This is a genomic window from Aeromicrobium massiliense JC14 (assembly GCF_000312105.1).
Lineage (GTDB): Bacteria > Actinomycetota > Actinomycetes > Propionibacteriales > Nocardioidaceae > Aeromicrobium > Aeromicrobium massiliense.
On sequence record NZ_HE978636.1, the window covers coordinates 1,299,479 to 1,357,149 of the forward strand.

Here is a 57,671-nt window from a genome sequence, read left to right on the forward strand (position 1 = left end):
GGGTCACCCGGCCCCGCACGGTCCCGGCGTGGCGCAGGACGCCGGTCAGGCGCTTGGTGCGGCCCGCCTTCAGCGACAGCACCGGAGACCGGTAGCCCGGCACGATGCTGGGCCCGCGCAGGCCCTGGTGGAAGGGGACCTCCACCCGGTAGCGTCCGGCCGCCGTCCTGAAGGTGAACCGTCCGTTCTCGGCGGGGATGTTGCTGACCAGTGAGCCGTCGAGGCGCAGCAGCCGGACGGATCCGTCCGCGAGTCCCTTGATGGTGCCGGCGATCGTGGCGGCGGTGGCAGGGCGGAGCGCGGGAAGTCGTCGCGTCGTCGACCGCGATGCGAAGAATCGCGTCTGCAGGAGCCACGAGTCCGAGGCGCCGTCAGGCCCCAGGTACGTCGGGACGAACGTGATGTCGTTCTCGGCCGCACAGGTCTTCTCCGGGTCGGACGTGGTGCGGTGCCCGCCGCCCCGGGCCGGCGCGGGGCGGCACACCTTCACCAGGTACCGGCTCTTCGGCTGGCGCAGCTTGTAGCGTCCACGGCGGTCGGTGAACGTCCCGGAGAGCGACGGCTCCGCCTGGCCGCGGTTCTGCAGGTCGCGATAGCCGATCGTCTGCACCAGGACACCGGCCCGCGGCTTGCCCGCTCGGGTGAGCACCGTTCCCTGCACCCAACCGGGCGTGGCCGCCGTAGCCGCCGCTTGTTCGTGCTCGCGCGGTGCAGCTGCGGATGGGCCCGCAAGCGAGACCGCCATTGCCGTGGCTGCGGCGACCGCCGCGATGAGTCTGGTTCCGGCTCGTTTGCCGTTCATGGGTTCTCCCGTGGATGGGTGGGGCAATCGCTCTTCACCCATCTAGATGCACGGCCCGCGCTTTCGGTTGTCCTTCCGGCTCAGGTTTTTCCGGCGGGGTCGGGACGGACTAGGAGAATCGACCGCCGCGCCGGGCGCACTTACGCTCTCGCGGCGCGCTCAGCGCGAGCCGGCGAAGGGGCCGCGCAGGGCGGCCCACTGCAGGAGCATGACGGTCTTGGCGTCGACGACGTCGGTGCCGATCGACGCGAGCGCCGCGTCGAAGTCGAGCTCGACGACCTCGATGTCCTCGCCCTCCTCGGCGAGCCCGGCGCGCGACCCGTCGAGCCCGCGGACGCTGTAGGGCGCGGCGAAGAAGTGCAGCCGCTCGGTGACCGATCCGGGGCTCATGTAGACGTCGAAGACGTGCTCGACGTCGCCGACCTCGACGCCGGTCTCCTCCGCGGCCTCGCGGCGGATGGCGTCCTCGGGCGCGTCGTCGTCGAGCAGCCCGGCCGCCGTCTCCAGCAGCATCCCGTCGGGGTGGTCGTTGACGTAGACCGCGTAGCGGAACTGGCGGGTGAGCAGCACCGTGCGCCGGTCGGGGTCGTAGAGCAGGATCGTCGCGCCGTCGCCGCGGTCGTACGTCTCGCGCCGCTCGGTGCTGACCGTGCCGTCCGGGTGCGTGTAGTCGTAGGTCGTGGCACGCAGGACGTACCAGTCGCTGGCCAGCAGCTCGACCTCGCGCACCCGCACGCGCGGGTTGCGGCGCAGGTCGAGCCCGGTCAGGTGCAGGCCCGTGCGCCCGCGCCGGTCGGGGACGTCGGCGCCGGGGACGTCGGCGCCAGGGATTCCTGTGGTCACGGGGCCGAGCGTAGGCGCAGCGGTCTTGTCGCTGGCTCCCACGAAAGAGGGGGCAAGTTGACGTGTGCGCGCGTTGGCGTCGCGGTCCACCGCGGTCCGCCTGACGGGCGGGATGTGATCGCTGCCCTGGCCAGCCCGGCAGTCCCTGGACGCATCTCGTTCTGGGACGGACCTTCTCGCCTGTCCGAGGTGTCGGCCGACCGGGGCGCGGCGACCGTGAACCTTCCCAGCACCCTGTCGACGGGCAAGCATGAGCTACGCGCCGTCTTCACGCCGACGGACGATGTCTGCTACGCGTCCGCGACGGCCACGACGAGCCTCACCGTCACTGCTGCGCCCACCAAGACGCAGCTTCGCCTGAGTCCCGGGACGGCACACTTCGGCCAGCCCGGCCGCATCGCCGTGCACGCGACGGTCAGCCTCGGTGTATCGGGCCGGGTCGACTTCCACGACGGAACCCGTCGTCTGGGATCGGTAGCTGTCCGACGGGCCGCCGCGTCGCTCACGTTGCCCCGGGGGCTCAGCGCCGGCACGCACCGGATCCGAGCAGTGTTCAGCCCGTCCGGCACCGCCCACGCGCCCAGCCAGACCCAGGCAGTCCTCACGGTCCGGCCGCGTCCAACCACGACGACCCTCAAGCTCACCAGGACCACGCAGTCGTTCGGGCGGAATCGGGCCACGGCGCGTGTGGCAGTCGCCGGAGGGCCTGCCGGGCGAGTGGCCATCTGGGACGGTCGCCGCAGGCTCGCGACCGTCGTGGTCGTCCGCGGCAGCGCCACCTACAAGCTCCCCGCTCGGCTCAAGCGGGGAACGCACCGGGTTCTCGCTGAGTTCGCTCCGGCCAATCCGGGACAGCACACATCGTCCACCTCCACCACGGTCAAGCTTCGGATCCGCTGACCTGAGCATCCGCGCCGAGATCCAGGCGGGATACAAAGGGGCGACAGGTAGCATCGCCGGGTGTCTGTCGAGGTCGTCGCATACTCGCCGTCGTGGCCCGCTCAGTTCGAGGTCGTTGCGAAAGGCCTGCGCGAAGCGGTCGCTGGGTTGTCCGCTCGGGTGGAGCACGTGGGTTCGACGTCGGTGCCGGGGCTTGCTGCGAAGCCGGTGATCGATGTCGACGTCATCGTGCCCGCGCACGAGGTCGAGCGCGCGGTGGCCGCGATCGAGTCGGCCGGGTACGTGCACCAGGGTGACAGGGGAGTGGCAGGTCGCGAGGCGTTCGACGCGCCGGACGGCCATCCGCCGCGGAACGTGTACGTCTGCGAGGCGGGCGCGTTGAGCGTGCGCAACCACCTGGCGGTCCGTGACGTCCTCAGGGCGCGAGCGGACCTGCGGGCGGAGTACGCCGCGGTCAAGCTGGCCCTGGCCGCGACACCAGGCATCAGCATCGATCGCTACGTCGCCGGCAAGTCCGCGGTGCTGCAGAAGGTCCTGCGGCAGTCGGATCTGACGGCCGACGAGTGCCGCGAGATCCTGTGTCTCAACCTGACCCCGTCGGCTGGACCGGCGACAACATGACCGGTGTGGCGGCGTGAGGTCAGCCGCGGCGCAGGTGCAGCAGCGGGAACGGGCGGCCCTCGCCGTCCACCGGCGAGCGTCCGACCTCGGTGAAGCCCTTGGCGGCGTAGAAGCGGCGTCCGCTCGCGTTCTGCTCGTTGACGTCCAGCCGAAGCGCCGGCTGCCCGGCGGCGACGGCGTCGAGCAGGAGCGTGCCCAGGCCTCGGCCGTGGACGGCGGGGTCGACGAACAGCATGTGGACCTCGCCGTCGTCCTGGGCGACGAAGCCGGCCGGACGTCCGTCCGGCCCCTCGATTACCCGAAGGTCGGCCATCTGCGGCAGGTACGCGGCGACGGCCTGCTCGTAGAAGTCGACGTCGGCGGGCGCGAGGAAGTCGTGCGTGGCCTCGACCGCCCGGCGCCAGACCCGCAGCAGGTCGGGATGGTCGGCGGGCGTCGCGGCACGGACGACGGGCTGGTGATCCACGGACCGCAGCGTACCGACCACCGCAGGCCCCTGCGGTGGTCGAAGGACTAGGTGCTCTAGATGATCGCCGACCTGTCGGGCTGCCCCTGAGGGGCAGCCCGACAGGTCCTTCTTCGACGGGCACCCTGAGATGCGCCTCAGGACACCCAGGTCACCGCTCGTCGAGCTCTACAGCTTGCGTTCCCACCGGATGACCTCGCCCGCGTCGGGATCATTGAGACGGCTGCTCTCGGCGAACCCGGTGCGACGCAGGACCCCAGCGGACCTCTCATCGGTCGCGAGGGTGTGGGCCACGACGAGGGCCACTTCACCGCTCTCAGCGGCTTTGCCCACCAGAGCCTCGGTGGCCGCAGTGGCGAAACCCTGTCTGCGGTAGACCGGAGCGATCTCGTAGCCGATCTCGACCACCCGCTCGTCGGGCGGGCCGCTGAAGCCGCCGGACCCGACCAGCTGCGAGGTCTCGGCATCGATGAAGAAATGCATCCACCAAGACGACTCGTGCGGATGCGAGGTCAACCGGTCCTGTGTGAACGGGATGGCCTCGGGAAACTCGGGCCACCCCTCCGGCACGGACGACTCCAGCATGGAGGCAAGCTCCACAGGGTCGTTCAGGTATGCGGAGAGGTGGTCAGTCGTTGCTGGGATCAAACGAATACGCGCCATCAGGCTCGTCCTTTCGTGACGAAGTCGTGCGCGTGGATCAGGCGTAGGAGCAGGAGTGCGCGCACGACGGGTTGCAAGAACCACCGGCACGCGTACGCGTGGCAGTGGATGACCCGGTTGGGTACGGCACTCCTGGTGTTCTCGGTAGGCGTCGGACGACGCCTACCGAGAAGGTAGTGGGTTCGCCGACTGCTGGCATCCCTGGAGTGCGGGAGCATGGATCTGTCGTGGGGACGACACGGCGTTCAGCGAAGCGGCAGCGACGAGCGTCGCGCCCAGGGAGCTGGACAAGGAGGCAGTAGGTCCGTGACCTGCAACAGCACCTCCTTACGCTCGTCCACGCTCGGGAGGCCGGACACGTCATCCTGCACACCGACGACGAGCCAAGGAGACCGAAGCCGAGTCCGTCGCCCCGGGAGAGTACGTCGCCCACCGCGGCACTAAGGAGACGGAAGCCGAGTCCGTCGCTACGTCATGGCCGGGCTGCTGGGCGCCGACACCAGCGCCTACAGCGTCGGCTACGTCGCCGGGTGGTCCGCCGGAGACCTGGACCTCATCCGCCAGTGCGCCGACAACGTCACCAGGGCCGTGCACGTCCTGGCGGCCGCGTTCGAGCCGGTCGAGGCGATCGCGTGAGTGCCGTCCAGGGTGTGCTGGACTTCGGCATCGACACCGCTAGCAGCACGCACGTCGTCTGCCCGACATGTCCCTCGCGTGCCGGGCCGACCTGGTGGAGGCCCTCATCTGTGGCGACCACCTGACGTTCGGTCGCCCGGCTCGGTGGGCTCAGGTCACGTGCGACTGGTGCAGGGCCATCGGCCCGGCCTACGTCGCCACGGTGAGCCGTCGAATGCAGAACCGGCAGGCCGACGCCTTGTAGATGCGCCGGTGGTCACGGAGGGCGGTTAGAAGCAGCGCCACCTGTCCCATAAAACGGGGGGCAGGGCCGTCTTGGCAGCATCAGAGCCACGCTGGTCCCACGACACCCCGAGACGCGGGGCCAGCGCCGCAAGATTCACGTGGAACCGGCCTGCACTGGCCGGCGCACGCTCACGGCGCTGATCCGCTGCTCTCGCTCAACACGCGGCCAGTCGGTCAGCAGCACGTGAACCCCGTCCACTCGATCCGCGCCCGATCGTCGACAAGTCGCATCTTCATCGGCGGATGCTGAACGCGCGAGTACGGCCGGGGGGGGGGGGCAGACTGCCGATGGCTACAGGCAGGCAGGTGGGGCGCCGCCCCGACCGAAGCCGCACGAAGACGTGAACGATGTGCCCATGTGATGACAGAAAGGTCCTAGCCCGTCAGTAACGCCCCGCTGGCGTCTGTGGCCGGGTCGATCATCACCGATACCCGGACCGACTAGACCACCTAGGAGACGCGTTCCCGCAGGGCCTGTATGGCATCCCGCGTTCCAGGGGTGTGCGGTGCAGCCTCGATCGTCACGATGGGTACCCATCGTCGACACGAGGAGCCGTCGTGGTGTCCTACCGTTCCTTCTTGCCTTTCGCTCTTGCGGCGGGTCTGCTCGCGCCGGCTCTGTCGGTGACGGGCGCGAGTGCAGCGCCAACCGGTCAGCTTGACGTGGTCCTGACCAGCTTGGGGGGCGACTTGGCTCCAGAGCTCGGCGCGAGTCTCTATCGTGATGGCGTCCGGCCCGATGGGCGACGGCTGGTGGAGAAGGTGGCGACGTGCACGCCCGTCGCGGCGGAAGGCGTGTGCCGTTTCACGGGCGTGCCGGAAGGTAAGTACATCGTCGACACTGGTGGCTGGCAGAACAGTGACGGTTCGACCAGGACGTTCTTCAAGGCCGGGACTCGCGGAGTGATCGACGGGTTCAGCGCCTCGGCGATCTCGGTGCGGGACGAGACGATCACTACGGTCGCGATCCAGCGACAGCCAGGCCTGACGATCAGTGGGGCGGTGACCGATCGCGACGGCAAGCCGGTGGCGGGAGCCGAGGTGCAGGTCCTGGCGTCGACCCCGTTCTCAGTGACACCCGTCCCGATGGTCGCCGAGAAGACGGACGCGGACGGTCGATACATCAGCCGAGGACTCGGCGGATCGGCGCACAAGGTCCTGGTGAAGCCTACGGCTCAGGAACAGATGGCCACCTGGTACGGCGACACCACCGACGAGGCGAAGGCGCACGAACTTTCGGGCGCCAGTGGTGAGTCCAAGCGCGCCGACGTGAAGGTGCGGACGGAGACCACACTGATCGTTCCGGTCACGTCCGCGGAGCCAGTGCAGGTCCTTGCCTACCAGCGCACGACGTCAGACGATGGCGTGGAGAGCTGGGAGGTCGCCGGACGAGCCACCAAGACGACGCCCGGTACCGTATGGAACCTGAAGTTGGCGCTTCCGCGCGGAGGCTGGTACCGCATCCGCGTGGCCAACCTCGACGGCTCGCGGTCGGTGTGGTTCAACCAGGCGTCCAGCCTCTCAGACACCGACGATGTGCACGTCGATGATCAGGTGAGATCAGGTATTGATGTCATCAACTTTGATGCAGTGGTGCGACCACGCGCCGCCAGCACCACCACCGTGACTGCGCCGGTCCAGGCGCTGGTGGGCCAGCAGATCCTGATCCAGGCAGACTTGGAAACGACGGGGCAGACCACCAACCAGGTCCGGTTCGATGTGCTCGACGGAGACAAGTGGGTGGGACTGATCCTGCCTAAGGCCGGCGGTGATCCGGCCCTCCTGCACATCTTCGATACGCCGGGCCGTCACGTCATCCGGGCCCGCTACCAGGGCTCGGCAGGGGCGCGCTCCTCGTACTCCGCCCCGGTCACGGTCATGGTGAAGGCGCCTTCGACGCTCGCCGCAGCAGCGGCGCCGATGACAGCTGGCCGAGCCGGATCGGTACAGGTCAAGGTCGTAGCCGACGGCGAGGCGACCGGGGAGGTGACCGTCCGTGAAGGCACGACGGTGCTTGGGGTCAAGCGGCTCACCGCTGCTGACCGCGGGCAGACCTCGATCGCACTGAGGCCTCTGGCCGCCGGCGCACGCACGCTGACGGTGTCCTACTCGGGTACAGACCTTGTCGCGGCAGCCTCGACCAGCGTGCCGGTCAACGTGGCGCGAGCCACCCCCACCGTTCGAGCGACCGCGCCCTCCGCCTTCAAGGCCGGTGTTGGTGGAACACTGAACGTCACGATCGCGGCCCCGGGGCTGGTGCCGACCGGACGAGTCACGGTCAGGCACGGGTCTACCGTCGTGGGATCGGTGATCCTCGGCGCGGCGGGTCGTGGCTCCGTGCGGGTCCCCGTGCGTGCGCTGCCCGCCGGGACCAAGAACCTCGGCATCGAGTACGCCGGGTCCTCGGCTATCGTGCCCCGAACGACGTCTGTCCCGGTACGCGTCGTCAAGTCGCCCGCATCGATCCAGGCCCGACCTGCCGGCTCGCTGAAGTCAAGCGGCGGCCGGCTCGCGGTGACGATCCGTGCGGCGCTGCCAGCAACCGGGTCAGTCACGGTCAAGGACGGAGCACGGATCGTGGGACGTGGGAATCTCGCGTCCGCAGCGAAGGGGCGCATCACGCTCAAGCTCGTCAAGCTGACCAAGGGTCGAAGGACCTTCACGATCTTCTACGCCGGCGACAGCCGGACGCTGGCCGCCACCGCGCGGACTGCAGTATCCGTCCGAAAGTAGCAGCTCTGCTTTGTTGGACGTTCGCCATCAGTGGCGACCCGGCGGGCCATCTCGTGCCAACGAGAAGGTCCGCCGGGAAGCTGGCCCACGAGATCTGGTAGCCGTAGCTTGGAAGCTTGGTCACGGGTGCATGCTGGGTGGCATACCGGTGGCGATCGGCATGACGCTCATGGAGCCTGGGGTGCTGATCCGCTTCAGGTCCGGAGCTCGACCTCCCGGGAGGCTTGCCACTCGACGACGCCCTCGTCCATCGCGACAGCGTCCCGCCCGTGGATGCGAAGGTGCTGGGGCGTGCGGACGTCAACGACGACCATGTCGACGTGGCCGGTCGGTGGGACTCGCGCGCGCCATCCCAGCAGGCTGGGATGGGGAGGCGGTCTCGCGAACCTAGGGTGGCGATCATGTGGCCTCGGTACGAGGGTCTTCGGACCATGGAGATGGGTACGCAAGGTGCCTTCCGCGACGCGCTGAACAGTCTGGTGCTGGCGGGGGAGAAGCGCGTGACCCTGGCGCAGGAGGACGACTACCGGCGTGAGGGCGAGGAGCCCGACTTCGTCGGTGAGCGGCTGGCCCTGCTCGGCAGCGACGGCGTTCCGGTCGCGTTCCTGCAGACCACCCGGGTCGACGTCCTGCGCTTCGGTGACCTGCGTGGCGAGGCCGGGGACGAGCTGGCCGAGGCGGCGGGCGAGGGGCACCGGGACGGCGCCCATCTCCACGACGGCTACCGGCGCTGGTGGTCCGAGCAGGACACTCCCGTCACGGACGACACGACGATCTACGCGGTCTGGTTCTCCGTCGTCGACCACGAACCGGTCCACGCATGAGCGGCGTCGTCGTCCGGCCGTATCAGGCTGCGGATGCACCGGCCACGCTCGAGATCTTCAGCCGGGCCATCACCACGACTGCCCGATCGGCGTACTCCGCCGAGCAGACTGCGGCGTGGCTGGGCGAGCCGCCGTCCCTGCCGGACTGGGACCGGGCGCGTGCATCAGTGCGTACGTTCGTCGCCGAGCTGGGGGGCCGGGTCGTCGGGTTCACCGACCTCGACGATCAGGGGTACGTGGACCGGCTGTTCGTCCACCCAGACACCGGTCGCCGCGGCGTGGCCTCCGCCCTGGTGTCGCGCGTCGTCCACGAGGGCCGGCGACGGGGCCTGTCCGTGCTCACGACCCACGCCAGCCTGGTCGCCGAGCCCGTGTTGAGCCGTCACGGCTTCGAGGTGGTCGCCCGGGAGACGGTGCACCGCGGCGACGTCGCTCTCGACCGCTTCGAGATGGTCCGGGCGCTCCGTACCTAGCCGTCAGGCTCTTCGGCGTCGCGGTCGCGTGGCAGGACCCCACGAACGCGGGATCCGCAAGGTCGGGCGTCTCCGTACTGTGCTGATCGGTGCCGCGGCGGGTCTCACATCGCCACCACAGTCAGGCGGCACCAGGTCGACGGATCGACGCAGACGCACCCCCGGAAGACGCTGCTGAGGCGACCTCCGGGGGTGTGTCGTCGTTCCGACGGTCGTGATCACGCCCCTCCGCGCGCCCCGGTGGTGGGCCTGGCGGGAAGCATCACCGCGGTGGCCAGCACGACCAGCGCCATGACAGCGGCGGCACCGAACGCCCACTGCAGGCCACCGATGAAAGCGTCGCTCGCGGCGCTGCCGTCCTGGGCCAGCTGGTCGGCGCGGCTGTCGAGCACGACCACGAGCACGGCGGTGCCCAGTGCGCCGGCGACCTGCTGCAGCGTGCCCAGCAGCGAGCTGCCGTGCGCGTACAGGTGCGGTGGCAGGTCGCCGAGGCCCACGGTGAACACCGGAGTGAAGATCAGGGCGAGACACATCATGAGCAGGACGTGGAGGGCGAGGATCAACGCGTACGGGGTGGTCGCCTCGATCCGGGTCAGGGCGGCGAGCAGCAGCACCAGCCCCACCGCGCCGGGAAGGACGAGGGGGCGGGAGCCGAACCGGTCGTAGACCCGGCCCACCTGCGGGCCCAGCAGTCCCATCGCGAGGCCGCCGGGCATGACGAGCAGGCCGGTCTGCAGCTCGCTGAGGCCCCGCAGACTCTGCAGGTACAGCGGCAGCAGGATCATGGACCCGAGGAAGGCCATGAACCCGGCCGACATCAGCACCAGGGCGACCGCGAACGTGCGGTGCTGCAGGGTCCGCAGGTCCAGCAACGGTGTGCCGGAGCGCTGCAGGTGCACCTGGTAGAGCGCGAACGCCCCGATGAGGGCCAGGCCCGCAGCGGTGACGACCAGGGGAGCGGTGGACCCGCCGTCACCGACCTTGCTCAGGCCGTACACCAGGCTTCCGAAGCCGGTGGCGGCCAGCGTCACGCTCGCCCAGCTCACCGGACTTACCTGGGGCTCGCCGATGTTCTGCAGCTTGCGGAGACCACCCACCGCGACCAGGACCGCGACAGGGAGCACCGCGGCGAAGATGAGCCGCCACGACCCGAGCTCCAGCAGCACGCCGGAGACCGCCGGCCCGAGTGCGGGCGCGCACGACATGGCGAGCGTGACCTGGCCCATGACGCGTCCACGGTCGCCGGCGGGCACGACGGTCATCAGGGTCGTCATCAGCAGCGGGGTCATCACGGCCGTCCCTCCGGCCTGCACCACGCGACCAGCGAGCAGCACCTCGAACGTCGGCGCGGTCGCGGCCAGGAGGGTGCCGGCGCAGAACGTCGCCATGGCCAGGCCGTAGGCCGTGCGGGTGCTGACCCGCTGGAGGAACCAACCCGTCACCGGGATGACGGCCGCCATCGTCAGCATGAAGACCGTCGAGAGCCACTGGGCGCTCCGCTCGTCGATGGAGAACTCGACCATCAGTCGAGGGATGGCGTTGATCATGATCGTCTCGTTGAGGATCACGACGAAGGTCGCCGCGACGAGCAGCTTGATCACCGGCGGCGTGCGACCGTCGGGACGGCTCGTGGACCCGGCTGGTCCGGGGCTCGCGGTGTCGTGCGTGGCGGACATGGTCGGCCTCACCCGTTCTTCACGCGGTAGGTCGTCTGCACCATGCCGCCACCCAGCACCCGAGTCCGCAGGTGCTCCAGGTCGACATCGTGCGGGACCGCCCGGAAGAGCGGGATCCCGTCGCCGATGATCACGGCGACCTGCGAGATCGTCATCTCGTCTACGAGGCCGGCGGCCAGGCAGGTCGACACCGTGGTGGCGCCGTCGATGTAGACCCCACGGGTGCCCTGCCGGTCGAAGAGCGCGGTCGCCTCGTCGAGGCTCCGGACGATCTCGACGCGGTCATCGCCGTCGGCAGGCAGCGTGGTGCTGAGCACGACGACCTGCGTGTCGGCGTACGGCCAGGGCTCGAAGCCCCGGGCGACCTCATAGGTGCTGCGTCCCATGAGGATCGCGTCGACGCGCTCCATGTGCTCGGTGTAGCCGGCGTCGCCCGCGGCTTCCCCACGGGACACCAACCAGTCCAATGTCCCGTCGGGACGGGCGACGTGACCGTCCACGCTCGTCCCGATGAAGACGAGTCCCTCCCAGGTTCGGCCGTTGCTCATGCGTTCCTCCAGCTCTCGATGTCACTGTCTATGTGCGTCAATGCGCGGACGACCGCGCGGTCCGACCGGTCGATGGCGCACCCGACCGCGGCGCCGGCGAGCAGGTCGAGCCACAGCTCCACGGCTGCCTCGGGGGGCGAGCGGCGCAGGAGCGCCCGCTGGTGTGCGTCCTCGAGGGCGGCCGCGAGGTATCGCGTCTGGGCCTGACGGCCCTCGACGAGCAGTTCCCGCGTCTCGTCGTGCACGATCTCGTCAAGCAGCAGGGTCAGGTGTCCGGTCGCTGCGCTGGGGGCCGAGGCCGAGCCGGCCCAGTCGGCCACCCACTGCCGGACGTGCGCGACGGGGTCGTCGATGGCGGCACCGTCGTAGCTGGGCAGTCCGCCCACCCAGGTACGCGCCACGGCGACCAGGAGACCGTGCCTCGACCCGAACCGCTTGACGAGTGCCGCCGGGCTCACGCCGGCCTCCCTCGCCACGTCGGCCAGCGACCACGAGCCGTCGCCCCGCTTGACGACGGCGGTCGCCGCCGCCTGCACGAGCTGCTCGTCGGTGATCATCCGTGGTCGCGCCATACGATAAGTGTATGCACGTTCACTTACTGCATCGCAACCTTGGCGTCAAGGAGCGCAAGAACGGTCAAGTACCCGGACTGAGCAGGTCGATCCGGCGTGGGGGTGGAGGACTGGCCGCCGTGGCGTGCGGCCCCCGACGTGGCCGAGGAAGGGGGCCGGTCGAGAACGACCGAAGGGCCGCGAGCTCTCGCTCGCGACCCTCCGGTCATCACCTGTTCACTGAAGGCCGGCAGTCCCATGCGGAGGACGTGCCGCGCTCACAGCCTGGCAGTCGGCACGTGGCCGGACATCCCATGCTCACGGGGTGTTCGACAGCTGCGGTGCCTCGCTTCCCCGGCGGGACCGTGCCGGCGCGAGGCTGGCGACGGCGACCCCGGCCAGCATCACGGACCCGCCGACGATCTCGGCCACGGCCGGGGTGTCGCCCTGGACGATCCAGCCGGCAGCCATACCGATCGGCGGCACCAGCAGGATGAACGGCATCACGGCGCCGGCGGGGTGGCGGGCGACCAGGTCGTTCCACACCGCGTACCCGAACAAGGACGACGCGACGACGGTGAACCCGGTCGACAGCAGGGCTGTCCAGCCCAGGTGCGTCACCGCGCTCGTGACCTGCGCGGGTCCGTCGACGAGCAGGGACATGAGCAGGGCGGGGAGCGGCACGACGAGGGCGGACCAGGCCACCAGTCCGAGTCCGGACGACATCGACGCCCGCCGGACGACGACGTTGCCGCACGACCACGTCAGCGCCGCCCCCAGCGTGATGACCAGCGGGACGACAGGCGCCCGGAGGCCGTAGGAGACGGCCACGACGACGAGCCCGACGGTGCTGACGGCGACGCCGACCAGCTGCTGCCTCGTCGACCGTTCACCGAGCGCCACCGAGGCGAGGCCGAGCGTGAACATGACCTGGACCTGGAGCACCAGTGGCGCCAGGCCGGCCGGCATGCCGAGTCCGAGGGCGACGTACAGGAGCCCGAAATGACCCAGGTTGGTCAGCGCGCCCACCAGCAGGACGTCCCGCCAGCGCCCGGGGCGGGGCAGGAACAGCACGAGGGGGAAGGCGACGAGGGCGAAGCGGATCGACAGGAACAGCAGCGGCGGGACGTCGGCCAGGCCGAGGTCGATGACGACGAAGTTGGAGCCCCACACGAGCACGACGAGGGCGGCCAGCATGCGGTGTCGGGGCGTCATCAGCCCATGATCGAGCGCACGGCCTCGGCAGGGATCCCGTCGTTGCGGGACGACAGGGATTGACGCACTAACAGTCCGACCGTACGGTTTGTTCTCGTGACCGAGACCACCCGCCGGACGCAGGAGGACCGCCGGACCGCGACCCGCGCGCGCGTCCTGGACGCCGCCGTGGCCTGCCTGCTCGAGAACGGGTACGCCGGGTTCTCGATCGGCGAGGTGCAGAAGCGGGCCGAGATGGCCCGCGGCACCCTGCTGCACCACTTCCCGGCCAAGGCCGACCTCGTCTCGGCCGCCGTCGGTCACCTCGTCACCCAGCGCGTCGCCCAGGCCCAGCAGGCGGCCACCGGCGACGCCGCCGAGCGGCTTGACGCGTTCGTGGACGCCGTCTGGGCCGACCTGAGCAGCCCCGAGCTGCACGCCCTTCTCGAGCTCTGGGGGGCCGCGCGCACCGACGAGACGCTGCGCGCCGCCCTGGCCCGCGAGCAGCCGCACCTGCTCGGCAGCATCCAGAGCGGGCTCGAGGCGGTGCTCGCCGACGGCCGCGGGGACGACCCCCGCGTGCCGCTGCTCGTCACGTTCACCGTGCAGCTGCTCACTGGCCTGTCCATCACCGGCGTGCTCGGCGCCCGCGACGCCGAGCTGCAGCGCACCCTCGAGGCCTGGAAGCGGGCGCTGCGCGTCCTGCTCGGCGACCTCGACCCGCACGACCTGACGTCCCCCTCCCGGAAGGCCCGCCCATGACACGACGCACGATCGACACCACCCGGCTGCGCGCGCAGCTCTCCGGCGCGCGGCAGGTGGCGGGCACCGTGGCGCGGAACCCGGCGATGCTGCGCGACGTTGTGGCGGGCCTGCTCGGCCGCGAGCCCGCCGCAGGGCCAGCAGCGCTGGACGTGGGCGAGACCCCCGAGTGGCTCACCGGGTTCACCCACCGGGTCGCCGCCGCCCGCACCGTCGCCGCTCCACCCGAGCACGTGGTGGACGTGCTGGGCGACCTGTCGACCGTCGCCGACTGGCTGACGCTGCACACCGGCTGGCGCGACGAAACTCCCGGTGCCGCCGAGGTGGGCGCCTCGTTCGTGCAGCACGCGGCGATCATGGCCATCCCGGCGGACATCCGCTGGACCGTCGAGCGGTTCGACGACGGCGCGCTCGACCTGCGCGGCAAGGGACCGATGGGCCTCGTGCTCGCCCTCGCGCTGCGCGTCACGGCGTTCGGCGTGGGCAGCCGCGTCACCCTGCACGCGGGCCTGGACGGCCAGCCGGTGAAGGGGCCGCTCGGCAGCTCGATCGTCCGCAGCCTCGGCGGTGAGCTGGACGACTCGCTGGGCCGGCTCGAGCAGCTGGTGAGCGGCGCCCCGTCGAGCCGCCCGGTGCTGCACCGGGCGACCGGACGGACGATCCCCGCGTCCACCCCGGTGCTCGTCGGCGCCGGCCAGCACGTGAACAGCCGGCCCGACCCGACGGCCGACCCGGCCGCGCTCGCCGTCACCGCGCTGCGCCGGGCCGAGGCGGACGCCGGCGTGCCCGGCCTGCTCGCTTCCGCCGACGCCATCCTGGCCGTCCCGAGCGCGTCGTGGACGTACGCCGACGCCGCGGCCCTGGTGGGCGAGCGGGTCGGCGCGACGCCCGCCCGCACCGTCGCGTCCAGCCCCTACGGCGGCGACGGCGCCCAGTTGCTCGTCAACGAGGCCGCGCGGTACATCGCCGAGGGCGAGGCGCACGTCGCCCTGGTGGTCGGGGCCGAGGCCGGCGCGACGCAGTCGAGCCTGCAGCGCTCCGGTGCCACCCCGGACTGGCCGGTGCAGGCGCCCGGCGTCGCGCCGACCGACGTCGTGGGCGTCGACGCCAGCCCCAACAACGAGGTCGAGGCGAGCGTCGGGCTCAGCGCCCCGATCTACGTGTACGCGCTCATCGAGAACGCCGTGCGGCGCAAGCGGGGCCGCGGCGTCGAGGAGCACCGGGCGGCCATCGCCGGCCTGTGGTCGCGGTTCTCGTCCGTCGCCGCCCGCAACCCCTACGCCTGGCAGCCCGAGGAGACGTCCGCCGAGCGCATCGCCGAGCCGAGCGCCGACAACCGCATGGTCTCCGAGCCGTACACGAAGCTGATGTGCGCCAACCTCACCGTCGACATGGGCACCGGACTCGTCCTCATGTCGGCCGCGGCCGCCGAGGCGGCGGGCGTGCCGCAGGAGAAGTGGGTGTTCGTGCACGCCGGGGCCTGGGCCTCGGACGAGTGGTTCGTCAGCGAGCGTGCCGACCTGGCCACGTCCCCCGCGATCACGGCGGTCGGTGACGCCGCGCTGGGGCACGCCGGCGTGACGATCGACGATGTCCGCCACGTCGACCTGTACGCCTGCTTCCCGTCGGCGGTGCAGATCGGTGCGGACGCGCTCGGGCTGCCCGACGACGACCCCGAGCGTCCGCTCACGGTCACCGGCGGACTGACGTTCGGCGGCGGTCCGGGCAACAACTACGGCAGCCACGCCGTGGCCAACCTCGTCCCGCTGCTGCGGGCCGATCCTGACGCGTTCGGGCTGTCGACGTCGCTGGGCTGGTACGCCACCAAGCACGCCCTGGGCGTGTACTCGGCCACGCCGCCGCGACGGCTGTTCGAGCACCTGCACCCGCACGTCGAGCTGCCGCCCGCGCGTCGGGCCCTGGGGTCGTACGCCGGTCCGGCCGTGGTCGAGACCTGGACCATCCCGTGGTCGCGCGAGGGCGTGCCCGAGGCCGTCGTGGTCAGCCTGCTCACGCCGGAGGGCGACCGCGTGCTGCTGCGCCGCGACGACCAGCGCACGCTCGGGCTGTTCATGGCCGACGACCCGATCGGCTGGCAGGTCGAGGTGACCGTGGACGGCCGGCTTGAGGTCGTCGACCAGGACGTGCACGAGATGCCGGCGGCCCCGCCGTCGCCGGTGCTGGTCGAGCAGCGCGGCGAGGTCACGGTCATCACGCTCAACCGTCCCGAGGCGCGCAACGCCATCGACGGGCGCACCGCACGGCTGCTCGAGCGGGCGATCGACCGGTTCGAGTCGGACCCGGCCGCGCGCGTCGCCGTGCTCACCGGCACGGGCGGGACGTTCAGTGCCGGCATGGACCTGAAGGCCGCGAACCGCGGCGAGCTGCCCTACGGCGACCACCGCGGTCCGCTTGGCCTCACCGAGCGTCCGCCGGCCAAGCCGCTCGTGGCCGCGGTCGAGGGCTCCGCGCTCGCCGGCGGCTGCGAGCTGGCCCTCGCCGCCGACCTCGTCGTCGCCGCCGAGGACTCCGAGCTCGGCCTGCCCGAGCCCAAGCGCGGACTCGTCGCCGCCGCCGGCGGGGTCATGCGGCTCGGCGAGCGGCTGCCGCGCAACGTGGCGATGGAGATGGTCCTCACCGGCGACCCGCTGCCGGCCCGCCGGTTGCACGAGCTCGGCCTTGTCAACGTGCTCGCGCCGGCCGGGTCGGTGCTCGACGTCGCGATCGAGCTGGCCGAGCGCGTCGCGGCGAACGCGCCGATGAGCGTCGCCGTCGGCAAGCGCATCGTCCAGGAGGCGCCCCGCTGGGACGTCGAGCACGCCTTCGTGCGCCAGTCCGAGCTGGCCGCCCCCGTCATCTCGTCGCAGGACGCCGCGGAGGGCGTCGCCGCGTTCGCCGAGAAGCGGGCGCCGCGCTGGACCGGTCGCTGAACCTGCGCGGACGGCGTGGCTCGGCTCAGTCCCTGGTGAGGTCGAGCCGGTAGTTGCGGAAGGCGAGCGTGACCCGCATGCCCAGCCGCTCGTACAACGTCAGGGCGCCGGTGCGGGAGTCGGTCTCCAGCCGGCCGCGTGGGAGCCCGCGCTCGCGAGCCCGGCCGTAGGCGACGGCCAGCAGCTGCTGGGCGATCCCCTGACCGCGGTGCGAGCGGCGGACCGCGAGCTGGGCGACCCAGATCTCGTCGTCACGCTCGCCGTCCATCCCGACGCACGCGCCGACCACCTCGCCGCCGTGCGTGGCGACCAACAGGTGGTCCTCGGTCATCCCGGGCCGGTCGAGGAGCAGCGCCGCCCAGCTCTCGAACGATCGTCCGGCTCGGTGCTCCCACTCACCGAACGCCTCCTCGATGACCGCGTGGACGGCACGCTCCTCGCCCGCCCTCATGGGACGCACCTCGATGCCGGGCGGCAGCCCGCGCTGGGTGATCGTGGCGTCACTCGGCAGCTCGAGCAGCCACGAGTCGTAGACGTGCTGGTAGCCGCGCGCCTGCAGGAGGGCGATGGTCTGGGCGTCGCCGGCGAACGCCTCCTGCTGGCACCGGTCGAGTCCGCGCTGGCGCTGCCGTGCCTCGGCCCACCGCGCCAAGGAGGTGCCGATGCCGCGACCCCGGTGCTCCGGCAGCACCGCGATGCGTGCGTACGTGTCCTGGAACACCGCCCCGAACGCGACCGGTCGTCCGCCGTGGGTGACCAGCAGGCTGTCCGACTCGGGATCGAAGGTCGGGTCGCGCCAGAGACCGTCGAGGTCGTCAGGATCCAGCATCGTCTCCCCGACCGTCGCCCGGTCCACCGCTTGGGAGACCGCGAGCACCTCGGCGATGTCCTCGTGCGGTGCCGGACGGAGCAGGTAGTCGTGGTTCATGACGTCATCCAACTGCGCAGTCGTGGATCGCCGGGTCCCCCATCTGTGGGAGGAGGCCTGGTCCTGCGGCCGGGCCCGCGGGTGGACGGGTCAGGCCCGGTCGCGAGCGCCGAGAGGGAGCGAGCGATAGCGGGCCCATGCCGCTCGCATCTGCTCGGCCGTGCCGTCGGGATGGTCCGCCGACCAACGGCGGGTGAACCGGTTCCACTCGAACTGAGCGCCGATCTCGGACGGGTCCCGGTCGCGACTGGCGTGCCAGTGGGCGACGGCGTCGCCGAGCGTGGTGGTGCCGTCGGCGGTGGCGAAGAACGCCCGCATCGGCGCGTCGAAGGCGAACCGTGGACCCAACCGGCTGGACAGCCAGGCGCGCACCTCCTGGCTGCACGGCTGGCCGGCCGGCACGATCGTGTCCTCGTCCAGGTCGGCCGACAGTCGCATGGACGCGCGAGGACGCACCGGCGGGCTGGGCGGGAGCGCCCGGCCGCCGAGGGCGGCGGCGACGCGCTCGGTCAGCAGAGTCTTGGAACCGCCGGGAGAGACGCTCAGCACACGCGCGAACGCCTGCAGCTCGTCCTTGAGCCAGTACCACCGCAGGAACTCGTCCTCGGAGAGGTCCGGTGCGAGTGCCGGCCGTTCGTCCGTGCCGTGGAGGCCCGGGAGCTCGGGACGGACGCCGTCATGGGTCCACATGGTCAGTCGCCGAACCCGTTCTGTCGCGCGATCCGCGCCAGCACCTCGACGGAGCGCCGGTTGCGCAGCGCCGCGGAGAACCGATGGGCGACGGTCTCGGCGCGGTCGGGGTCGGTGAAGTACGCGTAGAACCCGTCCGCCTCGGCGTCCACGGACTCGCCCTCGACCTCGACCGGCTCACCGTGCTGGACGAGGTGGGCCTGGAACAGTCCCTGCACGCCGTACCCGTTCAGGTAGTAGTCGCCCTCCACGTGCTCCTCGCCGTCCAGCAGCCGGTCCAGGTCGTCCAGGCTGAGCCGGCGCAGGTAGGGGGAGTCGGTCACGTCGGGGCCCCAGCCCTGCGCCTTGAGGTGCTTCGCTTCGGCAGGCAGGTCGGTCAGCCGGAGCGGGGCGAACGTCCTGGAGTCGTCACCGGAGTCGTCGAAGGTAGCCACGAGCCAACCGTCCCGCGGACGGGGCGTCGCGCACCTCCCGTGTTCGGGGGAGCGCGAACCGCTGCCGGGGTGGCCGAAGGCGTCAGGAAAGGTTAGGACGGAAGGAAGCATCCCCCTCGAGAGGAACGACCCGTGACCATCCAGCGCGACCTCATCATCAACGGCGAGCACGTCCCCGCGGCGTCCGGACGCACGACCGACGACGTCTCCCCCTGGGACCAGAGCGTCTACGCCCAGGTCGCGGCGGCCGGGCCCGAGGACGTCCGTCGCGCCGTCGACGCGGCCGAGGCGGCGTTCGAGGGCTGGGCGGCCACCGGCCCGTCCCAGCGGGCGCGCATCTTCGCCACGGCGGCCGACCTGCTCGAGGAGCGCACCCCCGAGGGCATCGAGCTGATGGCCCGCGAGGTCGGCGGCGTCGCGCCGTGGGCCGGGTTCAACGCGCACCTGGCCGCGGACATCCTGCGGTCCGCCGCGACCGCGGCCACGGCCGTCCAGGGACAGGTGCTCACCACCGACATGCCGGGCAAGCTGTCGCTCGGCGTGCGCCGTCCGTACGGCGTCTGCGCGGCCATCTCCCCGTGGAACGCGCCGTTCATCCTCGGCGTCCGGGCCCTGGCCGTGCCGCTGGCGGTCGGCAACACCGTCGTGCTCAAGCCGAGCGAGGATGCCCCTCTGGCCTGCGGCCTGTTCCTGGCGGACGTGCTGCTGGACGCCGGCCTGCCCGCCGGCGTGCTCAACGTGGTCACCAACGACCGGGACGACGCGGCCGAGGTCGTCGAGGCGCTCATCGCCGACGAGCGGGTGCGCAACGTCAACTTCACCGGCTCGACCAACGTCGGCCGCACCATCGGCACGCTCGCGGCCCAGCACCTCAAGCCGGCCGTGCTCGAGCTCGGCGGCAAGAACTCCGTCGTCGTCCTGGAGTCCGCCGACGTCGACTACGCGGTCGACGCCGCCACGTTCGGCGCGTTCATGAACGCCGGCCAGATCTGCATGTCGGCGGACCGGATCATCGTCGACCGGTCGATCGCCGAGGAGTTCACCGAGAAGCTCGTCGCCAAGGTGGCCTCGCTGCCGTCGGGCGACCCGACCGACCCGAGCACGGTCATCGGACCGCAGGTGAACGTCCGCGCGGCCGAGCGTCAGTTCGCGCTCGTCCAGGACGCCGTCGAGAAGGGCGCCACGGTGCACACCGGCGGCACGAAGCCCGACGGCGCGCTGCTCGAGGCGACCGTGCTCTCGGGCATCACGCGCGACATGCGCATGCACCGCGAGGAGATCTTCGGCGCCGCGACGACGGTCTACACGGTCGACGGCCCGGACGAGGCGGTCGCGCTCGCCAACGAGACCGAGTACGGGCTCACCGCCGGCGTCATCGCCGAGGACCTGCGCGCCGGCTGGTCGGTGGCCGAGCGGATCAAGACCGGCATCGTGCACGTCAACGACCAGTCGGTGAACGACGAGCCGTTCGCCCCCTTCGGCGGCGTGCAGAGCTCGGGCTACGGCAAGTTCGGCGGGGACGCGGGCATCGACTCGTTCACCGAGATGCGCTGGATGACCGTGCAGAAGGACGGCCACGCGGGTTACCCGTTCTGAGCCACGCCTCCGCTCGCTGAGCCTGTCGAAGCGTGCCTCCGGCGGGCTCGGGGAGCGGCCGCGGGCTCGGGCGCCCGTGGGGGACGGGACGCACGACGCGTCCGCACGCAGGGAAGAGCGTGACGTGAAGCACACCCGTTTCTGGGACGACATCGGCGGGCGCCGGCGGTTGAATCCTGGTGGTTCACCATTCAACTTCCTTTGCTTCCGACGAAAGGCCTCCCATGAGCATCGACCAGAGCGCCGGGTTCGACCTGGTGTCCGAGTCCGCCCTCGACTCCGACGCCCTCGACCTGCTGTTCCGAGAGGGACGCACGGCGAACACGTTCACCGACGAGCCCGTCTCCGAGGACACCGCCCGCGCGATCTACGAGCTCGCCAAGATGGGCCCGACGATGATGAACATCCAGCCGCTGCGCGTGACCTGGGTCCGCAGCGACGACGCCCGCGAGCGCCTGGTCAGCCACATGGCCGAGGGCAACGCCGCCAAGACCAAGTCCGCGCCGCTCGTCGCCGTGCTGAGCTTCGACACCGAGTGGCCCGACCACTTCGGCACCGTCTTCCCGATCGCCCCCCAGCTCGGGGAAGGCTTCGCCGGTGAGGACAACAAGCCCGTCCGCGAGACTCTGGGCAACGAGAACGCCTGGCTCCAGGCGGGGTACTTCATCCTCGCCGTCCGGGCGATGGGCCTCCACGCGGGCCCGATGAGCGGCTTCGACGCGGCCGGCGTCGACGCCGACCTGCACGTTGGCCTGAACCGCCAGTCGTTCATGGTCGTCAACATCGGCAAGCCCGGCCCGGACGCCTGGTTCCCGCGCCTGCCGCGCCTGGACGCCGAGGTCGCCACCACCACGCTGTGACGACGACGGCCGCGCGCGCGACGCCACCCCCCGAGACGGGCCATCGAGCGCACGGCCGTGCCGGACGAGCGTAGTTGGTTGCTGCTCGCAACGCGTCACCCGGTTCCGCTCTCCGGAACGCGACGGCCCCGCACCTTCCGGTGCGGGGCCGTCGTGCGTCCGGGGGACCGGTCAGCGGTCGATGTCGAGGTCGCGCGTCTCCTTGCCGAGCAGCAGCGCGACGAGCGTCAGCGTGGCCATCGACGACAGGTACACGCCGACCCAGAACGGGCTGCCGTCGCCGACGTTCCACAGCCACACCGCGATGAACGGCGCCACGGCCGCGCCGAGGATCGAGCTGACGTTGTACGAGACGCCCGAGCCGGTGTAGCGCACGGCGGTCGGGAAGAGCTCGGGCAGCAGCGCGCCCATCGGGCCGAAGGTCGAGCCCATGAGCGTGAAGCCGACGATGAGGAACGCCATGACGCCGACGTCGCCGGCGTCCAGCAGCGGCACCCAGAGCAGGCCGAACACGATGATGAGCAGCGTGACGACGATGAGCGTCCGACGGCGTCCCCACCGGTCGGCGAGCGGTCCGGAGACCAGCGTGAAGATCCCGAAGAAGACGACCCCGGCGATCATCATCAGCACGAACGTGTTGTACGAGTAGCCCAGGCCGGGGGTGTCGGCGTCGGTGGCGGCGCGGCCGTAGCTCAGCGAGAACGTCGTCATCAGGTAGAACAGCACGTACGTCGCGAGCATGTAGAAGGTGCCCAGCACGAGCTCGCGCCAGTAGCCGCGGAACGTCGCGGCGAGCGGCAGCTTCTGCACCTTGCCGGCCTCGACCGTGCGGGTGAACGCGGGGCTCTCGACCAGGCTCAGGCGCACCCACAGGCCGACGGCGACCATGACGGCGCTGAACAGGAACGGCAGGCGCCAGCCCCACTCCAGGAACGTGTCGGACGGACGGCTCGGGTCGTCGGAGGGCATCCAGACGGTGATCAGCAGGAACAGGCCGTTGGCGATGATGAAGCCCAGCGGCGCGCCGAGCTGCGGGAACGTGCCGTACCAGGCGCGCTTGCCCTCGGGCGCGTTCTCGGTCGCGACGAGTGCGGCGCCGCTCCACTCGCCGCCGAGCGCGAAGCCCTGCGCCAGGCGCATGACCACCAGCAGGAACGGCGCGAACCAGCCGACCGCGCCGTAGGTGGGCAGCACGCCGATGAGGAACGTGGCGATGCCCATCGTGAGCAGCGCGGCGACCAGCGTGGTCTTGCGGCCCGAGCGGTCACCGAGGTGGCCGAAGAAGATCGCGCCGAGCGGTCGGGCGACCATCGCCGCGCCGAAGACCGCGAACGAGGCCAGCAGGGCCGTCGTGTCGTTGCCCTCGGGGAAGAACAGGTGCGGGAAGACCAGGACGGCGGCGGTCGCGTAGACGTAGAAGTCGTAGAACTCGATCGTGGTGCCGACGAGGCTGGCCGCGACGACCTTGCGGCGTGAGTTGACCGGTGGCGCGGAGGCGGGCGCGACGGGCGCGGTGGACATGCGTTTCTCCCGAGAGGTGAGCGTGGTGGCACCGGGACGTTCCCCGGGCGCGGTCACGCTAGCAGCGGCGTTGCAGGCGTTTTCCGGCGGGGTGTCCGATGCGCGGACGCGGTGTCTCGCATCGTGGACGACCTGGCGGTCGGGCCGAGGTGCGTCCGCCCGCGCCGCGGGGTACCACTGAGCCATGACCGAGCAGCACGACCAGGCCCCCGTCCGCGAGCGTCCGGAGGGCGTCGACGACGCCACCGTCGAGGCCCTGGGCAAGGTGAGCGAGGCGCTCGAGGCGATCGAGATCGCGCGCGGCCACCTCTACACGTTCCACCGGCTCATGGGCACCGCCGACTTCACGCTCGGCGAAGGTGTCGACCTGCTCCGCGAGGCCGGCCACGACGACGTCGCCGACCGGCTCGAGTCCGAGGTCGTCGGCCGCAACGTGCTGGACGGGCGGTGGACGTTCCAGGTCGTCGAGGAGTTCGACGACGGCTACTACAGCGCGTTCAAGCAGGCCGAGCAGGACGCCCGCGAGCAGCTGGCCCAGGGCGTCCGCCACCTCCACGAGGCGGGCCTGAAGCAGCAGCGCCGCACCACCGGCCGCGCCGGCCACGAGCCCCGGCCGCCGCAGCGATGAGCGTCCCCTCCTCGCTCCACGAGCTGGCCGCGGCGCACGGCGTCGCGACCTGGTACCTGGGCGGCGACCGCGAGCGCGTCGACGTCGACCCGGACGTCGTGGTGCGTGTGCTGGCCGAGCTCGGCGTGGACGCGTCCAGCGCCGCCGCCGTCGAGGACGCGCTCGAGCGGGTGCGTGCGGAGCAGGAGTCCCGCTCGCTCCCGCCCACGCTCGTGGTGCAGGAGGGCGAGGAGCGCGACCTCGGCGTCGACGCCGTCGTCGAGCTCGAGGACGGGGGCACCATCGACGCGCCCGGACGACTGCCCGCCGACGTCCCGCTCGGCTACCACCGGCTGCGAGCCGGCGGGGAGTCGACGCACCTGCTCGTCGTGCCGGCGCGCCTGCCCGAGGTGCCGTTGACCTGGGGCTGGATGCTGCAGCTGTACTCGATGCACTCGCGCGAGTCGTGGGGGATGGGCGACTTCGCCGACCTGGCCGCGTTCGCGCGCCGGGCGGCGTCAGAGCAGGGAGCCGGCGTGCTGCTGGTGAACCCGGTGCAGGCCGTCGCCCCGGCCCACCCGGTCGAGCGCTCGCCGTACTCGCCGGCCAGCCGCCGGTTCGCCAACCCCCTGTACCTCCGCGTCACCGAGACCGCCGCCTACGCGGCCGCCGACGCGTCCACCCGTGAGCAGGTGCTGTCGCTGGCGCCCGACGCGGAGCCCGAGCTCATCGACTACGACGCGGTCTGGGACGCCAAGCTCGAGGCGCTCGAGCGGCTGTGGCGGTTCGCCGAGCGGGTCGAGCCCGACGAGTCCCTGCGTGACTTCGCCACCTACTGCACCCTGGCCGAGGAGCTCGGCGCCGACTGGCACGGCTGGCCCGAGGCGCTGCGCGACCCCGCCGGCGGGGCCGTGGCCGCCGAGCGCGAGGCTCGGTCCGACCGGGTCGCCTTCCACGTCTGGCTCCAGCACGAGTGCCGGGCCCAGCTCGACCGGGCCCGCGCCGAGGCGCAGGACGCCGGGATGAGCGTCGGCCTCGTCCACGACCTGCCGGTCGGGGTGAGCCCCGCCGGGGCCGACACCTGGGCGCAGCCGGAGCTGTTCGCGCAGGACGTCCGCGTGGGCTGCCCGCCGGACGCGTTCAACGAGCTCGGTCAGGACTGGGGCCTGCCGCCGTGGCGGCCCGACCGGCTGGCCGAGACCGGCTACGCGCCGTTCCGCGAGGTGGTGCGCAGCGTGCTGCGGCACGGCGACGGCATCCGGGTCGACCACGTCGCCGGCATGTGGCGGCTGTGGTGGATCCCCGAGGGCGAGCCGCCGCTGCGCGGCACCTACGTGCACTACGACAGCGACGCGATGCTCGGCGTGCTCCTGCTCGAGGCGACGCGCGCCGGTGCCGTCGTGGTCGGCGAGGACCTCGGCACGGTCGAGGACGCCGTCACCGAGACGATGCAGGAGCGCGGCATCCTCAGCTCGGCGGTGCTGTGGTTCGAGCGCGACTGGGAGGCCGAGGGCCAGCCGCACCGACGCCCGGCCGACTGGAAGCCCGAGACGATGGCCAGCATCACGACCCACGACCTGCCCACCGCGCCCGGCTGGCTCGAGGCCGAGCACGTCCGGCTGCGGGCCTCGCTCGACCTGCTCGACGGGCCGGCCGAGGAGGCGTACGCCGGGGCGGCCACCGACAAGGAGGCGCTGCTCGACCTGGTCCGCGCCGAGGGCCTGGACGAGGGAGACCTCGTGCTCGCACTGCACACGCTCATCGCGCGGGCGGCGTCGCGCCTGGTGCTCAGCGCCCCGGCCGACGCGGTCGGCGAGATGCGCCAGCCGAACCTGCCCGGCACCGTCGACGAGTACCCGAACTGGCGCGTCCCGCTGAAGGTCTCGGTCGAGGAGTTCTTCGACGACCCCAGGGTCGATCGACTGACCGCGCCGCTGCGCGAGGCCCGCCCCCTCCGCCGCTAGCCACCCCGCGTCCGCGTTGCCGAGCTCGGCGACCTCAGCGACGTCGGGCGCGGGGAGCGGCACGCACGGCGGTGGGCACGCGGCCGAGCGCGGTGGGATCGATGACCGCGTCCGCCGCCACCTCGGGCAGGCCCAGGACGTCGACGAGCTCACGGACGTCGACGGCCGTAGTGAGTGGGGAGGCCACCAGCTCGTCCCACCGGCGGGCGGCGCCGGGGACGAGGCCGAGAGCCTCGCCGATGTCAGCGCCGGTGGCGCGGCTCTCGGGGAGGACGGTCCGGACGAGACGGGCGACCTCGTCCGCCCCGGGACCCGGAGCAGGCGCGTACTCCCGCCAGGGACGGTCCCACGTGGCCTGCCCGGCCACCTCGCCGTCGCGCGCCAGCGCGACCTGCGTCGTCGCGCCGTTCCTGACGAGCACGATGCAGGTCGCCGCGGCGCCGATGCCTCGGACCATGACGTCGAGGGGGGCCTCGAAGGAGGCCAGGGCGCTCGCGCCGTCTGGTGCCAGCACGGTCCACCCCTCGACCTGGGCCCCGATCGTCGGCAGTCCCGACCGGTACGCGGCGGCGTGGGCCGTCAGCACCGGCTCGCCGGTCGCTCGACCCGACGGCAGGCGTGCGGCCGCAACGGCGCCCCAGCCGCCGTCCTCGGCGACGTCGAAGGTGACGGGGGAACCGAGCCGGCTCTCGACGAGGTCGGCGAGCGCGTCGAACGGCGTCATGGTGACTCCCGCCGGCGGCCCCGGGGTGCTCGTCGCCATGGTCTCCGTGATCCGGTCGCCGACGGTCCGGACGAGCACACGCGGTCGTCCTGCGTGCACGTCCGTCGCCAACCAGCCGGCGGTCCCCGCCGCGGCCAGGGCGTCCTCGACGCGCGCGAGCGGGTCGTCCCACTCGGGCGGCACGTCCACCGCCATGAGCACCTCGTCCAGGTCGTCCCGCGACCGCCCCTCGTCCACGCGGCGACCCTATCGACGGGGAGCCGGGCAGGGTCGCCGTGCGATGGACCACGGCCGTTCCTAGGCTGAGCCGCACCCGACGAAAGGACGTCCTCGTGGACATCGACGCCGTGCTCGTGTTCCTCCTGCTGATCGTGGTGGCGGTGGGCATCTGCCTGCCGTTCGGACGTCGCACCTCGCTGGCCCGCCTCGTGCTGGCCATGGCGGTCCTGTCCGCCGTCGCGACCCTGGCGTTCGTCGGCCTGGAGTCCTACTTCGCCGCCTGACCGGGCTTCCTCGCGGGCGGCCGGACGCCTGACCCACGCCCGGCCGCCGACGTCACACCGCTTCCGGTTGCCGGGTGGGGGTGGGTGGCGTCGAATGGTGACGCGGCCGAGCGGCCGCACCACACCCCGAGGGAGAACCCGTTGCGACCCTGGCCTGGACGCGCCTACCCGCTCGGCGCCACGTACGACGGCACCGGCACCAACTTCGCCCTGTTCTCGGAGGTCGCCGACTTCGTCGAGCTGTGCCTGTTCGACGAGTCCGGCACCGAGACGCGGGTCCGCCTGGACGAGGTCGACGGCTTCGTCCACCACGGCTACCTGCCCGGCGTCGGCCCGGGCCAGCGCTACGGCTACCGCGTGCACGGGCCGTGCGACCCCGAGCAGGGCCTGCGCTGCAACCCCAACAAGCTGCTGATGGACCCGTACGCGAAGGCGTTCTCCCACGGCATCGACTGGGACGACTCGCTGTTCGCGTACGACTTCGACGACCACACCCAGCCCAACAACCTCGACTCGGCCGGGCACGTGCCGTACTCGCTCGTCACGAACCCGTACTTCGACTGGGCCAACGACCGCCCGCCGCGCACGCCGTACCACGAGACGGTCGTCTACGAGACCCACCTCAAGGGCATGACGATGACCCACCCGGGCGTGCCGGAGAACCTGCGCGGCACGTACGGCGGCCTGGCCCACCCGTCGGTCATCTCCTACCTCAAGGAGCTCGGCGTCACCGCCGTCGAGCTGCTGCCGGTGCACCAGTTCGTCACCGACCACTACCTGGTCGAGAAGGGGCTCAAGAACTACTGGGGCTACAACACCCTGGGCTTCTTCGCCCCGCACGACGCGTACGCCGCGACCCCGGGCCAGCAGGTCCAGGAGTTCAAGGGCATGGTGCGGGCGATGCACGAGGCGGGCATCGAGGTCATCCTCGACGTCGTCTACAACCACACCGCCGAGGGCAACCACCTCGGCCCGACGTTGTCGATGCGCGGCATCGACAACCAGGCCTACTACCGCCTCGTCGACGACGACCCGCAGCACTACATGGACTACACCGGCACCGGCAACAGCCTCAACGTCGGCCACCCGCACACGCTGCAGCTGATCATGGACTCGCTGCGCTACTGGGTCACCGAGATGCACGTCGACGGCTTCCGGTTCGACCTCGCGTCGACGCTCGCCCGCGAGTTCTACGACGTCGACCGGCTGTCGGCGTTCTTCGAGCTCGTCCAGCAGGACCCGATCGTCAGCCAGGTGAAGCTCATCGCCGAGCCGTGGGACGTCGGCCCCGGCGGCTACCAGGTGGGCAACTTCCCGCCGCAGTGGACCGAGTGGAACGGCCAGTACCGCGACACCGTGCGCGACTTCTGGCGCGGCGAGCCGGCCACGCTCGGCGAGTTCGCGTCCCGCCTGACCGGGTCGTCCGACCTGTACCAGGACAACGGACGGCGCCCGTACGCCTCGATCAACTTCGTCACCGCCCACGACGGCTTCACCCTGGCCGACCTGGTCTCGTACAACGAGAAGCACAACGAGGCCAACGGCGAGGAGGGCCGCGACGGCGCCGACGACAACCGCTCGTGGAACTGCGGCGTCGAGGGCCCGACGGACGACCCCGAGGTGCTCGGGCTGCGCGCCCGCCAGAGACGCAACCTGCTGGCCACGATGATGCTCAGCCAGGGCGTCCCGATGCTGCTGCACGGTGACGAGATCGGACGCACACAGGGCGGCAACAACAACGTCTACTGCCAGGACAACGAGATCGCCTGGGTCGACTGGGCCGCGGCGCGCGAGAACGAGGACCTGCTGGAGTTCACGCAGGGGCTCACCAAGCTCCGTCGCCGGCACCCGGTGTTCCGCCGCCGCCGGTTCTTCCAGGGCAAGCCGATCCGCTCGGGCGACGAGCTGCGCGACATCGCGTGGTTCACGCCGGCGGGCGAGGAGATGAAGGCGCAGAACTGGGACGACGACTTCGGCAAGTCGATCGTGGTGTTCCTCAACGGCGACGCGATCGCCGACCTGGACGCCCGCGGCATCCGGGTCGTGGACGACTCGTTCCTCATGGCCTTCAACGCCCACTTCGAGGACATCGACCTGACCCTGCCGGACGGTCCGTACGGCGACGCCTGGTCGGTCGTGGTCGACACGTCCACCGGGCTCGTGCGGCACAAGCCGGGCGAGACGCTCGAGGCGGGCACGACGACGACGCTGCCGGCGCGCTCGCTGGTGGTGCTACAGCGCGTGGGCGGTCCGGCGTCGTGACCCCGACGTCGACCTACCGGCTGCAGCTGCACCCGGGCTTCACGCTGGACGACGCGCTGGAGGTCGTCCCGTACCTGCACGACCTCGGGGTCGGCGCGCTGTACCTGTCGCCGGTCATGGAGGCGACGCCCGGCTCCACGCACGGCTACGACGTCACCGACCCCACGCGGGTCCGGGCCGAGCTCGGCGGACCGGATGCCCTGCGCCGGCTCGCCGAGGCGGCGCGCGAGCGCGGCATGGGCGTGGTCGTGGACGTCGTCCCGAACCACATGAGCGTCGAGGTGCCCAGCGCGAACCCGTGGTTCTGGGACGTGCTCACGCACGGCCGCGAGTCGGCGTTCGCGCACTACTTCGACGTCGACCGGTCACGTCCGCGGCTGCTGCTGCCGGTGCTCGGCGACGACGCCGACGTGGCCGAGCTGCGCCTGGACGACGGGCAGCTGGCCTACTACGACCACCGCTTCCCCGTGGCGCCCGGCACCGAGGGCGGCAGCGCCCAGGACGTCCACGCCCGCCAGCACTACGAGCTGGTCGGCTGGCGCCGCGGCAACGCCGAGCTCGGGTACCGGCGGTTCTTCGACATCACGTCGCTGGCCGCGGTGCGGGTCGAGCTCGAGGACGTCTTCGACGCCGTCCACGGCGAGATCCTGCGCTGGGTCGACGAGGGCCTGGTCACCGGTCTGCGCATCGACCACCCCGACGGGCTGGCCGACCCGACGGCGTACGCCCAGCGGCTGCGCGAGCGCGCACCGGGCGCGTGGATCGTGGTGGAGAAGATCCTCCACCCCGGCGAGCAACTGCCGCCGTCCTGGCCGGTCGACGGCACCACCGGCTACGACGCGCTCAACGAGGTCGCGGGCGCGTTCTTCGACCCGGCCGGGCGCGACGCGCTCGCCGAGGCGGGGCAGCGGCTCGGCGTGCCGGCCGACTTCGGCGCGGTGCAGACCGACGCCCGTCGCATGGTCACCGACAAGATCCTCGTGGCCGAGGTGCGCCGCATCGCCGCGCTGGTCGACGGGGTCGATCCCGAGGCGGCCCGCCAGGCGGTCGCCGAGACCTTCGTGGCCCATCGCGTCTACCGCTCCTACCTGCCCGAGGGTGCCGACGACTGGGCCGCCGCGATCGGCACCGCCCGCGAGCGCCGCCCCGACCTCGCCGCGGCGCTGGACGCGCTCGACGCGCAGGTGACCGGCGACCCGCACGGCGAGCTGGCGACCCGCGTCCAGCAGACGTCCGGCATGGTCGTCGCGAAGGGCACCGAGGACACGACGTTCTACCGCGCGACGACGTTCGCCGCGGCCAACGAGGTCGGCGGCACCGGCGGCTGGTGGGCGCACGACCGCGAGGGGTGGGAGCACGCTGCCGCCCGCCGCGCCGAGCACGAGCCCGCGGCCATGACCGCGCTGACGACGCACGACACCAAGCGGTCCGAGGACACCCGGGCCCGGATGAACGCGCTGTCCCAGCTCGCCGGGCCGTGGCGCGACGCGGTCGTCGACTGGTCCGGACGCGCCGGCCTCGACGAGCCGTCGCTGGACGCCCTGGCCTGGCAGACCCTGGTCGCGGCCTGGCCGGTGTCCGACGAGCGGCTCGCCGACTACCTGCTCAAGGCCGCCCGCGAGGGCAAGGTGCGCACCACCTGGACCGAGACCGACGAGTCGTTCGAGGGGCAGGTGCGGGCCTGGCCCGCCCGCGTCCACCAGGACGAGCAGCTGGCCGGCGAGGTCGAGGCGTTCGTGGAGCAACTGCGGCCGCTCGGCTGGTCCGACGCGCTCGGCCAGAAGCTGGTGCAGCTCGCCGGGCCCGGGGTGCCGGACGTCTACCAGGGCACCGAGCGGTGGGACCTCTCGCTCGTCGACCCCGACAACCGGCGCCCGGTCGACTACGCCGCGCGGCGCGAGCTGCTCGAGCGGGTCGACGGCGGCTGGCAGCCCGAGGTCGACGACGAGGGCGCGGCGAAGCTGCTGCTCACCGCGCGCGTCCTGCGCCTGCGCCGCGACCGTCCGGACCTGTTCGAGGGGTTCGAGCACGTCCCGGCGATGGGTGCCGCGGCCGGCCACGCGCTGGCCTTCCGCCGGCACCCGGACCTCGTCGCCGTGGCCACCGTGCGCAGCGGCGCGCTGGCCGAGTCCGGGGGCTGGCAGGACGCCGCGCTCGAGCTCGGTGCCGGCACCTGGACGGACGTCCTGACCGGTCGCGAGCACGCGGGTCCGCGGGTCCCGCTGGCCGACCTGACCGCCGTGTACCCGGTGGCCCTGGTGACTCGCAAGTAACCGACCCGGCCCGAAAACCGCTGGAACGGCGGGCGTAACGTGGAGGGGAACCCGACGATCAGGAGACCCTCGATGACTTCCCCCAGCCCCGTGTCCATGGAACGACTGGCACAGGTCGGTGCCTCGCACGTGTGCGACGTCCGCGGCGGCGAAGGGGCCCTCGACGGGGGCATCCGACCGGTCTGGCGCGGGCCGTCGTTCGCCGGTCCCGCCCGTACCGTGATCGCGCCGGCCGGCCACAACGCGGCCGTCCGCGCGGCGGCCGCCGAGGCGCAGCCCGGCGAGGTGCTCGTCGTGTCCGGTGCCGGCTTCACGAGTCGCGCCGTGGTGGGCGACCTGATCGGGCGCCGGCTGCTCGAGGCCGGCGTCATCGGCGTCATCGTCGACGGCGCGGTGCGCGACGTGGCGGGCTTCGAGATGCTCGGCCTGCCGGTCTACGCCCGGGCCACCTGCCCGGCCGGCCCGCTGCCCGGCAACGACGGCGAGACCCAGGTCATCGTCGGCGTCGGCGGCCAGGTGGTCCGCCCCGGCGACGTCGTGGTGGCGGACGCCGACGGCGTCGCGATCATCCCGGCCGAGGAGCTGACCGACGTCGCGACCCGCGCCGACGCCGCCGAGCAGCACGAGCGCCAGTTCCTCGAGGCCACCTACGCCCACTGAGACGTCCGGCCGACCCGGCCCCTGAGCTTGTCGAAGGGACGCCTCGACAGGCTCGGCGATCGGATCGGTCCCTGAGCCTGTCGAAGGGACAGGCACGGCGAGCGGGGAGCGGTCAGGCGGTCCGGGCCGCCGCCCTCAGGCGGGCCACCTCGGCGCGCCCGTGTGCGAGCCTCTCGTCGTCGCTGTCGCTGCCGCCCGCTGCCGCGACGTCGTGGGCCAGGTCCAGCACCGCTCGGCGCAGGTGCCGGCGCGCGCGTCGGGCCCGGCGGTCCGGAGCGGACTTGCGGGACGCCTTGCGCGCGGCCTTGTCGAGGACCTCGTCGAGCTCGCCGGCCGTGACGGTCCCGGCCTCCACCTCGGGCGCGAGGACGTCACGGACCAGCTGGTGCTCGCGCGGAGCCGCCGCCCGGAAGGCCAGGTGCAGCGCGGTGAGGCCCAGCACGACCGAGGCGAGCGCGACGCCGAGCGTGGCGAAGGCGTTGCCGAAGCCCAGACCAACGGCGTCGTCCCAGGTGAAGTGCAGGAACACGCCCGCGGCGACGAGGGCCAGGCCGCGTCCCACCCGGCGCGGCTGGGCGACCGTGCCGATCAGGTACACCGCACCGGCGCACACGAGCGCGCTGAACAGCGGGTGCGAGACGAAGCTGGCCCCGATCCGACCGGCGGTCAGCTCCACCGCGCTGCGGACCGGGTCCATGCCGAACCCGTTCCAGGTCGCGTTGGTGGCGTAGAGGAAGTCCTCGAGGACGCCGAAGCCGAGACCGATGAACGCGCCGAGAACCAGCCCGTCGTTCGCGGTGCGCACCAGGCGCGGGGCCAGTCCCATCAGGAGCACGAACCCGCAGAGCTTGGCCGCCTCCTCGGTGAAGGGGGCCGTGGCGCCGGCCGCCCAGTTCGCGGCCCAGTCCTGGCCGAAGAGCTTGGCGTACAGGCTGAGCATCGCGGTGTTGACGGTGAGCGCGAACGCGAAGGTGCCGGCGATCCCGCCCCAGACGAACGCGGCGGCGACGAGGGGTCCGGGCTGCCGCTCCCACCGGTCGATGTGGCGGAACCACAGGAACCACGCGAGGCCGCACAGGCCGCAGAGCACGGCGGAGACGGCGAACGACTCGGCGAAGAACCCGGCCGTCGGCTCGTAGTAGGAGAACGTGTGGACGGCGCCGACCGCGGTCAGCGCCACGTAGACCCAGAAGCAGAGGTTGCGCGGCTGGACGAGCACGAACCGCTCGCCCCAGCCGGACACCTCCAGGGCCTCGTGCTGGCGCCGCAGGGCGCCGGCGGGGGCCTCGGACGCGGGGCCGGCGGTGGGGACGCTCATGCGGGCTCCTTCTCGGTGGCGCGGACGCTCGTGATCATCTGCTCGATCTCGGGTGCGGCGGCACGCAGCTGCGCCGGCGGACCGTAGACGGTGATCCTCAGGCCGGTGCCGTCGATGACCAGCGCTCCGACCATGCCGTCCCCCTGCTCGCTGCTGTAGCTCTGCACCACGCCGACGTCGCCGTCGTCGGTGGTCACGGTCGTGACAGGTCCCTCTGCGGTGAAGCTCGGGTCGTACGTGGCGCTCGTGACCTTCTCGACCTGCTCCAGCAGCTCGGTCGGCGTGCCGTCGAAGTCGTCGGGCTGCACGATCAGGATGACGCCGTCGCTCGCGACGGTGGCGGTGCCGCTGGTCTCCACCGAGCCACCCTGGCCCACGCGGTAGCCGCTCTCGACGTTCCATCCCGTGGCCGGGGTGAACGCGACGCCGTCGGCGAGCGCGAGCTGCTCACCGGGCTCGACCGGGTCGTCCCAGGCGATCGCGTCGTCGACGCGTGGCACCACGACCGTGCTGAGCAGGAACACTGCGATCACGAACAGCGCGTAGGGGAACGAGCGCGTGTCGAGTCCGAGGAACCGGTGCTCGACCGGCACCCTGTCCCGTCTCGTGACGCTGGGGATGGCGGGCATGGCGCTCCGTCCGGTCAGGGCGGGCCGAGGCCCAGGTGGCGCAGACGCTACGGCACCGGGACGGCGAGCGCCTGGCGGCAGCCCGCCCCTGGCCGCATGCGGCCGGGTGACGCTCCTCGCAGCGACGGGGACGCCACGGGAAGGCTAGGGTCGGGCTCGTCCTGCAGTACCCCCCGGACCCTGGGAGACCGCACGTGACCCATCCATCAGCAGGACCATCGCGGGCCCGCCGCCCGCGGGTGCCCGTCGAGCAGCGGTTCCTCGGCCTCGACCGGCGCTCGCTCGTGCCCGGGCTGGTCGTCATCGGGATCTGGGCGCTGTGGAGCGTCGTCGTCCCGCAGGTCGACGACGCCGTGGCCTACGACGACACGGTGCGGGCCGGCGACCGCTTCAGCCTCACCGAGGACCTGGCGTTCACGCCCCCGACCGGCTGGAACGTCGTCGAGGGCTTCCGCACGACCGAGGAGCCGGCGGCCGGCCCCGGCGGACAGGTCCAGGTGAGCGACGGCACGCTGAGCGTCGTCGTGGTCCCGGACGACTTCGACGGCACGCCGTCCGAGCTGCTCGACCAGGTGACCGACGTGGACGAGGCCACGACCGACGCGTTCAAGGTCGAGGGCGAGCGCTACACCGTGACCACGCGAGCCGGCGCGACCGGCGTCGCGGAGGGCTTCACCACGCCGCGCTCCCAGGGCACCATCACCGCGTTCGTCATCGATGGCACCGGCGTGGAGTTCAACGTCGTCGGCACCACAGCCCAGCTCGCGGCGCACGCCACCGAGCTCACCCAGATGATCGAGAGCCTCGGTCCCTGGGACGCCGCGCCGACCGAGGAGGGGGCGTCATGACCGCCGAGATGCGAGAGACCCCGCCCGACCTCGAGGCCGCCGCCCGGCGCTCCGCCGCCCTCGAGGTCTCGGGCTGGGGTCAGCCGTTCCACCTGCTGCAGCCGCGCAACCTGTGCCTGTGGGTCTGGGGCGTCTTCGTCGTCGTGGGCCTCGTGCACATGGTGCAGATGCTCGCGCCGCTGTCCGGCTACTACTCGCAGGCGTTCTCCGCCGCCCTGGTCATCGCGGTGGTGAGCACGCTGGTGTGGGGCTGGTGGTTCCACCACCTCGACCGGTTCGAGCGCCAGCCGTTCAGCCTCGTCGTCCTCTGCTTCGTGTGGGGCGGCCTCGCGGCGACGTTCGCCATCGGGGTCAACGCCAACGGCGCTCTCGGCTCGCTGTACACGAAGCTCTTCGGTGCGGTGTGGAGCGCGAACTGGCAGGCCGGCCTGAGCGCGCCGTTCGTCGAGGAGAGCGCCAAGGCCGCGGGCTTCGTGCTCGCGCTCGGGCTCGCGCGCCACCTCGTCCGCACGCCCGCCGACGGCGTGCTGCTCGGCGCCTTCATCGGGCTCGGGTTCCAGACGTTCGAGGACTTCCTCTACGCGATCATCTCCGCGACGGGCTCGTTCGGCTCCGACCAGCTGGGAGCCGTCACGGGCGGCATCGCCACGCGCATCCTGTCCGACGTCGTGTCCCACCCGATGTTCTCCGCGCTGGTCTGCGCAGGTCTGGTCTACCTGCTCGGGACGCCCGCCCAGCCGCGGCGCGTGGGCCGAGGGCTGCTGCTCGTCGGGTCCGGCGTCGGCATCCACCTGGTCTGGGACTCGATGCTGGCCATCTCCCGCGGGAACAGCTACGCGTCGTTCGCGGTCATGGTGACGACGATGGTGGCGTCCCTGGGCATCCTGTGGTGGGCGTTCCGGGCCAGTGACGGCCGCGAGCGCGAGCTGGCTCGCGACATCCTGGCGCCGGAGGCCGAGACGGGCGTCCTGACGCCCGTCGAGCTCGACGCCCTCACGACCCGCGACGCCCGCAAGGCGTACCTCAAGGGTGCGGGGAGTCGGAAGCAGCGCCGGGCCCGGCGCCACGTGCTGACCGCGGCGATCGAGCTCTGCGCCGACCTCGCGTCGTCGCAGGGCGAGGACTCCGAGGACGTCCGGCACGGGCGGGCCGAGGTCGTCCGGCTGCGTGAGCGGGCCGGGGCCGTGCCGGCCTAGCCGGGGGGTTGCTCACCTCGACGCTCCCTCACCCCGGACGGGGTGGGGGAGCGTCGTCGTGTGACGCACGTGTCACGATCCGGCCGTTCATCGGGGTGGCCGCCCCCATCCGGCTCGCTTAGGTTGAAGCATGACGTCACCGGGGTGGACGAAGAAGACCGCTGCTGCCTTGGGGGGTCTGCTGGCGACAGCGGTGCTCGTGCCCCTGTCGCCACCGGCGCAAGCCGACTTCGCCGCCCAGTGCGCTTCTCCCACGCGCGCGCTCGACGGCAACCGCTCGGCACCGATCACGCTGGCCGCGGGGGAGACCCTCCTGCTGACCGCCGGCACCTTCACGGGCGGCGTCGACGCCTTCCCGGCCGGCTCGACCCTGTGCGTGTCGCCCTCCGCCACCTTCGACCCGGGCTACGTGAACAACGCCGCCGGTGCGCTCGTCGTCGCCTCCGGCGGTGAGGTGACGCTGCCGAGCATGGTGGCGGCCACCGGGTTCTCGCTCGAGAACGAGGGAACCGTCACGGCGCAGACGCTCAACATCAACGGCACCGCCCGCATCCGCAACCTGGCCAGCGGCACGCTGGTCATCCGCGACGCGTTCTCGCCCGCGACCGGCGCCGTGATCAACGACGGCGAGATGGAGGTCCGCGCCGGATACCGGATCAACGAGTCCGCCTCGCTGGAGAACAACGGCGCCTTGCTCGTTCGGTCCGCCCTCATCGTCGACGGACGGCTCCAGAACGCCGGTGCCGTGGCGGCTGAGGCCGTGGAGGTCAACGGGTCGTCGTCCCTGCACAACCAGTGCGTGCTCGTCGCGCAGGGGTCCCTGCGCAACGATTCGGCGACCTCGCTGAACGAGGGCTTCGTCCTGTCCGGTGCGACGTTCACCAACAACGGCACCTGGCGCCAGACCCTGGCCGGTGCGGTGCTGGCCACCGGCCTGTCCAACGACGGCACCGTGAACGGCTTCGGCCGATACCGGATCTCCGGCACCACCCGGACGCAGGGCACGTTCACCGGCGACTCGCCGGCGTCGCCGATCGTCGTCAACGACACCACCCCGCCGACGCCGCCGCAGATCTTCGACCAGCAGTCGGGCACGGTCGCCAACGTCGTGGCTGCCGCGTTCTCCTCGATCCCCGCCGACGACTACCCGACGCCCAGCTGTGCGGGCACCAACGTGCGGCCCAGCGCGGACCTGGACGTCTCCAAGTCCGGTCCCTCCACCGTGCTCGCGGGTGACACCGTCACCTACACGATCAGGGTCACCAACATCGGCCCGTCCGCCGCGGAGGACGTCGAGATCGGCGACCAGCTCCCGGCCGGACTGACGAACGTGACGGTCTCGGACGGCGGCACCGTCGGCAGCGGCGAGGCGGCCTGGGAGCTCGGCACCGTGGCTGCGGGCCAGACGGTCACGCTCACTGTCACCGGCACCGCGCCGGCGTCCGGCACCCTGGTCAACGGTGTCACGGGCACCAGCACCACCCCCGACCCGCACCCGGGCAACAACAACGGCATCTCGCCGTCGGCGAAGGTCACGACCGAGGTCGCGGCCCCGATCCCGGTGAACGCCCCGCCGGTCGCGTCCCCGGCCACGTACGACACGCTCGTCGATCGCGGCACGGCCCACCGCCTCGGCGTGAGCGACCCGGACGACGGGCAGCAGCTGCGCACGACGCTGCAGTCCGGGCCGAGCAACGGTCGAGCCGTCGTGCTGCCGTCCGGGGTGTTCACCTACGTGCCGGACGAGGGCTTCACCGGCACCGACACGTTCACCTACGAGGTCTGCGACAACTTCGACCCGGCCGCGTGCGACACCGCGACGATCACGATGAACGTCCGGCCGGTGGCGGTCGACGACGTCGCCCAGACCACCCTCAACACGCCGGTCACCGTGACCGAGCAGGTCAACGACCTCGGTGACGGCGTCACGGTCACGATCGTGGACCCGCCGAGCAACGGCGTCGCGCTCGTGCAGCCGGACGGCAGCATCCGCTACACGCCGGCACCGGGGTACGAGGGCACCGACAACCTGACGTACCGCATCTGCTCGGTCGACAACCCGGCGCTGTGCGACGACGCGGAGGTCGACCTGCTGGTCCGCTCGGCGAACAACCCGCCGACCGTGCCCGACGAGCTGCTGCGCACCGTCACCGAGCGGCCGGTCGACGGGACGCTGCGCGGCACCGATCCCGACGGCGACGCCGTGAGCTACGTGGTCGCCCGCGACCCGCGCAACGGCACGGCGACCGTCACCGGCTCGGGCGTCACCTACACGCCGAAGGCCGGCTTCTCCGGGCGTGACGACATGTCGGTCATCGTCTGCGACGACGGCGCGCCGAGCCTGTGCGCGAGCGGCACCGTGAGCTTCGAGGTGTCGCCGCTGGCGACCGACGACCGCGCGCGCACCCAGCCGGGACGGCCGGTCGCGCTCGACTCGCTGGCCAACGACAAGGGCAGCGTCGGCGCCCCCGTCGTCGTCGACGACCCGAGCGACGGCACCGTGGTGTGGCGCGACGGGCGATTCGTCTACACCCCCGAGGACGGCTTCACCGGCACCGACCGCTTCACGTACCGCATCTGCTCGGCCGGCCCGGACCCGCTGTGCGCGGAGGCCGAGGACACGATCGTCGTCGCGGCGGCTCCCGCTCCCGACGACGGTGGCACCCCGGGCGACGAGGGCAGTGGTGGCCCCGGTGACCCGGGCGACGGCGGCAGCCTTCCCGGCGGGCTCCCGGACGCCGGCGGTCCGGCCGGCTGGATCGCCGCGCTCGGCGGCCTGCTGCTCGCAGGCGGCGCGTGGCTGATGCGCCGTCGCGTCCGTCCGGTCACCGCCTGACGCCGGCGGGGCTCAGGCCCGGCCGGACAGGTGCTCGCCGAGCCGCAGGAACGCCGGCACGATCGGCACCTGCGGCACGGCGGGCGAGACCACCTGCGACGCCAGGTGGACCACCACGAGGTCCAGGCCCGGCGAGACGAGCAGCCGCTGGCCGTGGATGCCGCTGGCCATGAACGACCCGTACGGATCGTTCAGCACCCACCACAGGTCGTGGTACGACAGCGTGGCCGGGGAGTCCGGCGGCGCGGCCGGCAGCCGGACACGCTGCGGGTAGCCCTGCGGCACGCCGCTGACGATGGTGGTCGCGACCTCCTCGGGCACGACCTGACGACCGTCGACGGTGCCGCCTGTGCGGAGCATCTCGCCGAGCCGGGCCATGTCGCGGGCGGTGGCGCTGAACCCGCCGCAGGCCGCCTCGACCCCGTCGCCGTCCACGACGTAGTAGGCGTCCTCCTCCATGCCCAGGCGCGACCACAGCACCTCGGACAGCAGGTCGGAGGTGGTCGTCCCGGTGACGGCCCGCAGCACGGCGGCGAGCGCCTCGACGTTGCCGTTCTCGTAGCAGAACTCCTCGCCGGGAGCGCCGGTCGCGCGGGCGGTCAGCAGGTGCTCCCGGATGGTGTCGGGCCCGCGGTAGTCGTGCGGACGCAGGCTGGGGGCGACCACGGCCTGGTAGCGCAGCGCCTCCCGCGGCTTGTCGAACGGACGTCCGGCGTAGCTCACCCGGGTGCCCATGTGCAGCAGGTCCTGGACCCGGGCCTCGCCGAACGCCGTGCCCGCCAGCTCAGGCACGTAGTGCGCGGCCGGCCGGTCGCGGTCGAGCCGGCCCTCGTGCGCGAGGGTCGCGGCGACCAGCCCGAGGTAGGACTTCGCGGTGGACGCGTTGAAGTGCGGGTCGTGCGGTCGGGTGCCGTGGCGGTGCTGCTCGTGCACCACCTCCCCGCGGTGCAGCACGAGCAGCGCGTCGGTGTGCGCGGCGGCCAGCAGGGGCTCCAGCCGCAGCGGCCCGGCAGCCGTCTCGACGAGGTCGAGCTCGTCCAGCCCGACCGGCCGTGCGGGCAGCGGACGCGCCGGGCCGGGCCCGCGCCAGACGCGGCGGGTGGGCGACAGCTCGCGTCCGGCGGTGGTGAACCGGCGCACCCACTCGGGGTCCGTGTACCCGCGGTTCCAGCGCAGGTCGCTCAGCGGGGCGGTGTCGAGCATGCGTGGCCTCCTCGTTCGCGCCCGGGAACGGACGTCACGAGACACGATACTGGACAGAGTGTCCAAGATCGTAGGGTCGTCGTCGCCGCGCCGACCTCGCCGCCCGCGCCTAGCCTGGACGCATGGAGTTCCGGTACCTGGGCCGCAGCGGCCTCAAGATCAGCGAGATCATCTACGGCAACTGGCTGACCCACGGGTCGCAGGTCGAGAACGACGCGGCGATCGCCTGCGTGCGGGCCGCCCTCGACGCCGGCATCACCAGCTTCGACACCGCCGACGTCTACGCCAACGGCGCCGCCGAGACCGTGCTCGGCGAGGCGCTGAAGGGCGAGCGCCGCGAGTCGCTGGAGATCTTCACGAAGGTCTACTGGCCGGTCGGGCCCAAGGGCAAGAACGACGGCGGCCTGTCGCGCAAGCACATCCACGAGGGCATCGACGCCAGCCTGCGCCGGCTCGGCACCGACTACGTCGACCTCTACCAGGCGCACCGCTACGACCACGAGACGCCGCTGGAGGAGACGATGCAGGCGTTCGCCGACGTCGTCCGCGCCGGCAAGGCGCTCTACATCGGCGTGAGCGAGTGGGACGCCGAGCAGCTGCGCGCCGGCCACGCGCTCGCCCAGGACCTCGGCATCCAGCTCATCTCCAACCAGCCGCAGTACTCGATGCTGTGGCGGGTCATCGAGGGCGAGGTCGTGCCCGCCTCCCGCGAGCTCGGCGTCTCGCAGATCGTCTGGTCGCCGATCGCGCAGGGCGTCCTCACCGGCAAGTACCAGCCCGGCCAGGCTCCGCCCGAGGGCTCGCGCGCCACGGACGAGAAGGGCGGCGCGCAGATGATCTCGCGCTTCATGCGCGACGAGGTGCTCGAGGCGGTGCAGCGGCTGAAGCCGATCGCTGACGACCTCGGCGTCGAGCTGGCCCAGCTGGCCGTCGCCTGGGTGCTGGCCAACGACAACGTGGCCGGCGCCATCGTCGGCGCCTCGCGTCCCGAGCAGGTCACGTCCAACGCCGCGGCCGCCGGCCTGAAGCTCGAGGCCGACGTGCTCAAGGCGGTCGACGAGGTGCTCGGCACCCTGCCCGAGACCGACCCGGCCAAGACCGTGTCGCCCGAGACCCGCCCGGCATGACGTACGCGGTCTGGGCGCCGCTGCTCGAGCGCGTCCGCGTGCAGGTCGACGGCGACGTCCACGAGATGCGCCGCGACACCGCCGGCTGGTGGCACGCGGACGTCGCCGAGCGAGCCGGTGCGCGCTACGCCTACCTGCTCGGCGACGACGAGCAGCCGCTCCCGGACCCGCGGTCGCGGCGCCAGCCCGACGGCATCCACGAGGCCTCCGAGCTCTACGACCACGGTGCGTTCGCCTGGACCGACGACGGGTGGACGGGGCGCCAGCTCGCCGGCTCGGTGCTCTACGAGATGCACGTCGGCACGTTCACGCCGGCGGGGACGTTCGACGGCGCGATCGAGCGGCTCGACCACCTCGTCGACCTCGGCGTCGACCTGGTCGAGGTGCTGCCGGTCAACTCCTTCGACGGGCCGCACGGCTGGGGCTACGACGGCGTCCTGTGGGGCGCGGTGCACGAGCCCTACGGCGGCCCGGACGGGTTCAAGCGCTTCGTCGACGCCTGCCACGCCCGCGGCCTCGGCGTCGTGCTCGACGTCGTCTACAACCACCTCGGCCCGTCGGGCGCGTACCTGGACCGGTTCGGGCCGTACTTCGCCGGGCAGAACGACTGGGGGCCCGGGCTCAACCTCGACGGCGAGCACTCCGACGAGGTGCGCCGCTACGTGGTCGACAACGCGCTGTCGTGGCTGCGTGACTTCCACGTCGACGGGCTGCGGCTGGACGCCGTCCACGCGCTCGTCGACCAGCGGGCGGTGCACGTGCTCGAGCAGCTGGCCGAGGAGGTCGAGGCGCTGTCGGCGGGGGTCGGACGTCCGCTGTCGCTCGTCGCCGAGTCCGACCGCAACGACCCGCGTACCGTCACCTCGCGCGAGCGCGGCGGCCTGGGCATGGACGCCCAGTGGGCCGACGACGTCCACCACGCGTTGCACGTGCGGCTGACCGGTGAGACGTCCGGCTACTACGGCGACTTCGCCGCGCAGGGGGCGCTGGCCACGACGCTGCGTCAGGCCTTCTTCCACGCCGGCACGTACTCCACGTTCCGCGGCCGCACCCACGGGCGTCCGGTCGACGTCACGACGGTGCCCGGCTCGCGGTTCGTCGTCTACACCCAGACCCACGACCAGGTCGGCAACCGGGCCACCGGCGACCGGCTGGCCGCGACGCTCTCGCCCGGGCAGCTCGGTTGCGCCGCCGCGGTCGTCCTGCTCGGGCCGTTCACCCCGATGCTGTTCATGGGGGAGGAGTGGGCGGCCAGCACCCCGTGGCAGTTCTTCGCGTCGTTCCCCGACCCCGAGCTCGGCGAAGCCGTGCGCACCGGCCGCCGACGCGAGTTCGGCCGGCACGGCTGGGACGAGCACGACGTGCCCGACCCGATGGACGTCGCCACGTTCGAGCGCTCGACCCTGCGCTGGGACGAGCGCGAGCAGGGTGCGCACGCCGAGGTGCTGGACGTCTACCGCTCGCTCATCGCGCTCCGCCGAGCGCACCCCGAGCTCGCCGACCCGTCGCTGACCCGCTTCGCGGTCGAAGTGGCCGACGACGACTCCTGGCTGGTCATGCAGCGCGGCGACCTGCGCGTCGTCGTGTGCTTCGGTGCCGCTGCGGTCGTGCCGCTCGACGCGGTGGTCGACGAGGTGCTGCTCGCGCCGCACGGCGCGGAGCCCGGCGACGGCGGCGTCCGGCTGGGCGCGGAGTCGTTCGCCGTCGTGCGCGTGCGCCGCTGACCTCAGCCGCGCACGAGCTCGAGCTCGATCTCGGTCGGGTAGGGCGGGAACTCCGCACGCTGGGTGCGCCCGGTCGGCCGCCAGCCGCGGTGCTCGTAGACCTGCCGCGCCCGGTGGTTCTCGGCCAGCACCCACAGCGCCGGTCGCTGCGCGGTCGCGGTCGCCTCGGCGAGCAGAGTCGTGCCGAGGCCGGTCCGCCAGTGCTCGGGCCGCACGCCGAGGTGCAGCACCCGCTCGCCGCGCCAGGCGACGAACGCGACCAGGCGCCGGAGGCCGTCGGGGTCGTCGACGACGCGGACGTCCACGGCGGGCTCGGCCAGCTCGTGGCGCCAGCGGGCGAGCACCGCCGCGGACGGGTACGGGTACTCGTCCGGAGGGAACACGTGCGGCAGCGCCGCGGTCATCGCGGACCGCTCGACGTCCATGAGCTGCTCGGCGTCCTCGAGCCGGGCCGGGCGGGACGCCGGCGCGGGAGGGGTACGCCACCAATGGTCGGCGGCCGTCTCGACCCGGCGCACGGTCACGTCGCCGACGGCGGCCAGGCACCCGGTGGCGACCAGCGCCTCGACCGTCGCGCGGTAGTGGTCGCTCGCCTCGAACGTCGCGAGCGCCGCCGCGTCGCGCCAGAACGTCACGACCTCGCGGTCGAGCCCGTCGCCGACGGCGAACACGAAGCCGTCGCAGCCGGGCGCGTCCTGGAACATCCGGCGCGACCGGGTGCGGGCGAAGGCGTCGTAGACGTCCTCGGTGCCGGGAGCCAGCGTGGTGCGCCACGTCCGCAGGATCACCGCTCGTCCTCCGCACGGCGGGCGCGGTAGGCGGCCACGGCGTTGCGGTTGCTGCACGCGGTGCTGCAGAACCGTCGCGAGCGGTTGCGCGACAGGTCGAGCACGAGCCCCTCGCAGGTGTCGTCGGCGCACACCCCGAGCCGCGAGGTCTCGTCCGCACGCACGACGTCGATCATCGCCATCGCCGTCTCCACCAGGATGCGCGTGGCGAGCGGACGGTCGTCGTCGACCGCGTGCAGGTGCCAGTCGGTGCTGCCGTGGCGGACGAGCTGGGGGAGCGCGGCGTTCTCGCGCAGCATCGCGTTGACGTGCGCCACCGCCTCGTCGCGCGGGCTGCTGAGCAGCGTGCGCAGCGCCGGCCGGATCTCGCGGACGGCCGCCAGCTCGGCCTCGTCGCCGGTGAGCGTGCCGGTGTAGCCGTACCCCTCGTAGAACGCCACGAGGTCGTCGACCGTCGTCATCGTGTCCGGCTCGAGGGCGGAGTTGGCCAGCTCGACGGCCGCGCGCAGCGCCTCGCTCGTGTCATCGGCGAACAGCATGTTGACACCTTACAAGGCCGGACCCTAGTGTCATCTGTCATGACCGCCTTGACCGATGACACCACGTCGATGCCGACGTCCCGCGTCGCCTCCGGCGTCGGCCTGGCCCTGCTGTCGGCGGTCAGCTTCGGGCTCTCGGGCCCGTTCGCCAAGAGCCTGATCGAGACCGGCTGGTCGGCCGGCTCGGCGGTGCTGGTGCGCGTCCTGGTCGCGGCCGGCGTGCTGCTCGTCCCGGCGCTGGTCGCGCTGCGCGGACGCTGGTCGGTGGTGCGGCGGCACGGCCTGACGATCTGCGCCTTCGGGCTGGTCGCCGTGGCCGGCTGCCAGCTGGCGTACTTCCAGGCCGTGGCCCGCATGGAGGTCGGGCCCGCGCTGCTCATCGAGTTCATGTCGCCGGTCGCCGTCATCGCCTGGCTGTGGCTGCGTCACGGGCAGCGTCCCGGACGACTCACGGTGGTCGGCGCCCTCGTGGCCATCGCGGGCCTGGTGCTCGTCATCGACCTCCTCTCCGGTGCGGCCGTCGACGTCGTCGGCGTCCTGTGGGCGCTCGGCGCGATGACGGGTGCGGCCGTCTACTGGATCGTGTCGGCCGGCGACGACGGCGACCTGCCCGGCGTCGTCCTCGCCGCGGGCGGCCTGCTCGTCGGCGGCGTGACCCTGCTGGCCGCCGGCCTGGTCGGCGTCCTGCGCCTGGACGCGTCGGCGTCCGACGTCGTGCTGGCCGACACCGCCCTGCCGTGGTGGTTCGCCGTCGGCGCGCTCGGCGTCGTCACGGCGGCGCTCTCGTACGTCCTGGGCATCGCCGCGGTGCGCCGGCTCGGCTCGCGCCTGGCGTCGTTCGTCGGGCTGAGCGAGGCGCTGCTCGGCGTCCTGCTGGCCTGGCTGCTGCTGGGCGAGCAGCCCCGCGCGGTGCAGGCCGCCGGCGGCGCGCTCGTCCTGCTGGGCGTCGTGCTGGTGCGCCTAGGGGAGCCCCGGGCCGAGGCCCCGGCCTCCCCGACGCCGGTCGACTGACCCGGCGTCGCTCCCTCGACCCGGGGGTGCAGGTGCCCCGGGCTTCCGCCACGCTGTGCCCATGACTGGCTCCAGGTACCCCGGCTTCACCGTCGATCCCGAGACCGACCCGCGACCCGGCGACCCGGTCATGGGCGGCGAGCGCGAGACGCTCGAGGAGTACCTGCGCTACTACCGGCTCACCCTCGCGGTGAAGTGCGACGGCCTGGACGCCGAGCAGCTCGCCCGCCGCTCGGTGCCGCCGTCCACGATGTCGCTGCTGGGCCTCGTGCGGCACATGGCCTGGGTCGAGCAGCACTGGTTCCACGTCGTCATGAACGGCGAGGACGTCGCGCGCCACTTCGAGCGCGAGGGTGCGAGCGACCCCGAGTTCGACGGCGCGGTGGCCGACGACGGCGTCGTGGAGGAGGCGTTCCGGCTCTGGCACGAGGAGATCGAGCACGCCGAGCGGCTGGTCGCGAAGGCCGACAGCCTCGACGTCGTGGGGCACCACCCGCGCACGGGCGCCGCGATCAACCTGCGCGAGGTGCTCGTGCACATGATCGAGGAGTACGCCCGCCACTGCGGCCACGCCGACCTGCTGCGCGAGTGCATCGACGGGGCGACCGGCGAGTGACCGGCGAGACGCCGGTCACAGCGGGGCCGTCCCTAGACTCGGCCGGGTGGAGAGGAGCACCACCGTGCTGAAGGACCGTCCCTGGCTGTCGAGCTACTCCGCGGGCGTGCCCGCGAAGGTCGAGGTGCCCGACGAGCCGGTGACCGCCGGGCTGCGTCGCGCCGCCGAGCAGTGGCCCGACCGCGTGGCCGTCGACTTCCTCGGCGCCGCTACCACGTTCGCCGACCTGGACGAGCGCATCCGCAAGGCGTCCGGCGCCCTGCGCGCCCTCGGCGTGCAGCGCGGCGACCGGGTCGCGCTGGTGATGCCGAACTGCACCTCGCACGTGGTCGCCTTCCACGCCGTGCTGCGCCTCGGCGCGGTCGCGGTCGAGCACAACCCCACGTACACCGCCGACGAGCTGCGTCACCAGCTGGCCGACAGCGGCGCGACCACCGCCCTGGTCTGGCAGCACGTGGTCAAGACCGTCGTCGACGCCCAGGACGGCACCGACCTGCGCCGCGTCGTCTCGGTCGACGTCTCCCGCGACCTGCCCCGCGCGTCCCGGGTCGCCATGAAGCTGCCGGTGGCCAAGGCCCGCCAGACCCGCGAGGCGCTCACCGGCGAGGTGCCCGCCGGCGTCCCGGACTGGCACCGGCTCGTGGCCAAGGCCGCCCCGCTGGACGTCCAGCCGCCGGCCGCCGACGACGTCGCCCTGCTGCAGTACACCGGCGGCACCACCGGCACGCCCAAGGCGGCCGTGCTCACCCACCGCAACCTGGTCGCCAACGTCGTCCAGGGCTTCACCTGGGCCGGCTTCCGCCACGGCGAGGAGACGGTCTACGGCATCCTGCCGTTCTTCCACGCGTTCGGGCTCACGTTCTGCCTGACGCTGCCGGGCTACATCGGCGCGACCCTCGTGGCGTTCCCGCAGTTCGACCCCGCGTCCGTCGTCGCCGCCCAGCGCCGCCGGCCGGCGACCTTCCTGCCCGGCGTGGCGCCCATGTTCGACCGGGTGCTGGACGCGCTCGACGCGGCGGCGAAGAAGCCGGCCGACGGCCTGCGCTCGATCCGGGTCTCGTTCGCCGGCGCCATGCCGATCAGCAAGGCGACCGCCGACCGCTGGGAGAGGACCACCGGCGGCCTGCTCATCGAGGGCTACGGCATGACCGAGGCGTCGCCGATCGCGCTCGGCAACCCGTGCTCGGAGCGTCGCCGCCCCGGCACGCTCGGCCTGGCGTTCCCCAGCACCGACATCCGCGTCGTGTCGCAGGACGACCCGACGGTCGACGTGTCGGCCGAGGACGACGGCACGCTGCGCGGTGAGCTGCTGCTGCGCGGCCCCCAGGTCTTCCAGGGCTACTGGAACCGGCCCGAGGAGACCGACCACCAGCTGCTCGAGGGCGGCTGGCTGCGCACGGGCGACGTCGTCGTGGTCGAGCCCGACGGCTGGACGACCCTGGTCGACCGGGTCAAGGAGATGATCATCGTCGGCGGGTTCAAGGTGTACCCGTCGCAGGTCGAGGACCACCTGCGCACCATGCCCGGCGTGCAGGACGTCGCCGTGGTCGGCCTGCCGACCGACGACGGCGAGGAGGTCGCCGCGGCCCTGGTCATGGAGACCGGCGCCCCGACGCCCGACCTGGCCGCCGTGCGCGAGTGGGCCGAGCAGCGCCTGCCGCGCTACGCCCTGCCTCGCTCGGTGCACGTGCTCGACGACCTGCCGCGCTCGCAGATCGGCAAGGTCCTGCGCCGCCTCGTCCGCGACACCCTCCTGCACCGCGACTGACGCACTTCCCTCACGCCTCGACGGGGTCCCGTTCCCGCTGAGTGTGACGTTTCGGGGGGCGATCGGCCGGATCCACCCCCGAAACGTCACGCTCAGCGAGTGCTGGGCTCACGCGCCGGGGTGGGGACGCGTTCCGGTGCCGACGTGGACCTCCATCGTCCCGGTCACCGGCCCCTCGCCGAGCACGGCGGTCATCTCGGCCGCGACCGCCCGGGTGAGCGCCTCCAGGTCGCCGCGGGCGGTCAGCTCGCCGCGCAGCGGAGTCCCGCCGCAGAACCCCTCGGCCAGGTCGACGGCCGAGGACGCGTGCCCGGTCACGGTCACGGTCTCGACGCTCGCGTCGTCGAACCCGGCGGTCCCCAGGTCCGCGAGCAGGGCGCGGGGGTCGTCGTAGCCGTGCGGCACACGCGCGATGAACGCCGGCGGGTCGGCCAGCACGCGCCCGACCGCGGTGACCAGCGCGGAGGAGAAGGTGTGCCTCGCGACGTCGCCCCAGGTGACGACCAGCACCCGACCGCCCGGCTCGAGCACCCGAGCGCACTCGCGCAGCCCGGCGACCTTGTCCGGGAAGAACATGACCCCGAACTGGCACGCGACCAGGTCGAAGGAGCGGTCGGGGAAGGGCAGGTCGAGCGCGTCGGCGACCTGCCAGCGGGCGCTCGGGACCCGCTGCTCGCCGACGGCGACCATGGCCGGGTTGAGGTCGGTGGCGATGAGCTCGGCGTCCGGGACGGCGTCGCGCAGGGCCACGGTCGCGACACCGGTGCCCGCCGCCAGCTCCAGCACCCGGTGCGGGGCGAGGTGCGCGACGCGGGCGCCCAGGTCGGCCGCCACGGGCGCGAAGACCGCCGGCCCCAGGTGGCGGTCGTACACCTGCGGCATCGAGCCCGTCCAGGACGCGTCCGGCTCCATCGTCGAAGGCTACGCCCGAAAGCGTCCGCGGCACCCCTCTCGTCGGGGGTCCCGTTCCCGCTGAGTGTGACGTTTCGGGGGTGGTTACGGCCGGACGACCCCCGATACGTCACGCTCAGCGCGAACCCGGCACCGCCTGCGGGGTGAGGTCTCGGCTGCGAGGATGACCGCATGGCGATCCGACCCGTGTCCGACACCCAGGTGCTTCCCGGCCGGCCGTTCCCGCTCGGCTCCCACCCTGAGGCCGGCGGTGTCCGGTTCGCCGTCACCTCCGCCGTCGCCGAGCGGGTCGAGGTCTGCCTCGTCGACGACGACGGCACCGAGCGCCGGGTCGAGCTGACCGAGCGGACGTTCGGCGTCTGGCACGGCCTCGTCCCGGGCGTCACCCCCGGCCAGCGCTACGGCTACCGCGTCCACGGCCCGTACGACCCGTCGCGCGGGCTGCGCAGCAACCCGAACAAGCTGCTCGTCGACCCCTACGCCCGGCGCATCACCGGCACGCTCAGTTCGCCGGCCGCCGCCCGCGGCTATGTGGGCGACCCCGAGCGCGGACGCCCGTCGCCGACCGACTCGCTGGGCAGCGTGCCGCTCTCGGTCGTCACCTCGCCCGGCGGCCCCGACACCGGCGTGAAGCCGGAGGTGCCGTTCGAGGAGACGGTCGTCTACGAGCTGCACGTCCGCGGGTTCACCAAGCAGCATCCCGACATCCCCGAGCACCTGCGCGGCACCTACCTCGGCCTGGCCCACCCGGTCGCGATCGAGCACCTCACCCGGCTCGGCGTCACCGCGGTCGAGCTGCTGCCCGTGCACTCCTTCGTCGACGAGCCCTCGCTCACCCGCCGCGGCCGGCACAACTACTGGGGCTACTCGCCGCTGGGCTACTTCGCGCCGCACGCCGCCTACGCCAGTGAGCCCGGCCGCGAGGTCGAGGAGTTCCGCACCATGGTCGCGGCGCTGCACGCGGCGGGCATCGAGGTCATCCTCGACGTCGTCTACAACCACACCTGCGAGGCCGGGCCGGAAGGACCGACGCTGAGCTTCCGCGGCCTGGACGCCCCGGCCTACTACCTGCACGACCAGCGCGGCCACATGGCCGACATCACCGGCTGCGGCAACACGATCGAGGCGGCGTCGCCGACCGTCGTCCGGCTGGTCACCGACTCGCTGCGCTACTGGGCCACCGAGATGGGCGTCGACGGCTTCCGGTTCGACCTGGCCAGCACCCTCGGACGTCCGCACGGCGGCTTCTTCGACCGCGACTCCACGATGCTCACCGCCATCACGACCGACCCCGTGCTGTCGCGCTGCAAGCTGATCGCCGAGCCGTGGGACGCGACGGGGGAGGGCTACCGGGTCGGTGACTTCGGCGCCCAGTGGGCCGAGTGGAACGGCCGCTACCGCGACACCGTCCGCGACTTCTGGCGCGGGCAGGACGCCGTGCGCGAGCTGGCGTCGCGGCTGTCGGGCAGCTCGGACTTGTACGACCACAACCGGCGCCGGCCGTGGCAGTCGGTCAACTTCGTCACCGCCCACGACGGGTTCACGCTCCGCGACCTGGTCTCCTACGACCGCAAGCACAACGAGGCCAACGGCGAGGACAACCGCGACGGCACCGACGACAACCGCTCCTGGAACCACGGCGTCGAGGGCGAGACCCGCGACCCCGAGGTGCGCGCCCTGCGCACGCGCCAGGCCCGCAACCTGCTCGCGACGCTGCTGCTGTCCACCGGCACGCCGATGTTCGTGGCCGGCGACGAGCTGTGGCGCACCCAGAAGGGCAACAACAACGCCTACTGCCTGGACGACGAGACGTCCTGGGTCGACTGGAGCCTGTCCGAGGACGCCGAGGCGATGCTCGAGTTCACCCGCCGGGTCGTGCGGCTGCGGGCCGAGAGCCCCGCGCTGCGCCAGCCGGAGTTCTTCGACGGACGCCAGACGCCGACCGGTCGTCCGGACCTGATCTGGCTCGGCCCCGACGGCGCCGAGCTCACCGAGGCCGACTGGTTCGAGGAGCGCCGGTTCCTGGGCATGTGGATCGACGGGTCCAACAGCCAGTCGCGCACCCGCGAGGGTGAGCTCGTCGCCGACCACTCGTGGCTGCTGCTGCTCAACGCCCAGGCCGAGGACGTCGAGGCGACGCTGCCGGGCGAGGAGTTCGGCACGTCGTTCACCCCGGTGCTCGACACCCGGTCGCTCGACGGGGTGCCGGCCGACGACGTGACGCTCGCTCCCGGCGCCGCGCTGCCCGTGGCGGGGCGCTCGCTCGTGCTGCTGCGCATCCCGCGCGAGGTCTGAGCGCGGCCCCGCTCGCAGGGCGGTGTGGGGGAGCGCCCGGCACACTCGGCGCATGGACGTCCGCGCTCGGCTCATCCCCACCCACGTCCCCGCCCGCCCCGACGCCGTCGTGCTCGTGCTGCACGGCGGCGCCAGCAGGCCGGGGTCGCCGATGGTGAGCCCGACCCAGCTGTCGGTCGTGCGCATGGTCCCGGTCGCCCGCCGGGTCGCGCGCGCCGGTCGCCGACGCCTGGCCGTCTACCGCCTGCTCAACTCCTCCCGCGGCTGGGACGCTTCGCACACCCCCGTCGACGACGTCGCCTGGGCGCTGGGGCAGCTGCGCGAGAAGCACGGCGACCTGCCGGTCGGGCTCGTCGGCCACTCCCTCGGCGGACGCGCGGCCCTGCTCTCGGCCGGTCGTCCCGAGATCGCCTCGGTCGTCGCGCTCGCGCCGTGGCTCTACCCCGACGACGGCGTGCCGACCGGCGACCGGCCCGTGCTGGTCGTGCACGGCGACCACGACCGCATCGCGCCGATCGCCCACGCCCGCGCCGTCGTGGCCCGGCTCGCGCGCTCCGGACGCGTCGCGCTCGTCGTCGTCCGCGGCGGCACCCAGGCCATGCTCCGCCGCGCCGGCGAGTTCGACGGCACGGCCGCGCGGTTCCTCGCCGCGACGCTGCTCGGCCGCCCCGCGAGCGGCACCGCGGGCCGCGTGCTCGCCGGCGAGGACGCCCTGCAGGTCTGAGCCCGGTTGCGGCCCGGCGTCGCGCTGGCAGTCTTGGCCGTACCGCGACGAGAGGGGACCCTGTGCAGGGACGACTGGGGATCGACGACGTCCGCCCGCAGGTCGCCGGAGGACGCTTCCCGGCCAAGGCCGTGGTCGGCGAGCACGTGCCGGTGACCGCGACCGTCTGGCGCGAGGGCCACGACGCCGTCGCCGCCACCGTGGTCTGGAAGGGTCCGGGCGACCGCACCGCGCGCTCGGTGCGCATGGAGCCGCACGGGGCGCCGGGCCTGGACCGCTTCGCCGCCGCCGTCGTCCCGGACGCCGTCGGCACCTGGACGTTCCGGGTCGACGCCTGGGGCGACCCGTGGGCGACGTGGCTGCACGCGATCGAGAAGAAGGTCGCCGCGGGCCAGGACGCCGACGAGCTGGCCAACGACCTCGAGGTCGGCGCCCGGGTGCTCGACGAGAGCTCCGACCGCCGGTCGCGCACCCTGCTGCAGCAGGCCGCCGCCGCCCTGCGCGACACGTCGCTCCCGCTCGACGAGCGGCTCGCGCCGGCGCTGTCGGAGCCGGTGCTGACCGTCATGCACGACAACCCGGTGCGCGAGCTGGTCACCAAGGGCACGCCGCAGAGGCTGTGGGTCGACCGCGAGCGCGCCGCCTTCGGCTCCTGGTACGAGTTCTTCCCGCGCAGCACCGGCGGGGTCGACGCCGCCGGCAAGCCGGTGCACGGCACCTTCGCGACGTCCGCGCCGATGCTCGAGCGAGCTGCCCGCATGGGCTTCGACGTCGTCTACCTGCCGCCGATCCACCCGATCGGCCGGATCAACCGCAAGGGCCGCAACAACACGCTCGACCCGGGCCCGGACGACGTCGGCTCGCCGTGGGCGATCGGCGCCGAGGAGGGCGGCCACGACGCCGTCCACCCCGACCTGGGCACGATCGACGACTTCGACGCGTTCGTCGCGCGCGCCGGCGAGCTCGGCCTGGAGGTCGCGCTCGACCTCGCCCTGCAGGCCGCGCCCGACCACCCGTGGGCGCGTGAGCACCCCGAGTACTTCACGGTGCTGCCCGACGGCACGATCGCGTACGCCGAGAACCCGCCGAAAAAGTACCAGGACATCTACCCGGTCAACTTCGACAACGCGCCCGAGGCGATCTACGCCGAGGTGCTGCGGGTCGTCCGCTTCTGGGTCGACCACGGGGTGCGCATCTTCCGGGTCGACAACCCGCACACCAAGCCGCCGAGCTTCTGGGCCTGGCTCATCGAGGAGGTCAAGCGCGAGCACCCGGACGTGCTCTTCCTGGCCGAGGCGTTCACCCGCCCGGCGGTGCTGTTCGGCCTGGCCCGGCTCGGCTTCACGCAGAGCTACACCTACTTCACCTGGCGCACCGGCAAGGAGGAGCTCGTCGAGTTCGGCGAGATGGTCCGCGACCGCTGGGACGAGAGCCGGCCCAACCTGTTCGTGAACACGCCGGACATCCTGCACGAGTCCCTGCAGGTGGGCGGCCGGGGCATGTTCGCGCTGCGCGCCGCGCTCGCGGCCACCCTCGCGCCGACCTGGGGCGTCTACTCCGGCTACGAGCTGTACGAGCACGAGCCGGTGCGTCCCGGCAGCGAGGAGTACCTGAACTCCGAGAAGTACGAGCTGCGCCCGCGCGACTTCGACGCCGCCCTCGAGCAGGGACGCTCGCTGGAGCCGTGGCTGACCCGGCTCAACGAGGTGCGTCGCGCCCACCCGGCGCTGCAGCAGATGCGCACCCTGCGCTTCCACGACGTCGACAACGAGGCGCTGCTGGCCTACTCCAAGACCGACCCGGCCACGGGCGACACGGTGATCGTGGTCGTGACGCTCGACCCGCACCAGCCACAGGAGGGCACCCTCCACCTCGACCTCGAGGCGCTGGGCGTCGAGCCCGGCGGCTCGGTCGTGGTGCTGGACGAGGTGAGCGGCGACTCGTTCACCTGGGGCGAGCACAACTACGTCCGGCTCGACCCGGCGGTGGCCGTGGCGCACCTCGCCGCGGTCGTGCCGCAGGGCTGACCGCGTCGGGTCGCAGCCTCGGCGGACCTGCGCCAGGGTAGGAGCCATGCCCGACGTCTCCGGTTCCGACCTCCAGCGACACGATCCCCTCGACGGCCTCGAGGACGTCCCTCACACCGGTGAGTCCGTGACGTCCGACGGGCTGCTCGTCGAGCCCCAGGCCGGCGACTTCGCCCACGCGCACGAGGCTCCGAAGGACGCGTCCTGGTACAAGCACGCGGTCTTCTACGAGGTGCTGGTCCGCGCGTTCGCCGACTCCAACGGCGACGGCACGGGCGACCTGCGCGGACTGGCCGGCAAGCTCGACTACCTGCAGTGGCTCGGCGTCGACTGCCTGTGGCTGCCGCCGTTCTACGCCTCGCCGCTGCGCGACGGCGGCTACGACATCAGCGACTTCCGCGCGGTGCTGCCCGAGTTCGGCACGGTCGAGGACTTCGTGTTCCTGCTGGAGGAGGCGCACAAGCGCAACATCCGGGTCATCACCGACCTGGTGCTCAACCACACGTCCGACCAGCACCCCTGGTTCCAGGCGTCACGCACCGACCCCGACGGCCCCTACGGCGACTTCTACGTCTGGAGCGACGACGACTCGGCCTACAGCGACGCCCGCATCATCTTCGTCGACACCGAGACGTCCAACTGGACGTACGACCCGGTGCGCGGGCAGTTCTTCTGGCACCGCTTCTTCTCCCACCAGCCCGACCTCAACTACGAGAACCCGGCGGTGCAGGAGGCGATGATCGACGTCCTGCGCTTCTGGCTCGACCTGGGCATCGACGGCTTCCGCCTCGACGCCGTGCCCTACCTGTTCGAGGAGGAGGGCACGAGCAGCGAGAACCTGCCGCGAACGCACGAGTACCTGCGCAAGTGCCGCAAGGTGGTCGACGACGAGTACCCCGGTCGCGTGCTGCTCGCCGAGGCCAACCAGTGGCCGAGCGACGTCGTGGAGTACTTCGGCGACCCGGCCGTCGGCGGCGACGAGTGCCACATGGCCTTCCACTTCCCGCTCATGCCGCGCATCTTCATGGCGGTGCGGCGCGAGTCGCGCTTCCCGATCTCGGAGATCCTGCAGCAGACGCCGGCCATCCCGGACAAGGCCCAGTGGGGCATCTTCCTGCGCAACCACGACGAGCTGACCTTGGAGATGGTCACCGACGAGGAGCGCGACTACATGTACTCCGAGTACGCCAAGGACCCACGCATGAAGGCCAACATCGGCATCCGCCGGCGCCTGGCCCCGCTGCTCGACAACGACCGCAACCAGCTCGAGCTGTTCACCGCGATGCTGCTGAGCCTGCCCGGCTCGCCGGTGCTCTACTACGGCGACGAGATCGGCATGGGCGACAACATCTGGCTGGGCGACCGCGACGCCGTCCGCACCCCGATGCAGTGGAGCCCGGACCGCAACGCCGGCTTCTCCTCGTGCACGCCGGGGCGCATCTACCTGCCGGTGATCATGGACCCCACGTACGGGTACGAGGCGATCAACGTCGAGTCCCAGCAGGACAGCCCCGCGTCGCTGCTGAACTGGACCCGCCGGATGATCCAGGTGCGCAAGGAGCACATCGCCTTCGCCGAGGGCGACTTCGTCGACCTGGGCGGCTCGAACCCGAGCGTGCTGGCCTACCAGCGCACGTACGAGCGGCCCGACGGCGGACGCGACACGGTGCTGTGCGTCAACAATCTGTCGCGCTTCCCGCAGCCGGTCGAGCTCGACCTGTCGGCCTTCCAGGGCCTGGTGCCCAGCGAGCTGACCGGTGGCGTGCGGTTCCCCGAGATCGGCGAGCTGCCCTACCTCCTGACCCTGCCCGGGCACGGCTTCTACTGGTTCGAGCTGTGCCACTCCGACGACAACGACCCGAGGTGAGCGCGATGAGCTCGACCCCCTGGATGGACGTGGTGCTGCGGGCCCTGCCCGACTGGCTGACGACCCGGCGGTGGTTCGCGGGCAAGGACCGCCCGATCGACGCCGTGCAGGCCCTGGAGACGACCGTGCTCGTCGACGGCGACCCGGCGCTCGTGCACCTCGTGGTGGAGGTGCGCCAGGGCGACCGGCGCGACGTCTACCAGCTGCTCGTCGGCGCGCGCCGGGCCGAGGCGCCCGACGTCCCCGCGGCCGCGGTGATCGAGGTCGACGACGGCATCACGATGTACGAGGCCTCCGGTGACGCCGACGTCACCAGCGAGCTGCTCGGCCTGCTGGCCCGCGAGGCGACCGTCGGCGACGTCAGCTTCCACCTGGAGCCGGACGTCGTCCTGGACGCCGGCCTGCGCGGTCGCCCGATCACCAGCGAGCAGTCGAACACCTCCCTGGTGTTCGGCAGCCAGTACATCCTCAAGCTGTTCCGCCGGCTGTCGCCGGGCCTGAACAAGGACCTCGTGCTGCACCGGGCCCTGCGCGACGCCGGCTGCCAGCACATCGCGCAGCCGCTCGGCTCGATCGCCGGCCGCTTCGACGGGCAGGAGACGACGCTGGGCATGATGCAGCAGTTCTTCCCCGACGCGGCCGACGGCTGGGCGATGGCGACCACGAGCGTCCGCGACCTCATGGCCGACCCGGGCACCGCGCCCGAGGAGCACGGCGGCGACTTCTCCGGCGAGGCCCGCCGCCTCGGCCAGGCCGTGGCGCACGTGCACGCCGACCTGGCCCGGGCGCTCGGCACCGCCGACGTCGGGCCGGACGAGCTCGCCGGCAAGGTGCGCACCATGACGGACCGGCTCGAGACGGTGGCCGCGGACGTGCCGCAACTCGCACCGCACGTGCCGGGCATCCGGGCCGCGCTCGAGCGCGTCCAGGAGCTGCCCACGCCGCTGCGCAGCCAGTACGTCCACGGCGACCTGCACCTGGGCCAGGTGCTGCGCACCGTCGGCGGCTGGACGGTCATCGACTTCGAGGGCGAGCCGGCCGCACCGCTGCAGGAGCGCGCCGCGCTGCGCTCCCCGCTGCGCGACGTCGCCGGCATGCTGCGCTCGTTCGACTACGCCGCGCACCAGCTGCTCGTCGGCCAGCCCGACGACGTCCAGGCGCTGACCTACGGCGCGCTGGCCTGGGCGCAGGTCAACCGCGACGCGTTCTGCGAGGGGTACGCCTCGGTCTCGGACCTGGGCGACCCGCGCGAGCACGCCGTCCTGCTTACCGCGCTCGAGCTCGACAAGGCCGTCTACGAGGTCGGCTACGAGCACGCCAACCGGCCGGACTGGCTCGAGGTCCCGCTGTCGTCCATCGCCCGCATCGTGGAGGGGGTCGCATGAAGCACGCCAAGGAGACCGGGCTCGGAGAGCTCGACCTGCACCTGATCGGCGAGGGCCGGCACGAACGGCTGTGGCAGGCGCTCGGCGCCCACCCGGCCACCGTCGACGGGGTCGCCGGCACGTCCTTCGCGGTCTGGGCGCCCAACGCCCGCACCGTGCGGGTCGTCGGCGACTTCAACGGCTGGGACTCCGACGCCCACCCGCTGACCCACGCCGACGGTGGCATCTGGCAGGGCTTCGTGCCCGGTGCCGAGCCCGGCCAGCGCTACAAGCTGCGCCTGGAGGGCCCCGACGGCCAGTGGCACGAGAAGGCCGACCCCATGGCCTTCGCCACCGAGGTGCCGCCGGACAACGCGTCGGTCATCGCCACCACCACGCACGCGTGGGGCGACGACGAGTGGCTCGAGCGCCGCGCGGCGACCACCTGGTCCGACGCGCCGATGAGCATCTACGAGGTGCACCTGGGGTCGTGGCGCCAGGGCCTGTCGTACCGCGAGGCGGCCGAGCAGCTGGCCGACTACGTGCTCGAGCACGGCTTCACCCACGTGGAGCTGCTGCCGATCGCCGAGCACCCGTTCGGCGGCTCGTGGGGCTACCAGGTCACGTCGTACTACGCGCCGACGTCCCGGTTCGGCAGCCCGGACGACTTCCGCTGGTTCGTCGACCACCTGCACCAGCGCGGCATCGGCGTCATCGTCGACTGGGTGCCCGCGCACTTCCCGCGCGACGCCTGGGCCCTGGCCCGCTTCGACGGCACGCCGCTGTACGAGCACCCGGACCCGCGCCGCGGCGAGCAGCCCGACTGGGGCACCTACGTGTTCGACTTCGGACGTCCGCAGGTGCGCAACTTCCTCGTGGCCAACGCGCTGTACTGGCTGGAGGAGTTCCACGTCGACGGCCTGCGGGTCGACGCCGTCGCGTCCATGCTC

The 57,671-nt window shown here is 72.5% G+C and carries 49 protein-coding genes (1 of these 49 cut by a window edge); 30 read left to right on the forward strand and 19 right to left on the reverse strand.

The annotated features are described in order from the left end of the window. A partial coding sequence (locus HGAM_RS20575) for a peptidase associated/transthyretin-like domain-containing protein (protein WP_172636422.1) occupies window positions 1-802 on the reverse strand: 802 nt, incomplete at its 3' end. A 159-nt stretch (window positions 803-961) separates the two neighbouring features. Next, window positions 962-1,645: an NUDIX domain-containing protein gene (locus HGAM_RS06590; protein WP_019144682.1), complete on the reverse strand. Its 684-nt coding sequence runs from the start codon at window positions 1,643-1,645 to the stop codon at window positions 962-964. Between the two features lie 114 nt (window positions 1,646-1,759). On the opposite strand from HGAM_RS06590, the gene HGAM_RS20290 reads away from it, so the two are divergent. Both HGAM_RS20290 and HGAM_RS06600 read left to right on the forward strand, forming a co-directional pair. Then, on the forward strand, window positions 1,760-2,545 hold the full coding sequence (locus HGAM_RS20290) for an Ig-like domain repeat protein (RefSeq protein ID WP_019144683.1): 786 nt from the start codon (window positions 1,760-1,762) through the stop codon (window positions 2,543-2,545). 60 nt (window positions 2,546-2,605) lie between these two features. Next, entirely contained in the window at window positions 2,606-3,166 is a 561-nt protein-coding gene (locus tag HGAM_RS06600; RefSeq protein WP_019144684.1) for a GrpB family protein, read from the forward strand. A 19-nt stretch (window positions 3,167-3,185) separates the two neighbouring features. Here HGAM_RS06600 and HGAM_RS06605 read toward each other — a convergent pair whose 3' ends face one another. Both HGAM_RS06605 and HGAM_RS06610 read right to left on the reverse strand, forming a co-directional pair. Beyond that, window positions 3,186-3,632, reverse strand: a complete 447-nt coding sequence (locus tag HGAM_RS06605) for a GNAT family N-acetyltransferase (RefSeq protein ID WP_019144685.1) — start codon at window positions 3,630-3,632, stop codon at window positions 3,186-3,188. 168 nt (window positions 3,633-3,800) lie between these two features. Next, window positions 3,801-4,295: a GNAT family N-acetyltransferase gene (locus HGAM_RS06610; RefSeq protein WP_019144686.1), complete on the reverse strand. Its 495-nt coding sequence runs from the start codon at window positions 4,293-4,295 to the stop codon at window positions 3,801-3,803. Between the two features lie 474 nt (window positions 4,296-4,769). Here HGAM_RS06610 and HGAM_RS20295 point away from each other — a divergent pair, with 474 nt between their 5' ends. The 4 genes from HGAM_RS20295 (at window position 4,770) to HGAM_RS18125 (ending at window position 9,246) form a co-directional block, all read left to right on the forward strand. Beyond that, window positions 4,770-4,931 (forward strand): hypothetical protein, encoded by a 162-nt coding sequence (locus HGAM_RS20295; protein ID WP_019144687.1) that lies wholly within the window; start codon window positions 4,770-4,772, stop codon window positions 4,929-4,931. An 846-nt stretch (window positions 4,932-5,777) separates the two neighbouring features. Further along, window positions 5,778-7,949, forward strand: coding sequence for an Ig-like domain repeat protein (locus HGAM_RS06625; protein ID WP_147543572.1), 2,172 nt, complete (start codon window positions 5,778-5,780; stop codon window positions 7,947-7,949). Between the two features lie 401 nt (window positions 7,950-8,350). Next, on the forward strand, window positions 8,351-8,773 hold the full coding sequence (locus tag HGAM_RS06635) for an ASCH domain-containing protein (protein WP_038951608.1): 423 nt from the start codon (window positions 8,351-8,353) through the stop codon (window positions 8,771-8,773). Continuing rightward, window positions 8,770-9,246, forward strand: coding sequence for a GNAT family N-acetyltransferase (locus HGAM_RS18125; protein WP_019144692.1), 477 nt, complete (start codon window positions 8,770-8,772; stop codon window positions 9,244-9,246). The genes HGAM_RS06635 and HGAM_RS18125 overlap by 4 nt, the downstream gene beginning before the upstream one ends. A 218-nt stretch (window positions 9,247-9,464) precedes the next feature. On the opposite strand, the gene HGAM_RS18130 is transcribed toward HGAM_RS18125, so the two are convergent. The 4 genes from HGAM_RS18130 to HGAM_RS18140 form a co-directional block, all read right to left on the reverse strand. Next, window positions 9,465-10,922, reverse strand: coding sequence for an MDR family MFS transporter (locus HGAM_RS18130; protein WP_019144693.1), 1,458 nt, complete (start codon window positions 10,920-10,922; stop codon window positions 9,465-9,467). Between the two features lie 8 nt (window positions 10,923-10,930). Continuing rightward, on the reverse strand, window positions 10,931-11,470 hold the full coding sequence (locus tag HGAM_RS06650) for a dihydrofolate reductase family protein (RefSeq protein WP_020693493.1): 540 nt from the start codon (window positions 11,468-11,470) through the stop codon (window positions 10,931-10,933). Continuing rightward, on the reverse strand, window positions 11,467-12,042 hold the full coding sequence (locus HGAM_RS18135) for a TetR/AcrR family transcriptional regulator (protein ID WP_081591827.1): 576 nt from the start codon (window positions 12,040-12,042) through the stop codon (window positions 11,467-11,469). The genes HGAM_RS06650 and HGAM_RS18135 overlap by 4 nt, the downstream gene beginning before the upstream one ends. A gap of 297 nt (window positions 12,043-12,339) precedes the next feature. Further along, complete coding sequence (locus HGAM_RS18140) at window positions 12,340-13,236, reverse strand: EamA family transporter (RefSeq protein WP_019144696.1); 897 nt, start codon at window positions 13,234-13,236, stop codon at window positions 12,340-12,342. A gap of 96 nt (window positions 13,237-13,332) precedes the next feature. Here HGAM_RS18140 and HGAM_RS18145 point away from each other — a divergent pair, with 96 nt between their 5' ends. Together HGAM_RS18145 and HGAM_RS06670 are read left to right on the forward strand one after the other, a co-directional pair. After that, window positions 13,333-13,977 (forward strand): TetR/AcrR family transcriptional regulator, encoded by a 645-nt coding sequence (locus tag HGAM_RS18145; protein ID WP_019144697.1) that lies wholly within the window; start codon window positions 13,333-13,335, stop codon window positions 13,975-13,977. Continuing rightward, entirely contained in the window at window positions 13,974-16,907 is a 2,934-nt protein-coding gene (locus HGAM_RS06670) for a type II toxin-antitoxin system Rv0910 family toxin (RefSeq protein WP_019144698.1), read from the forward strand. The genes HGAM_RS18145 and HGAM_RS06670 overlap by 4 nt, the downstream gene beginning before the upstream one ends. Before the next feature lie 25 nt (window positions 16,908-16,932). Here the strand turns inward: HGAM_RS06670 and HGAM_RS18150 are convergent, their stop codons facing one another. The 3 genes from HGAM_RS18150 to HGAM_RS06685 all read right to left on the reverse strand — a co-directional run bounded on the left by HGAM_RS18150 (window position 16,933) and on the right by HGAM_RS06685 (window position 18,959). Continuing rightward, a complete protein-coding gene (locus tag HGAM_RS18150) occupies window positions 16,933-17,835 on the reverse strand; it encodes a GNAT family N-acetyltransferase (protein WP_019144699.1) in 903 nt (300 codons plus the stop codon). A 90-nt stretch (window positions 17,836-17,925) separates the two neighbouring features. Beyond that, complete coding sequence (locus HGAM_RS18155; protein WP_019144700.1) at window positions 17,926-18,525, reverse strand: DUF6434 domain-containing protein; 600 nt, start codon at window positions 18,523-18,525, stop codon at window positions 17,926-17,928. Window positions 18,526-18,527: 2 nt separating this feature from the next. Then, window positions 18,528-18,959, reverse strand: coding sequence for a hypothetical protein (locus tag HGAM_RS06685; protein WP_019144701.1), 432 nt, complete (start codon window positions 18,957-18,959; stop codon window positions 18,528-18,530). A 132-nt stretch (window positions 18,960-19,091) separates the two neighbouring features. Between HGAM_RS06685 and HGAM_RS06690 the strand changes: the two genes are divergently transcribed. Together HGAM_RS06690 and HGAM_RS06695 are read left to right on the forward strand one after the other, a co-directional pair. Continuing rightward, a complete protein-coding gene (locus HGAM_RS06690) occupies window positions 19,092-20,555 on the forward strand; it encodes an aldehyde dehydrogenase family protein (protein ID WP_019144702.1) in 1,464 nt (487 codons plus the stop codon). Window positions 20,556-20,779: 224 nt separating this feature from the next. Then, a complete protein-coding gene (locus HGAM_RS06695) occupies window positions 20,780-21,415 on the forward strand; it encodes a malonic semialdehyde reductase (protein ID WP_019144703.1) in 636 nt (211 codons plus the stop codon). Window positions 21,416-21,586: 171 nt separating this feature from the next. Here the strand turns inward: HGAM_RS06695 and HGAM_RS06700 are convergent, their stop codons facing one another. Next, on the reverse strand, window positions 21,587-22,936 hold the full coding sequence (locus HGAM_RS06700; protein WP_019144704.1) for an MFS transporter: 1,350 nt from the start codon (window positions 22,934-22,936) through the stop codon (window positions 21,587-21,589). A gap of 184 nt (window positions 22,937-23,120) precedes the next feature. On the opposite strand from HGAM_RS06700, the gene HGAM_RS06705 reads away from it, so the two are divergent. Together HGAM_RS06705 and malQ are read left to right on the forward strand one after the other, a co-directional pair. Continuing rightward, the gene (locus HGAM_RS06705; RefSeq protein ID WP_019144705.1) at window positions 23,121-23,564 is read left to right on the forward strand and encodes a hypothetical protein; all 444 of its coding nucleotides are present in this window, start codon (window positions 23,121-23,123) and stop codon (window positions 23,562-23,564) included. Further along, window positions 23,561-25,507: a 4-alpha-glucanotransferase gene (malQ, locus tag HGAM_RS06710; RefSeq protein WP_019144706.1), complete on the forward strand. Its 1,947-nt coding sequence runs from the start codon at window positions 23,561-23,563 to the stop codon at window positions 25,505-25,507. The genes HGAM_RS06705 and malQ overlap by 4 nt, the downstream gene beginning before the upstream one ends. A 34-nt stretch (window positions 25,508-25,541) precedes the next feature. On the opposite strand, the gene HGAM_RS06715 is transcribed toward malQ, so the two are convergent. Continuing rightward, window positions 25,542-26,468: a hypothetical protein gene (locus HGAM_RS06715; protein WP_019144707.1), complete on the reverse strand. Its 927-nt coding sequence runs from the start codon at window positions 26,466-26,468 to the stop codon at window positions 25,542-25,544. A 95-nt stretch (window positions 26,469-26,563) separates the two neighbouring features. Here HGAM_RS06715 and HGAM_RS20300 point away from each other — a divergent pair, with 95 nt between their 5' ends. The 4 genes from HGAM_RS20300 to HGAM_RS18160 all read left to right on the forward strand — a co-directional run bounded on the left by HGAM_RS20300 (window position 26,564) and on the right by HGAM_RS18160 (window position 31,929). After that, window positions 26,564-26,734 (forward strand): hypothetical protein, encoded by a 171-nt coding sequence (locus HGAM_RS20300; protein WP_019144708.1) that lies wholly within the window; start codon window positions 26,564-26,566, stop codon window positions 26,732-26,734. Window positions 26,735-26,875: 141 nt separating this feature from the next. Beyond that, on the forward strand, window positions 26,876-28,996 hold the full coding sequence (gene glgX, locus HGAM_RS06725; RefSeq protein ID WP_019144709.1) for a glycogen debranching protein GlgX: 2,121 nt from the start codon (window positions 26,876-26,878) through the stop codon (window positions 28,994-28,996). After that, window positions 28,993-31,269 carry a malto-oligosyltrehalose synthase gene (treY, locus tag HGAM_RS06730; protein WP_019144710.1) on the forward strand — a complete coding sequence of 759 codons (2,277 nt, stop codon included), beginning with the start codon at window positions 28,993-28,995 and terminating at the stop codon, window positions 31,267-31,269. Before glgX (HGAM_RS06725) ends, treY begins: the two co-directional genes overlap by 4 nt. A gap of 72 nt (window positions 31,270-31,341) precedes the next feature. Further along, complete coding sequence (locus HGAM_RS18160; protein ID WP_081591828.1) at window positions 31,342-31,929, forward strand: RraA family protein; 588 nt, start codon at window positions 31,342-31,344, stop codon at window positions 31,927-31,929. A gap of 112 nt (window positions 31,930-32,041) precedes the next feature. On the opposite strand, the gene HGAM_RS06740 is transcribed toward HGAM_RS18160, so the two are convergent. Together HGAM_RS06740 and HGAM_RS20580 are read right to left on the reverse strand one after the other, a co-directional pair. Then, window positions 32,042-33,247: a PrsW family intramembrane metalloprotease gene (locus HGAM_RS06740; RefSeq protein ID WP_019144712.1), complete on the reverse strand. Its 1,206-nt coding sequence runs from the start codon at window positions 33,245-33,247 to the stop codon at window positions 32,042-32,044. Next, a complete protein-coding gene (locus tag HGAM_RS20580) occupies window positions 33,244-33,876 on the reverse strand; it encodes a hypothetical protein (protein ID WP_172636424.1) in 633 nt (210 codons plus the stop codon). The genes HGAM_RS06740 and HGAM_RS20580 overlap by 4 nt, the downstream gene beginning before the upstream one ends. A gap of 239 nt (window positions 33,877-34,115) precedes the next feature. Here HGAM_RS20580 and HGAM_RS18170 point away from each other — a divergent pair, with 239 nt between their 5' ends. From HGAM_RS18170 to HGAM_RS06760, 3 genes are all read left to right on the forward strand, one after another. Continuing rightward, window positions 34,116-34,724, forward strand: coding sequence for a hypothetical protein (locus HGAM_RS18170; RefSeq protein WP_019144714.1), 609 nt, complete (start codon window positions 34,116-34,118; stop codon window positions 34,722-34,724). Next, window positions 34,721-35,920: a PrsW family intramembrane metalloprotease gene (locus tag HGAM_RS06755; RefSeq protein ID WP_019144715.1), complete on the forward strand. Its 1,200-nt coding sequence runs from the start codon at window positions 34,721-34,723 to the stop codon at window positions 35,918-35,920. The genes HGAM_RS18170 and HGAM_RS06755 overlap by 4 nt, the downstream gene beginning before the upstream one ends. A 130-nt stretch (window positions 35,921-36,050) precedes the next feature. Then, the gene (locus HGAM_RS06760) at window positions 36,051-38,756 is read left to right on the forward strand and encodes an Ig-like domain-containing protein (RefSeq protein WP_081591830.1); all 2,706 of its coding nucleotides are present in this window, start codon (window positions 36,051-36,053) and stop codon (window positions 38,754-38,756) included. Window positions 38,757-38,768: 12 nt separating this feature from the next. Here HGAM_RS06760 and HGAM_RS06765 read toward each other — a convergent pair whose 3' ends face one another. Further along, on the reverse strand, window positions 38,769-39,959 hold the full coding sequence (locus HGAM_RS06765) for a serine hydrolase domain-containing protein (protein WP_019144717.1): 1,191 nt from the start codon (window positions 39,957-39,959) through the stop codon (window positions 38,769-38,771). Window positions 39,960-40,081: 122 nt separating this feature from the next. Here HGAM_RS06765 and HGAM_RS06770 point away from each other — a divergent pair, with 122 nt between their 5' ends. Together HGAM_RS06770 and treZ are read left to right on the forward strand one after the other, a co-directional pair. Further along, window positions 40,082-41,086 carry an aldo/keto reductase family protein gene (locus HGAM_RS06770; RefSeq protein ID WP_019144718.1) on the forward strand — a complete coding sequence of 335 codons (1,005 nt, stop codon included), beginning with the start codon at window positions 40,082-40,084 and terminating at the stop codon, window positions 41,084-41,086. Then, the gene (gene treZ, locus HGAM_RS06775; protein WP_019144719.1) at window positions 41,083-42,810 is read left to right on the forward strand and encodes a malto-oligosyltrehalose trehalohydrolase; all 1,728 of its coding nucleotides are present in this window, start codon (window positions 41,083-41,085) and stop codon (window positions 42,808-42,810) included. The genes HGAM_RS06770 and treZ overlap by 4 nt, the downstream gene beginning before the upstream one ends. Before the next feature lie 2 nt (window positions 42,811-42,812). Here the strand turns inward: treZ and HGAM_RS18175 are convergent, their stop codons facing one another. After that, window positions 42,813-43,598, reverse strand: a complete 786-nt coding sequence (locus tag HGAM_RS18175; RefSeq protein WP_019144720.1) for a GNAT family N-acetyltransferase — start codon at window positions 43,596-43,598, stop codon at window positions 42,813-42,815. Continuing rightward, a complete protein-coding gene (locus HGAM_RS06785) occupies window positions 43,595-44,137 on the reverse strand; it encodes a CGNR zinc finger domain-containing protein (protein WP_019144721.1) in 543 nt (180 codons plus the stop codon). Before HGAM_RS06785 ends, HGAM_RS18175 begins: the two co-directional genes overlap by 4 nt. A gap of 39 nt (window positions 44,138-44,176) precedes the next feature. Between HGAM_RS06785 and HGAM_RS18180 the strand changes: the two genes are divergently transcribed. The 3 genes from HGAM_RS18180 to HGAM_RS06800 all read left to right on the forward strand — a co-directional run bounded on the left by HGAM_RS18180 (window position 44,177) and on the right by HGAM_RS06800 (window position 47,532). Then, window positions 44,177-45,148, forward strand: coding sequence for an EamA family transporter (locus HGAM_RS18180; protein WP_019144722.1), 972 nt, complete (start codon window positions 44,177-44,179; stop codon window positions 45,146-45,148). A 61-nt stretch (window positions 45,149-45,209) separates the two neighbouring features. Continuing rightward, on the forward strand, window positions 45,210-45,764 hold the full coding sequence (locus HGAM_RS06795; protein WP_019144723.1) for a DinB family protein: 555 nt from the start codon (window positions 45,210-45,212) through the stop codon (window positions 45,762-45,764). Between the two features lie 46 nt (window positions 45,765-45,810). Further along, the gene (locus HGAM_RS06800) at window positions 45,811-47,532 is read left to right on the forward strand and encodes an AMP-binding protein (protein WP_019144724.1); all 1,722 of its coding nucleotides are present in this window, start codon (window positions 45,811-45,813) and stop codon (window positions 47,530-47,532) included. Between the two features lie 108 nt (window positions 47,533-47,640). On the opposite strand, the gene HGAM_RS06805 is transcribed toward HGAM_RS06800, so the two are convergent. Then, entirely contained in the window at window positions 47,641-48,444 is an 804-nt protein-coding gene (locus HGAM_RS06805; protein WP_019144725.1) for a class I SAM-dependent methyltransferase, read from the reverse strand. 171 nt (window positions 48,445-48,615) lie between these two features. Between HGAM_RS06805 and glgX (HGAM_RS06810) the strand changes: the two genes are divergently transcribed. The 6 genes from glgX (HGAM_RS06810) to glgB all read left to right on the forward strand — a co-directional run. Next, window positions 48,616-50,739, forward strand: a complete 2,124-nt coding sequence (gene glgX, locus HGAM_RS06810) for a glycogen debranching protein GlgX (protein WP_019144726.1) — start codon at window positions 48,616-48,618, stop codon at window positions 50,737-50,739. A gap of 52 nt (window positions 50,740-50,791) precedes the next feature. Next, complete coding sequence (locus tag HGAM_RS06815) at window positions 50,792-51,463, forward strand: alpha/beta fold hydrolase (RefSeq protein WP_020693875.1); 672 nt, start codon at window positions 50,792-50,794, stop codon at window positions 51,461-51,463. A gap of 62 nt (window positions 51,464-51,525) precedes the next feature. Then, window positions 51,526-53,490, forward strand: a complete 1,965-nt coding sequence (locus HGAM_RS06820; protein ID WP_019144727.1) for a maltotransferase domain-containing protein — start codon at window positions 51,526-51,528, stop codon at window positions 53,488-53,490. A gap of 46 nt (window positions 53,491-53,536) precedes the next feature. After that, the gene (gene treS, locus HGAM_RS06825; RefSeq protein WP_019144728.1) at window positions 53,537-55,357 is read left to right on the forward strand and encodes a maltose alpha-D-glucosyltransferase; all 1,821 of its coding nucleotides are present in this window, start codon (window positions 53,537-53,539) and stop codon (window positions 55,355-55,357) included. 5 nt (window positions 55,358-55,362) lie between these two features. After that, window positions 55,363-56,742 carry a maltokinase N-terminal cap-like domain-containing protein gene (locus HGAM_RS06830; RefSeq protein WP_019144729.1) on the forward strand — a complete coding sequence of 460 codons (1,380 nt, stop codon included), beginning with the start codon at window positions 55,363-55,365 and terminating at the stop codon, window positions 56,740-56,742. Then, a protein-coding gene (gene glgB / locus HGAM_RS18185; protein WP_019144730.1) for a 1,4-alpha-glucan branching protein GlgB crosses the window boundary here: on the forward strand, window positions 56,739-57,671 show its start. The gene runs 1,029 nt beyond the window's last position; 933 of the gene's 1,962 nt are visible here — the first part of the coding sequence; the start codon lies at window positions 56,739-56,741; its stop codon lies beyond the right edge, outside the window. The genes HGAM_RS06830 and glgB overlap by 4 nt, the downstream gene beginning before the upstream one ends.

Coding starts and splice junctions, on each gene's coding strand:
- HGAM_RS06610 (WP_019144686.1), bottom strand. CDS start 4,295: ATGGCGCGTATTCGTTTGATCCCAGCAACGACTGACCACCTCTCCGCA.
- HGAM_RS20295 (WP_019144687.1), top strand. CDS start 4,770: ATGGCCGGGCTGCTGGGCGCCGACACCAGCGCCTACAGCGTCGGCTAC.
- HGAM_RS06635 (WP_038951608.1), top strand. CDS start 8,351: ATGTGGCCTCGGTACGAGGGTCTTCGGACCATGGAGATGGGTACGCAA.
- HGAM_RS18125 (WP_019144692.1), top strand. CDS start 8,770: ATGAGCGGCGTCGTCGTCCGGCCGTATCAGGCTGCGGATGCACCGGCC.
- HGAM_RS18130 (WP_019144693.1), bottom strand. CDS start 10,922: ATGTCCGCCACGCACGACACCGCGAGCCCCGGACCAGCCGGGTCCACG.
- HGAM_RS06650 (WP_020693493.1), bottom strand. CDS start 11,470: ATGAGCAACGGCCGAACCTGGGAGGGACTCGTCTTCATCGGGACGAGC.
- HGAM_RS18135 (WP_081591827.1), bottom strand. CDS start 12,042: ATGGCGCGACCACGGATGATCACCGACGAGCAGCTCGTGCAGGCGGCG.
- HGAM_RS18140 (WP_019144696.1), bottom strand. CDS start 13,236: ATGACGCCCCGACACCGCATGCTGGCCGCCCTCGTCGTGCTCGTGTGG.
- HGAM_RS06670 (WP_019144698.1), top strand. CDS start 13,974: ATGACACGACGCACGATCGACACCACCCGGCTGCGCGCGCAGCTCTCC.
- HGAM_RS18150 (WP_019144699.1), bottom strand. CDS start 17,835: ATGAACCACGACTACCTGCTCCGTCCGGCACCGCACGAGGACATCGCC.
- HGAM_RS18155 (WP_019144700.1), bottom strand. CDS start 18,525: ATGTGGACCCATGACGGCGTCCGTCCCGAGCTCCCGGGCCTCCACGGC.
- HGAM_RS06695 (WP_019144703.1), top strand. CDS start 20,780: ATGAGCATCGACCAGAGCGCCGGGTTCGACCTGGTGTCCGAGTCCGCC.
- HGAM_RS06700 (WP_019144704.1), bottom strand. CDS start 22,936: ATGTCCACCGCGCCCGTCGCGCCCGCCTCCGCGCCACCGGTCAACTCA.
- HGAM_RS06705 (WP_019144705.1), top strand. CDS start 23,121: ATGACCGAGCAGCACGACCAGGCCCCCGTCCGCGAGCGTCCGGAGGGC.
- malQ (WP_019144706.1), top strand. CDS start 23,561: ATGAGCGTCCCCTCCTCGCTCCACGAGCTGGCCGCGGCGCACGGCGTC.
- HGAM_RS18160 (WP_081591828.1), top strand. CDS start 31,342: ATGACTTCCCCCAGCCCCGTGTCCATGGAACGACTGGCACAGGTCGGT.
- HGAM_RS06740 (WP_019144712.1), bottom strand. CDS start 33,247: ATGAGCGTCCCCACCGCCGGCCCCGCGTCCGAGGCCCCCGCCGGCGCC.
- HGAM_RS20580 (WP_172636424.1), bottom strand. CDS start 33,876: ATGCCCGCCATCCCCAGCGTCACGAGACGGGACAGGGTGCCGGTCGAG.
- HGAM_RS06755 (WP_019144715.1), top strand. CDS start 34,721: ATGACCGCCGAGATGCGAGAGACCCCGCCCGACCTCGAGGCCGCCGCC.
- HGAM_RS06760 (WP_081591830.1), top strand. CDS start 36,051: ATGACGTCACCGGGGTGGACGAAGAAGACCGCTGCTGCCTTGGGGGGT.
- HGAM_RS06765 (WP_019144717.1), bottom strand. CDS start 39,959: ATGCTCGACACCGCCCCGCTGAGCGACCTGCGCTGGAACCGCGGGTAC.
- HGAM_RS06770 (WP_019144718.1), top strand. CDS start 40,082: ATGGAGTTCCGGTACCTGGGCCGCAGCGGCCTCAAGATCAGCGAGATC.
- treZ (WP_019144719.1), top strand. CDS start 41,083: ATGACGTACGCGGTCTGGGCGCCGCTGCTCGAGCGCGTCCGCGTGCAG.
- HGAM_RS06785 (WP_019144721.1), bottom strand. CDS start 44,137: ATGCTGTTCGCCGATGACACGAGCGAGGCGCTGCGCGCGGCCGTCGAG.
- HGAM_RS18180 (WP_019144722.1), top strand. CDS start 44,177: ATGACCGCCTTGACCGATGACACCACGTCGATGCCGACGTCCCGCGTC.
- HGAM_RS06795 (WP_019144723.1), top strand. CDS start 45,210: ATGACTGGCTCCAGGTACCCCGGCTTCACCGTCGATCCCGAGACCGAC.
- HGAM_RS06805 (WP_019144725.1), bottom strand. CDS start 48,444: ATGGAGCCGGACGCGTCCTGGACGGGCTCGATGCCGCAGGTGTACGAC.
- glgX (WP_019144726.1), top strand. CDS start 48,616: ATGGCGATCCGACCCGTGTCCGACACCCAGGTGCTTCCCGGCCGGCCG.
- HGAM_RS06815 (WP_020693875.1), top strand. CDS start 50,792: ATGGACGTCCGCGCTCGGCTCATCCCCACCCACGTCCCCGCCCGCCCC.
- treS (WP_019144728.1), top strand. CDS start 53,537: ATGCCCGACGTCTCCGGTTCCGACCTCCAGCGACACGATCCCCTCGAC.
- HGAM_RS06830 (WP_019144729.1), top strand. CDS start 55,363: ATGAGCTCGACCCCCTGGATGGACGTGGTGCTGCGGGCCCTGCCCGAC.